We start from the raw sequence: 57131 nt of genomic DNA, 5'->3' as shown, positions 1-57131 counted from the left end.
CCCCAGCCTGCAACTGCACGCTTGCCACACCCGCCTGCGCGAGCTGCAGGTGCTGCACGACCAGCTGCGCGCGCTGTTCGAGGACGACCGCTTCGATCCGCCGCTGCAGCCGCGCGATGTCGCGGTGCTGGCGCCCGACATCGATCCCTACCTGCCCTATCTCGACGCCGTGTTCGGCGGCCGTGGCCGCGGCGATGCCGGCTTCAACCAGGCGATTCCCTACGCCGTCGCCGACGCCAGCCCGCTCGCCGGCGAGCCGCTGGCCGAAGTCTTCCTGCGCCTGCTGGCGCTGCCGGTGGCGCGCTTCGGCCTGGTGGAGACGCTGGACCTGCTGGCCAGCCCCCCGCTGGCCGAAGCCGCGCAGCTCGACGCCGCCGCCTTCGACCGCCTGCACGCCTGGCTGCACGCCGCCGGTGCGCGCTGGGGCCTGGACGCCGCGCATCGCGCGCGCCTGGAGGCGCCGGCCGACGACGCCTACACCTGGGCGTTCGCGCTCGACCGCCTGCTGCTCGGCCACGCCAGCGGCAGCGACGCGCCGATCCTCGCAGCCGGCGGCCAGCTGGTCGCGCCGATGCCGGAGCTGGAAGGCAGTGCGCTGGACGCGCTCGACACGCTCGTGCGGTTGCTGCGCGTGCTCGCCCGCCACGCCCGCGCGCTCGACGAGGCGCTGCCGCCCGACGCCTGGCGCGAACGCCTGCTCGGCCTGCTCGAGGCGCTGCTGCCACGGCCGCCGTCGGCGCCGGCCTCGCGCCGCGCACTCGACCGCCTGCGCAGCCTGGTCGATGCCTTCGCCGCCGACGCGCGCCGCGCCGGCGTCGCCACGCCGGTGCCGGCCGAGGTCGTGCGCGCGCACTTCGCCGCCGCGCTGTCGGAAGCCGACACCCGCGCGCCGCTGCTCACCGGCGGCGTCAGCATCGGCCGCATGGTGCCGATGCGGCTGCTGCCGTTCCGCGCGATCTGCCTGCTGGGCATGGACGACGGCGAGTTCCCGCGCCGCGATCCGGCCGGCGGGCTCGACCGCCTGAGCGCCGATCTGGCCGGCGGCCTGCGTCGCCAGGGCGACCGTTCCACCCGTGACGACGACCGCTTCCTGTTCCTGCAGCTGTTCGCCGCCGCGCAGGACGTGTTCTACGTCAGCTACCAGGGCGCCGACCCGCGCGATGGCAGCGCGCGCGAGCCCTCGGTGCTGGTGGCCGACCTGCTGGCCGCCGCCGATGCGCAGCACGCGCCGGAGGCGAAGGCCGCCGACGCGCTGGTGGTGCGGCATCCGCTGCAGCCGTTCGCGCCCGCCGCGTTCGGCGGCGACGGCGAGCCGCGACGCTTTTCCTATCACGCGCAGTGGTGGCCGGCGGCCGCGCAGCCGGCGCAGACGCGCACGGCGCTGCCGGTGTGGTTCGGCGACGACGCACTGGCGGCGATCGAAGCCGATGCAGGCGCCACGCTTTCGCTCGACGAACTGCGCCGCTTCCTGCAGGCGCCGGCCGAGGTCTTCCTGCGCCAGCGCCTGGGCCTGCGGCTGGCCGAAGTGGAGGAAGTGGACGACGACGTCGAGCCGCTGCTGGCGCCGGGCCGCGGCTTCGCCCGCCAGCAGCTGCAGAAGGCGGTGTTCGACGCGGCGCTGCGCGGCGATGGCGACGCAACGACGCATGCGCTGCTGCGCGCGCGCGGCCTGCTGCCGTCCGGGCCGCTGGGACGACGCACGCTCGAGACCGTGCGCGGGCAGGTGGATCCATATGCGCTCGCCTTCCGCGACTGGCGCGGGACCGCGCAGCCGGAGGCGCCGCGGCTGGAGGTCACGATCGATGGCCTGGCGCTGCGTGGCCGCATCGCCGACGCCTACCCGCAGGGTATCGCGCGCCTGCGCTTCGATCCGCCTGCCGGGCAGTCGGCGATTCGCAATGGCCTGGACTGGCTGCTGGCGAGCGCGGCCGGACAAACGGCGCCGCTGGTCGAGTTCCATGACGGCGGCGAACTCGGCGTCGGCCCGCACGAGCGCGCAGCGCTCGATCCCGCGCAGGCGCGCGAGGTGCTGCGCTGGCTGGTCGAGCTGCGCGCCAGGGGCCTGCGCCGGCCGCTGCCGTTCGCGCCCTACAGCGGCTGGGAGCTATTCCGCGCGCCGACCTTCGAGCGCGGCATCCAGCTGGCCGCGCAGCGCTGGCACGGCAGCGAGCGCAGCTGGGGCGAGGGCACGGGCGAGGCGCTGCGGCTGGCGCTGCGCGGCCGCGACCCGTTCACCGACGAGGCGACGCAGGTCGCGTTCGTGGATCTCGCGATGGGCATCTATTCGGCGGTGATGGCGGGCGAGCTCTACGCCGGCACCGACCTGGGCGCGCTGCGCGACATCGCCGCCACGCTCGACCTGGAGGATGCGGAGTGAACGCAACCGCCGGGCGCGACCCGCACGACACCGGTGACGCGGGCAGCGCCGCGCAACGGTCGCTGCGCGATCCCTACCTCGCCCTCGCGCTCGAAGGCGTCCACGCCATCGAGGCCTCCGCCGGCACCGGCAAGACCTTCACCCTGGCCACGCTGGTGGTGCGCCTGGTGGTCGAGCGCGGCCTGCGCGTGGGCCAGGTGCTGGCCGTCACCTTCACCGAGGCCGCCACCCAGGAGCTGCGCAGCCGCATCCGCGCGCGCCTGCTGCTGGCCGAGCAGCTGGTGGGCGCGACGCCCGCAGCGGATGCCGCGCCCGATGCGGTGCTGACCCATGCGGTACTCGACGCCCACCTCGCGCGCGGCACCGAAACCGCCGAAGCCCTGCGCCGCCGCCTGCACGCCGCCGCCAACGACATCGACCTCGCGGCCATCTTCACCATCCACGGCTTCTGCGCGCGCGTGCTGCGCGAGCATGCGCTGGAAGTGGGGCAGGCCTTCGACGCGCCGGAGCTGCTCACCAGCGACACCGCCCTGCACGAGGCCATCGCCGCCGACCTGTGGCGATGGCACGGCAGCAACGCCGATGCCGCCGACGATCTGGTCGCGCTGTGGCCGGGTGGCCCGGAGGCGCTGGCCGCGGACCTGGCCGTGCTGGTGCGCGAGCCACTGCTGCGTCCGGCGCTGGCCGAACTGCCCGACGACCCCGCGCCGCGCCTGCATGCCACGGGCGAAACGCTCGCCGCCGCCTTCCGCGCGCATGGCGAGGAGTTTCGCGCGTCGCTGGTTGCGGCGGTGGAGAGCAAGGTCCTGCACGGCGGCAGCTACAAGATCGACTGGATCGCCGCGCTGTTCGATTCGCTGCAGCAGTGGTGCAGCGCCAGCGAACGCAGCGCGCCGTTCGAGCACGCCAAGCTGCCGCAGCTGACTCGCGACACCTTGCAGAAGCGCACGAGCGTGAAGCACGCTGGCCGCACCCCGGACTCGCCCATCTGCGATGCCGTGCCCGCCTACCTCGACGCGCTCACCGCGATGGCCGAGTGGAAGGACGCGCGCCGGGTCGAGCTGCTGCATCGGTTGCGCAGCGACGCGCGCCTGCGCGTCGCGCGTGCCAAGCAGCAGCAGCGCGTGCAGACTTACGACGACCTGATCGACCGCGTCGCCGACGCCATCGACGGCCCCGGTGCCGAAGCGCTCACCGCCAGGCTGCGCGCGCAGTACGCCGTCGCCCTGGTCGACGAGTTCCAGGACACCGATGCGCGCCAGTGGCGCATCTTCGACCGGGTGTTCGGGGTCACCAGCGGCGCGCCGGCGCTGTACGTGATCGGCGATCCCAAGCAGGCGATCTACGGCTTCCGCGGCGGCGACGTCGAGACCTACCTCGCGGCGCGCGCCACCGCGCGGCAAGCGCCGCCGCTGTCGCTCAACTTCCGCTCGCGGCCGTCGGTGCTGCGTGCGGTCTCCATGCTGTACGCGCAGGCCCAGGCCGCGGCCGACGCGGACGCGAAGGTGCCGCCCCCGTTCATCGACGGCCGCATCGCATTCAAGGACGTGCAGCCCGGCGGCGTGCGCGACGATGCCGACTTCCAGCGCAGCGGCAGCGCGGCGCCCGCGCTCACCCTGTGGCAGGCGCCGCTGCCCGACGAGGTCGACAGCAAGGGCAAGCCGAAACCCTTCAGCGCCGGCCGTTCGCGCGAACTGGCCACGGCCGCCTGCGTCGCCGCCATCCACCGCGTGCTCTGCGACGCGCGCGAAGGCCACGCCAGCATCGACGGTCGTCCGGTGGAGCCGGGCGACATCGCCGTGCTGGTGCGCTCGCACAAGGAGGCCACGCGCATCCGCCACGCGCTCGCGATGGCCGGCATTCCTGCCGTCGCCGCCGGCAAGCAGAGCCTGTTCGCCACGCCCGAAGCGCGCGACCTGCACGCGCTGCTGCTCGCCCTGCTGCACGGCGCAGACGACGGCCGCCTGCGCATGGCGCTGTCCACCGTGCTGGTGGGCCTGGATGCCAAGGCCATCGCCGCGCTGGATGAAGACGGCGAAGCGCTGCGCCACTGGCAGCTCACCGCGCTGGCCTGGCGCGAGCGGCTGCAGCGCGGCGGCCCGCTGGCGCTGGTCAACGACCTCTGCGCCGAACACGCCGGGCGCCTGCTCGGCCTGCTCGACGGCGAGCGCCGCCTCACCAACACCCTGCAGCTGGCCGAACTGCTGCAGGACGCGCAATCGCATGCGCTCGGCCTGCACGGCCTGGTCGACTGGCTGGCCAACGCCATCGCCGACGCCAATGCCAACGACGAGAGCCAGCTGCTGCGCCTGGAGTCCGACGCCAGGCGCGTGCAGGTGGTCACCCTGCACAAGAGCAAGGGCCTGGAATACCCGCTGGTGTTCCTGCCGTTCGCGGCGATCGGCGCGCCCGCGCGCAATCCCGGCCACCGCGCCGTGGTGAACGGCGAAGCCGGCCGCGCGCTGCACTGGAAGCTGCTGCCCTCGCGCAGCGGCTGGGAAGCGGCCCGGGACGCCTGGTGCCTAGCCCAGCGCGCCGAGGACGCGCGCCTGCTGTACGTCGGCCTCACCCGCGCGCGCCATGCGCTGTGGCTGGCCAGCGGTCTGTTCTGCAACCACGACAAGTCGCCGCTGCTGCACATGGTGTCCAGGCCCGATGCGCTGGCCGACGCGCTCGGCAGCGCGCTCGCCATCGACGACAGCACGCCGCCGGAGAGGCTGCCGTGGTTGCCGCCGGCCTCCACCGAGGCGGTGCCGCCGGCGCGCATCGCCGCGCGCCCGCTGGCCAGCGACTGGTGGGTCTACAGCTTCACCCAGCTCGCCAACGCCGAAGGCCAGGGCGATGCCTCGTCCAGCGCCACCCAGGCCGCGCCCGGCGGCCAGGACGAACCCGCAACGGATGCCGACACCGACACCGGCGGCGACGCCGACGCCTTCGACCCGCGCTTCGCCGGCACCCGCTTCGGCGTGGTGCTGCACGACGTGCTGGAGCGCAGCGACTTCGCGCGCTGGGCCGCGTGGACGCCCGGTGCGCCCGCGCCCACGGCGGAAGACGTGGCGCTCATCGCCGAACGCCTGTGCGCCGGCGGCTACCCGGCCGAGGACATCGACGACGGCATCGAGGTGCTCACCGCGCTCATCGGCCACACGCTCACCGTCGCCCTGCCCGAAGGCGCGCGCCTGGCCGACGTACCGGAAGGCATGCGCCGCCCGGAAATCGAGTTCCAGTTCGCGCTCGCACCCACGCGCGTCGACGCGCTGCTCGCGCTGCTGCACCGCCACGGCCTGCTCACCGCACGCCAGGGCTTCGGCGCCCGGCGCCGGCTGGAAGGCCTGATGACCGGCCTGATCGACCTCACCTACGTGCACGATGGCCGCTGGTACGTGCTCGACTACAAGTCCAACCGCCTGCCCGGCTACGGCCCCGCGCAGCTCGACGAAGCCATGGCCCACAGCGAGTACGACCTGCAGGCGCTGATCTACACCCTGGCCCTGCACCGCTGGCTGCGCTTCCGGCTGGGCGATGGTTACGACTACGCCCGCGACTTCGGCGGCGTGCGCTATGTGTTCTGCCGCGGCCTCGATGCCGGCCGTGACGGCGCGGATGCAGCGCCGGCCGGGCAGGGCACGCATCCGGCGCCGCCTGGCCAGCAAGTGGATCCGGCCCCGCCAGGCAAGGACGCACACCCGGCGCAGGGCGTGCAGGCCTGGCGCTTCGATCCGGAACTGGTCGAAGCACTCGACGTCCTGTTCGCCGGTGGAGGGCAGCCCGACGCCGCCGCGAACGCATCCGCTCCCTCCCCCGCAAGCGGGGCAGCGCTGGGATGGGGGCAGCCGGAGCCGCGCCAGGAGCAGACGCCCACATGAACACCACGCTCCCGCTGTTCCCCGAAGGCCAGCCCACCGACCCGACCGCTGCCCAGCCAGCAGGTTCCCCAGCGGATCCGTCAGCAGGTCAATCAGCAAGCCAGCCAGCAGGCCAGCCCACCGACCTGACCGCCGGCGCGGATGCCTCGAACTCCCTCCCCCGCTCGCGGGGGAGGGCTGGGGTGGGGGCCCCCGGAGCACCCCGCGCACCCCTGCTCGACGACCTGTTCCGCAGCGGCCGCCTGCGCACCCTCGACCACGCCCTGGCCCAGAGCCTGCGCCGCCTCGATCCCGACACCCCCGATGCGGTGCTTGCCGCCGCCGCGCTCGCCTCCCTGGCCGTCGCCTCCGGCCACGCCGGGTTCGACCCCGCGCAGCCCCAGCGCCTGGTCGACGCCCCGATCGACTGGCCCACGATCGAGGCCTGGCGCGCCGCGCTGCAATCTTCGCCCTGGGTCGCCCACCCCGACAGCGGCGACGCCGAATCCCCCGCCGACGCGCCGCTGGTGTACGAGCACGGCCTCGTCTACCTGCGCCGCTACCGCGAATACGAACGCCGCCTCGCCGCCGGCCTCCACCGTATCGGCTACGCCGCGATCTCCTCTCCCCCGCCGTCTCATCCCCCACTCACGGGAAAGGATGCCCGCCGGGCAGACGAGGAGCACCCCACGCACCCCACCGACGACCTCCAATCCCAGGCCGTCGCCGCCGCCCTCCAACACAGCCTCCTGCTCGTCACCGGCGGCCCCGGCACCGGCAAGACCACCACCATCACCCGCATGCTCGTGGCGCTCATCGCCCAGGCCACGGAATCCGGCGCCGCGCCGCCGCGCATCGCCCTGGCCGCTCCCACCGGCCGCGCTGCCGAACGCATGGCCGAAAGCGTGCGCAACGCCGTCCAGGCGCTGTCCGCGCGCGGCATCGACCCCACGCTTGCCGCACAGCTGCCCACCACCGGCACCACCCTGCATCGCCTGCTCGGCACCATCCCCGACTCACCCGCGTTCCGCCACCACGCCGACAACCCGCTGCCCTTCGACGTGGTGGTGGTGGACGAAGCCTCGATGATCGACCTGCCGCTGATGGCCAAGCTGGTCGAAGCCGTCCCCGATGGCGCGCGCCTGGTCCTGCTCGGCGACCCCGACCAGCTGCCCTCGGTGGAAGCAGGCGACGTCCTCGCCGGCATCCTCGCCGCCGCCAACACCGCCACCTCCCCCGCCAACACCCCCACCTCCCCGGCAAGCGGGGGAGGTCGCGCCGAAGGCGCGGGTGGGGGCGCTCTCCGACCAGCCGCCCCCACCTTCCCCGCCCGCCACATCCACCTCACCCGCGGCTACCGCCAGAGCGCCGCGCTCGACCTCGCCCCGCTCGCCACCGCCGTGCGCGAAGGCGACAGCGCCACCGCGCTGTCCCTGCTGCGCGGCGGCCAACTCTCCGGCGTGCATTTCCTCGAGGGCAACGCCGATCCACTGCAGTCGCATCGCGACCATCTGCTCGCGCACTGGACTTCGCTCGCCGACGCCCGCGATCCCGCCGAAGCCCTCTCCCGCGCCAGCCGCCTGCGCATCCTCACCGCCGTGCGCGAAGGCCCGCAGGGCGCGCGCGGCCTCAACGCCCGCATCGAAGACCTGCTCGCCGGCACCCGCCGCGGCGCCGGCCCCGCGTCCGTCGCCAGCCGCGATTTCCACGGCCGCCTGCTGCTGATCACCGAGAACAGCTACCGCCACCGCCTGTTCAACGGCGACATCGGCATCTGCCTCGATGACGACAGCGGCACCTTGATGGCCTGGTTCCCGGGCGACGACCCGCAGCACCCGCGCCCCTTCCACCCCGCCGCGCTGCCCGCGCACGACAGCGCCTTCGCCATGACCGTGCACAAGGCCCAGGGCAGCGAGTTCGACGAGGTCTGGCTGGTGCTGCCGGAGCGCGACAACCGCGTGCTGTCCCGCGAACTGGTCTACACCGGCATGACCCGTGCGCGCGGCCAGCTGCACGTGGTTGCCGGCGAGGCCGTGTTCCGCGCCGCGCTGTCGCGGCATGCCGGCCGCTGGTCGGGTCTGGGCTGGCGCTTGGGTGGCAGCGCGGTAGGCTGAGGATCCGCACGCACACGGAAGGAAAGAAAAGATGAAGAAGGATCTTGTGCACAATCTCACCGAGAGTTTCGAGGCGCATGCCACAAGACCGACGGCGGCGTCGAGTTCTGGCTGGCCCGCGATCTGCAGCACCTGCTTGGCTACGCCGAGTGGCGAAACTTCTCGAGCAGCGTGATCTCGAAGGCGAAGACTGCCTGCGAGGTTTCGGGGCATGAGGTCTCGGACCATTTTGTTGACGTCAACAAAATGGTCGACCTGGGCTCCGGCAGCCAGCGCGAGGTCGACGACATCATGCTCACGCGCTACGCCTGCTACCTGATCGCCCAGAACGGCGACCCACGCAAGCAGGAAATCGCGTTCGCACAGACCTACTTCGCGTTGCAGACCCGCCGCGCCGAACTGATCGAGCAGCGACTGCTGGAAGCCGAACGCGTGCAGGCGCGCCGCAAGCTGAGCGAAACCGAGAAGGAACTGTCCGGCGTGATCTACCAGCAGACCGGCGGCAACCAGGACTTCGCCACGATCCGAAGCAAGCGCGACCACGCGCTGTTCGGTCGCAACACGCAGGAAATGAAGCAGCGCTGGCAGGTGCCCACCAGCCGCCCCCTGGCCGACTTCGCGCCCACGCTGATCCTCAAGGCCAAGGACTTCGCCACCGAAATCACCATCCACAATGCTCGCGAGCAACGCATGCGCAGCGAATCGGCGATCTCGCAGGAACACGTGTCCAACAACCGGGCGGTGCGCAACACCCTGCTCGGCCGCGGCATCGTTCCGGAGAACCTGTCGCCGGAAGAAGACGTCAGGAAGGTCGAACGCCGCCTGGCGGCCGAAGACAAGAAGGTGCTCAAGAAGCCGGAAGTCCTGGACGATTGATACGTCGCAAGTACAGCTGGCTTGGTTGGTCAGGTCCAAGCACCGGAGCCGGCACGCGCACCCCCGCCGGCGACCTTTTGGCGACATTCGCGTGCTTAACCTCGCAGCGCGCCAATGAGGTGGCGCGGCCATTCCCGGGGGCAGGACGATATGAGCAGGCTCGCGCGTCGGACGTTGGCGCTGGCACTTTCGGCGCAGTTGATCGGCCTTCCACTGTTGGCGCACGCGCAGGAGGCACCCGGCGCGCTGACCATCGTCGTCAGGGACCAGACCACCGCCCGCCCGCTCCCGAACGCGCGGGTCACGATCACGGAACGGGACACCGCCTCCGCGCGCACGCTGGACACCGACGCGCAGGGCCGCATCGTGGTCGACCAGCTCGATCCGGGCCTGTACACGGTCGACATCGCCAAGGCCGGGTTCGCGCCGGTCTCCGAGCCGAGCATCCGCGTGGTCACGCGCAAGAACTCGCAGCTCGAGTTCCAACTGGCCGTTCCGCTGCTGGAGGAAGTGGTGGTGCAGGCACGACCGATCGATGCGCTCGCATCGCCGTCCAGCATCTGGCTCGACCGGGACGCGTTGCGCGACGCCGTCGGCGGTGGCGCCGATCCGCTGCTGTCGCTCGACGGCCTGCCTGGGCTGGCATCGGCGAGCGAGTTCGCAAGCTTCAGCGTGCGCGGCCGCGGGCCGCGCGACAACCTGGTCTTCGTCGACGAGTTTCCTTTCGACAAGGCGGTGCATTTCGACGCGACACTGGGCGAGGACGAGGATGTCGGCGGCGGCGGCCGCTTCTCGATCTTCGCCCCGGACGTCATCAGCGGCGCCGAGTTCTCGCCGGGCGGCTGGGGTCCCGCGTACGGTGGCCGGGCCGCTTCGCTGCTCAAGCTCGAAGTGGCCGGCGGCAATCCGAGCCCGTCGGCCAGCCTGCGCTACGACCTCGCAGGTTTCGAAGTCGGCTACGACGGCCCCGCCGGCATCACGAAAGACGCCACCCTGCTGGTGTCCGCGCGCCGGCTGGATTTCGGTTCCCTGTTCGAAACGATCGAGGAACTGGACATCGGCAACCCCGTGCTGCGCGACGTCATCGTCAAATCGGTCGTGCCGATCAGCCCGTCCAACACGCTCGAAGTGCTGCTGATCGACACGCGCGAGACTTACACGCGCGACGTGACCCACGTCTTCGAGTCGCCCAACTTCGAGGATGCGGCGCTGCTCGACTTCGAGCAGGACAGCGACCTGTACGGACTGACCCTGCGATCGTTGATCGGCGACAACGCCGTCTGGACCAACCGGATCTACCGCCGCGCCAGCCACAAGGTCAGTTCGGAGGGCGAAGCATTCCCCGATCTCGTGCCGCCCGGCTCGGCCGCCTCGGATTTCCCGGTGCGCGAAGACATCATCACCGTGACCGAGGACGAGACCGAACTCGGCTGGCGCAGCGACTTCGACACGGTGAACCGCTGGGGCACGTTCAGTGCGGGCATCCAGGCGACGCGGGTCGAGCTGGACTACAGCACCGTGCTGGACGGCGACTGGATCCGCTACGTCTACGACAGCGACGATTTCAGGCCGGACCCCGGCCAGCGCTACATCGTGCTGACGCCGGAGAACATCGACTCCGCCCTGAGCCGTACGGCCACCAACTATGCCGGCTACGTGGACCAGGCCTTCAAGTTCGGCGCGTGGGACATCCGCACCGGCGTGCGGCTGGAGCGCGACGACCTCACCGACGAAAGCCTCGTCTCGCCCAGGATCCGGGCCAACTGGCGGCCGGCCAAACGCGTCAGGTACTTCGCGACGGCCGGCCTGTTCCACCAGTCGCCGAGGTTCCTGGACCTCGCGGCCAACGCGGCCAACACGCTGGAGAACGAGGAGATCACGCATACGAGCGTCGGTGTCGAGTATTTCTTCAACACCCGCTGGTCGGTGCTGACGGAGGCCTATCACCAGGACCTCGACAACCTGGTGGTCGACCAGGATCGCGCGAGCGGTACGTTCGCCAACATCGGCGACGGCACCTCCAAGGGTGTCGACGTCGTGCTCAAGGGCACGATCCGCGAAGGCCTCTACGCCACCGCGACCTACTCCTGGAACGATGCCGAGATCGACCGCAAGGACGGCCGCGGCGTGGTTGCCGACGAGTTCAGCCGCGAGCACGTGGCCACCCTCGGCGTGACCTGGGAAATTACCGACCGTTGGAAGGTGGCCGCCCGCTACAAGTACCTGTCCGGCAGGCCGGAGGATGCCTACCTCATCCATGAAGACGTGCTGGGCCCCGGACAGCCCCTGCGCTACTCGCGCGAGACGGTCGAGCGAGGCGTCGGCCGCAGGGACGGTTACGGCGTGCTCAACGCCCGCGTCGACTACCGGCGCGCCTTCGGCCCCATCGACGTCACCGCCTTCCTCGACGTCATCAACCTCACCTCGGCCTCGTCGACCGACGACACCGAGTTCGACTACCGCAGGGGCGTCAACGTGGCGGACGAGAGCGAGGCCGAACCGCTGATCGGGCTTCGGCTAGACTACGCCTGGTAGACGGGAGGCGGCAGATGCCACGCGTTCCTGATGCGACGCCCATCAGGGCGCTGATCGTCGAGGACAACCGCGACATCTGCGCGAACATCGCCGCGTACCTCGAGAAGCTCGGCTATGTCCTGGATTTCGCCCACGACGGCGTGACCGCAATGAACCTGGCGCTGACCCATCCGTTCGACGTCATCGTGCTGGACCTGATGATGCCGCGGATGGATGGCCTCACCTTCTGCGAGAGGCTGCGCAACGAGGCCGGGATCGAGACGCCCGTGCTCATGCTGACGGCCCGGGACACGCTCGACGACCGGCTCAAGGGCTTCGACGCCGGCGCCGACGACTACCTGGTCAAGCCGTTCGCACTGCAGGAGCTGCATGCACGCATCCGCGCGCTGTACAAGCGGACGCACCGCAATCCGGACAAGCTTCTCGCCGTGGCCGACCTGACGTTGAACCGGTCCACGCTGCAGGTGCATCGGGCGGGGCGGCGCGTCGAGATCAACCCCGCCGGCATCAAGCTGCTGCGTCGGCTGATGGAAGAGTCCCCGTCCGTGGTGAGCCGCGAAGACCTGGAGACGCTGCTGTGGGCCGATGAGCGGCCGGACGGCGATGCGCTGCGCTCGCACATGTACAAGCTGCGGCAGGCGATCGACCGGCCCTTCGACCAGCCGCTGATCCACACGGTGCACCGGATCGGGTACCGGATCGCGCAGGACGCCGAATAGTGCGGCAGCACAGCCTGCGCAAACGGGTCGAGTACGCGTTCGCGCTGTGTGTCGTCGGACTCAGCGTAGCCTGGGGATTCGCGTTCTACGGCGCCATCCGCTTCAGCGAGGACCGCGTGCTGGCCAACCAGCTGCAGCACGCCGCCGAGCGCTACCCCGACCTGTCGCTGAGCCTGCGCGGATACGACGACGCCGGCAGCCTTCCCGAACCACTGCGGGAATGGGCGGCAGCAGGGCCAGAGGCGGGCACCTACGAGTTCGTCGCCGAGGAGCTGCACGTGGCGGTCGTCCCCGCCGACAACGCACAGGGGCGCGCCTTCGTGGTGTTCGATGTCGCCGGGATCGAGGCGGCCTCGTCCGAGGACTGGTGGTGGCTGCTCGTCATCACCGGCGTCGTGGTCGTGCTCGGCGCCTTGGGCTTCGGGCTCGGGGTGCTGGTGATGCGCCGGGCGATCGCGCCGGTGGTGCAGCTGGCCGACGTGGTCGCCGGCATCGACCTGGAACACCTCTCGGCCCGGGACCACGAACTCATCGAGGCCAGCCGCTTCGGACGCGACGAGGTGGGCCTGCTCGCCGGCACCATCGAGAAGACGCTCGAGCGCATCAGCGCGTTCGTGGTGCGCGAGCGCGACTTCACCGGCTCGGCCAGCCACGAGCTGCGCACGCCGATCACCGTGATCACCGGCGCGATCGAACTGCTGGAGCAGGGTGACCTGTCGGCCGAAGACGTCAAGGCGCTGGACCGCATCCGGCGCGCGACGGCCGAGATGAAGTCCACGATCGAGATGTTCCTGTGCATCGCGCGCGAAGCCGACGGCGGCCAGTACGGCGAACGCTTCCTGGTGGCGCCGCTGGTGGAACGGGCGATCGAGCAGCAGCGCTACCTGCTGGGCGGCAAGGGCGTCGACGTCGACGTGCATGTCGAAAGCCACGCCACGCCCGTCGTCCAGGGGCACCCGCAGGCGTTCCTGATCGCGGTCACCAACCTGGTGCGCAACGCATTCGAGCACACGCCCGCCGGCCAGGGGCCGATCACCGTGCGCATCCGCGCGCGCGACCTGCTGGTCACCAACCGGCGCAGCGGCGACGACGCCGGCCGGCCCAGCCCGGACGGCGCCCCGGCGTCCAACGGCTATGGCCTGGGCCTCGGCATCGTGCAGCGCCTGTGCGAGCGCAACGGGTGGGAGTTCTCGCTCGACGCAGACGAGGCGCGGGTGACGGCCCGTCTTTCCTGGTGAATCGTGACGACTGATCCGGGGCCCGGATACGGCAGTCACCTCGCAGCCAACACGAGCCAACAACAGACAGGCCCACAACCGGGCTCGCCGCGTTGCGCCATCAAACTGCGAATGTACGCGCGAAGCGCGCCACCACCTCGCGGTTGCGTATCGCTACCTGCCGCATCTCGGAGTGGATGCGGGGCGATCCGGCCACCTGCTCCCAGAACCGGATGGCCGTTTCGGCGGCGAGCGCGACATGGCGGCTCTGTCCTGCGCGGTCGGGCGGGTGGAGGCCCAGCGGCGCGGCCGGACGCACGGCCCCGGTGCGCGATGGCGCCAGAGACATTGGCAGCATGTCGTAGGCGGGGGCGAGCGCGAGCGGGCCGGCGTCGACGAGATGAAAGCCGAGGTTGCCGGCGTGCATGTCGCTGTTGCCGATGAAGCGGCCGAACCAGTGCAGCAGGGCCATCCGGGCGGCTGTGTCCGGGTCGATCAAGCCTGCCGTCGCCAGGCGTTCGCCCGCCAGTCCCCAGTCGTGGCCGCCGGTACCGGCGAAAGCCGCATCCAGCGCCAGCAACGAGACGAAGCCGAGACGGCCGATGCGGTCCGGCGTGCGGTCGAAGCGGCGCACTTCCAGGCACAGGTGACGATCGGCCTCGACAAGTTCGGCCTCGGCGGCGGGCAGGCCGGCTTCGCGCAGGCAGGAGAGCGCCAACTGTTCGCAGGCCAGCAGTTCCGCCCAACGGGCCGCGGCCTGGCCGCTGTCGTCCACGGCGAACTTGACCAACGCGGCGTAGCGGCCGCCGGGTGTGTGGACCGTGCTGGTGAACTTGGGTTGTTCGCCGCCGGGCGATGAGCCGATCTCCTCGCCTGCCAGGGCGGCATCCGCCCATTCCGAATATCGCGCGTGCCGCCCGGACGCCTCGACTGCATCGGGCGGCGCGTCCAGTTCCGCCAGCGCGCGCTCGACGGCGTGGCCGCCCAGCAGCAGATCTCCGATGGCGGTCCCGCCGGTGCGGGTGATGGCCAGCAGGGTGTCGCGCAGTTGCCAACGGTTGAGGTCTGTCGGAACGCCGAGCCCGGTACCGTTTCGATGCGCGAGGCTGCGGCCGAGGAAGCCCTGTGGCCGCAGGTCGTCCATGAACCACGGCAGGCCCGGAAAGTGGCCGGGCACTTCATCGACCGGCCGCGTGAGGTTGGGCCGCTCGCCCGTCGATTCGAACAGGAACCGTCCGCCGCGCAGAAGGTGGAGCGTGCCCAGTTCCTCCAGCGTGGCGTCGGGCCGCATGCGCCACAGCGGCCAGGCGCTGCCGGCATCGGTGCCGGCGCGGGCGACATAGGCCGTGGCGCGCGCGCGACCGACCCGCAGGACCTGGTTGCCCGCCTCCCGCACCAGCCGTCCCAGCACCGGGCGGCTGATCCCCAGTTCCTGCAGGAGGTGCGAGGCGCGCACCGGTTCGCCGCTGGCGAGCAGGCCCAGCAGGTCGGCCGGTGTCGCGGACGGCGGTCGTGGCATGCGGTACGTTGTTTCTTTACGATTTCAGTACGATATAGATCGCCCAAACCCGAGTCAATTCATTTTCAATCAATGATTTCAAAGAAGATCAGCTGCGCGTTTCTTTACGATCGGATCCGAGTCTGGTCGGGACAGGCGTAACGGAAGACGCCGGCCAGGCACCGCATCGGAGACCGGCTGACCAGCACACCGGGGGCGACGGCACGATATCCCGCAGCGAGCACGACGCCTGGATGGCGCGGAAGCAGGACAAGGCCCGCAACGGAGATCCGACGCAACCCTGACCGCGTCCCCCAGATCCCGAACAGCTGCACCCACGGAGCGCCCCGACAAGGGCGCTCTCTTCTTGTGGGGTGTCGACGGCCGATGCGCGTACAGCTTGGCGCACCGGGGGGGCGGATCGAAAGAAAAAGAGAAAAAGGTGTCAGGGACAATTAACCAGCCAGCGCCAACATCACCAAGATCAAGCGTAACCCCAGCGGGCAACCGGACTTTCGGGTTCGATAGGCAAGTGCGGGGCCATGTCGACATCTGCCAATCCTCCTCGCCGTAGATACAACACCACGCTGGAGATCCCCTCATGAAGTACCTGGGCCTGGCCTGCTACAGCCCTGAGAGGAGAGAGGGAGGGGAGATGTGCCAGGGACAAATTCGGCACAAAGCTGTCAGCACCGGCGCCCGGGAGCTGATCGAGACTTGACCCTCCGTTCTCCTGGCGGTGTGGCGGCCACTCTCGTCTGCTGCGCTGGCGCGCGATGCACGCAACAGATGCACGCAAGAAGGGGCGTCCAACGGCGTGCACCTCAGCCGCTGTCGCCGCCCTCGGCCAGCATCTCCCCCATCCGCGCCTCCGCCTTGGCATGCAGCGCCCAGAAATCCTCCACGCCTTCGCCGCGGATGCGTCGCTCCAGCACGGCCAGGTGCGAATGCCAGCCGCCGCCGAAGTTCAGCGCGTCGCTGCGACCGCGCAGGCCGGTGTGGGTCAGTACCAGGCGCGTGGTGTCGTTGCCGGCGTCGGCGAGTTCGATGGTGACTTCGCCTGCGTCGCCGTTCTCCCAGGTGAAGGCAAGCACGTGGGGCGGTTCGCAGCGGGTGATGCGTTCGCTCCAGCTGTGGCCGATGTAGGGGCGGTAGCGTTCCGGCGTGGGCACGTCGCGGTCGGAGAGCCGGTCGTGGTCCATGGTCAGGCCGAGGCTGCCGCCGACCCTGGCGTCGGTGAGTCCGGCCATGAACCAGCGCGCGCGCAGCTCGGGGTCCACCAGGTATTGCCAGACCCTGTCGGCGGGCGCGTCCAGCAGCCGCTCGAAACGCAGCATGGCCGTGGTGGCCTGGTCGGTATGCCGGGTGTCAGTCATGGGTGTCCTCGTTGCGGGGTTTGGCGGAAGCGCGCGCACGTGGCGCGGCGTCGTCCTTCAATGCGCGCTCCAGGGGGTCGAGGCGGGTGGTCCACAGCCGCTGCCACTGGCCCAGCCAGTCGCTGGCGTCCTTCAGCCTTTCCGGCCGGATCCGGCACAGCTGCTGCCGCCCCACCTTGTAGCGTTCGATCAGCCCCGCTTGCGCCAGCACGGCGACATGCTTGGAGGCGCCCGCGAAGCTCATCCGGTGCGGCGCGGCCAGTTCGCCGATGGATTTCTCGCCCAGCATCAGGTCGGCCAGCATCCCGCGGCGGGTGGGGTTGGCCAGTGCGGTAAAGGTACTGTCGAGGTGTTGTTCAACCATGGGGTTGAGTGTTGCGGCCCCCTTCCCGGATTGTCAACCATTCGGTTGAGCGTTGCCGGAACGAGGGCGTCCGCATGCCCCCTCCGGGCCAGTCCCGCATCTGGGGCAAACCCATGTACTGCGCCTTCGTGCGATCCGCCCCGGCGCAAACGCATCAGGCGCGGAAGATGCCGCCACCGGGCGCCCCGCTACCATGGCGCGTCCTGCCGGACGCTTACACGCTGCAGCATCACCACCGGGGAGGTCGGTCTGAGCAGTTTCCTGCACACGTATCGTTACGCACAGCCGTCCGCCCTGCGCGACGGCGCCGTGCCCCGGCTCTCGCTGGAAACCAGCAGCGCCCCTGATGGACTCCAGCCGCACTTCTTCGAAGGCAACATTCGCGAGCCGCGCCTGGTCGCCCAGCTTCTGACGGCGGTCCACCTGCTGGTCGGCAGCCGCTTCCACACGCCGCCCAACACCGTCGCCCGCGCCATCGCCCTGGCCGACCCGGTGGTCACCAGCGGCGGGGGGATGCTGCGCTTCGAAGGGTTTTCCTCCTGCTGCAGCACCTACCTGAGGGTCGACCTGCTTCCCGCCGCTTACGAGGGGACGACGGTCGGAAAAGGCACGACGAACGTCGATTTCAACGCGCCGATGCGCGCCGCCCTGGCCCGCGTCAACGACGATACCGGGCTGCAGCTGGCGGTGGGACACGATACGGTGAAGCTGCGCTCGGCGGGGACCGAGGTGGTCGAGCGCAAGGTGGCGCTGCCCATGCGCTGGTTGCGCGGCATGGTCGAGGTGCAGTCCTACCAGGCCTGCATGCGGCCCTGCTTCAGCGCCACGTCCGTGGAGGTGCAGCGCCTGCTGCGGACGCTGCCGAAAGCCGGCACCAGCCGGACGCCGCTGTGGATCGCGCGCGGCGCCCGCGGCCTGGTCGGTTCCACCCGGCCATCGGAAGGCGCGGTGCGCCTGACCGGGGCATCGCGCCTGCGCGTGCTCGAGCCGCTGTTGCCCCGGGCGCAGGCGCTGCACGTGCACGCCGACCCGATGCAGCAGGCCAGCACCTGGCTGCTCGACTTCGGCGCCGTCCGCGCCAGTCTCGTGATCAGCAGCGAAACCTGGCGCGGGTTCTCCGGCGAAGGCCAAGCGCTGGCGTCACTGATGCGAGCCGCGGTCGGGGGAGGCGCCGTGCTGGCGCGGGTACGCGCCGCGCTCCACTGGCAGTCCGCGATCGACCCCGAAGCGCTTGCCGCGGAACTCGACACCGATGCTGCGAGCGTGCTGGGCGCGCTGCGCATCCTCGGCGCCAGCGGCCTGGTCGGCTTCGATGTCGGCGCGCAGTGCTACTTCCATCGCGTGCTGCCATTCGACCTGTCGGCGATGGAGGACATGCATCCGCGCCTGGCGGATGCGCGACGGCTGCTCGACGCGGGCGCGGTGGCGGTGGTCTCGCCGCTGCCGTTCGAAGCCAGCGTTGTCAGCGGCGGCACCGTGCACCGGGTGCGCGAGGTGGACGGCGAGCTGCACTGCACGTGCCCGTGGTTCGCCCGCCACCAGGGCCAGCGTGGACCATGCAAGCATGTCCTCGCCGCGTCGGCCGCGCGCGCCGCCACCCACTGAACAGCCTTGAGGCTACGCCAGGATGGCCACCATCTTCTCGCCCGCCACCCCTCTCGAACAGGCGGTACACGCGGGCGACGTTGCGCAGACGCTCGCCCTTCTGCGCGCACTTCCACGCGAAGAACGCGCGCGCCACCGCGCCAGCGCTCGCCGCATGGCCAAGCTGCTGGACGAGGCGCGCTGGAAGATCGACGACCCGGCCCGGGGCGGATGGGGAATGCCACCTTCGGACGCGCAGAACAGTGCGGGCGTCGCCGTGCTGGTGGCGTGCGGCACGGCGCAGGACGTCGCATCGCGCTTCGGCTGGTCGAAGGAGCTCGTTGCACTGTGCGGCGAATTCCGCCCCGACTCGCTGCACGGACTTGCAGATGCATTGCTGGCGCAGAACCCGCGCCTGGTCGAGACCGTGCAGGATTTGATCGTCGCCGGCCTGGTGACCCGGCCGGACAGCGACGACTATTTCACCGGGCTGATCAGCCTTGCGTATACCGGGCGTTTCGCGGAACTCTGGGCGGCGGACGCGGGCCTGCGCGATGTGCTGCCGGGGATCATGGCGGTCGAGGGCAGCAGCGAGTTTAACCTGGCCGCGGTGGACAAGTACACCGGCGGCCACGCGAACTGGTCCGCGACGCTGCGACGCCTGTGTGGCGAAGGCGTCTACAGCAAGGCATTCCTGCTCGATCGCACGCTCGACGCGCTCGAGCGCGACTGGCCGCAGTTCCGCACGGGCTGGTTCTCGCGCTTCCATGCGGAACTGGAGCCCGATTCCGCCCTGCTGGCGGGCCGTGCGCCGCGCTACCTCGCGCTGTGCCACAGCCGGATCCCACCGACGGTCACGCTGGCGCTGGCCGTGCTGAAGCGCCTGGAGCCGCTGCAGGTCATCGATGATGCCGCCCTGCTCGATGCCCTGCGCCCGGTGATGCACGCCAGCGCGAAAGGGAAGGTGCTGGCCGCGCTCAAGCTGATCGACGGCTGCGTGCAGCGGAGTCCTGCGCTGGGGGTCGAGGCCGTGGATGTGATCGTGGCTGCACTGGTGCATGACTCCGCCGACGTGCAGGGCCAGGTCCTGCAGCGCCTGGCGCGCTGGCGCGGCGGCGCACAGCTGGTCGAACGGCTGTCGCCCTATGCCGACGGGATCGCAGCGGTGCATCGAGCCGCGTTCCGCGCACTGTCGGGAGCCGGCGATGTGCCGCCGGAGGAAGCGGAGGTGGCGGCCGGTGCCGACGCGACACGTGGCCCGGGTCCGGTCAGCCCGGTGGAGGATGCGCGTCGGCTGGAACCGCCTGCCGATCCGGATGCACTGGTCGCCCTCATCGCACACGTGTTCGAGAACGACGCCGACATCGACGCCTTCGAGATGGCCGCAGCCGCCCTGGTCCAGGCGGCTCCGCTGGATGCGCTGCATCTCGAACGGCTGGGTCCGGTGATCAAGCGCGGCCCGCGCGTGCGGGGTCCGGTGGCCCGGGAGCTGGCGCGACTCGTTACCGCGCTGACGACAGGCGCGTTCCCCGCGATGCAGCCGGCGCGCGACGAGCACGGCGCGGCCAGCCCGAGCCAGCAATGCCTGGCAGCCCGCACCGAGGCATGGCGCCGCCTCGCCAAGCGGGGACCGGGTCTGCCACCCTTGTCCGCGGCGACCCATCGCGGCGGGTTCATCGCAGCCCGCGCGCTGATCGCACGTGCCCTCCAGTACCACCGTGCCGGCGTCGATGTCGAGTTGGACGAGCAGGTCCGTGCATTGCTGCGCCTCGCGCCAACGGGCGAGCCGGACCTCGTGGAGGCCGCAAGGGCGCTTCCCGACACACCGTTTGCGCGGGCACTGCGCTATGGGCTGGGCGATGACCTCGCGCCCGACGCCGATCACGCCGCGCTGTTCGCTGCTGCCGCGCGCATCCGCTGTCCCGGCGCGGATGATCGGACGCTGCTTGCGATGCTGGGCGACATCGGGCCGGATGGTCCTCTGGCCGCCCGCTACCGCTGGCGCGTCGACACCTGGACCTCCGAGGCCTTTGGCAAGACGTACCGGCATGCCGCGATCATCCTGGAGACTGCGCCCGCGCCGCGTCCTGCAACCTGGGAGTTGCTGGCCGTCCATCGCCACCACGTCGCAATGCCGGGGGAGACGCGCTGGCGAGCGCTCCACCATCCCGGGTTCGGCGGTCGCGAGGAATCCCTGGTCAGGATGTCCGCCGCACTGCTGCCTGCGTGCCAGGAAGCGTACTTCGCCGACGGCGTGCGGACGATCGGCAACAACCTCGACTGGTGGCAGGCGCAATGGGCGGACAAGGCGTATCTCGAGCGCCTGCTCGACCCGGCCGTCGCGATGGGGCCCATGGCCGTCCTGTTGCTGGCGCTTGGACTGGCGGCAAAGGAGCCCGGCCAGCAGGCGCTGGCGGTCGACGCGCTGGTCGCGACATGGCGCGAGGGGCGCATCGACCCCGACGCGCTGGCCACGCAGCTGCGCGCGCTCTCGGCGACGCCGCTGGTCAAGGCGTCGCGTTACGCGCGCAGCTTCCGGGCGGCGCTGCGGATCGATCCCGCCACGCATCCACTGCTGTTCCGGCTGCTGTGCGAGATGGCGGTGGCATCCCCGGCGGAGCCGCAGCGCGATCTCGCACTGCTGCTGGAGATCCTGCTGGAACTCGCGCTGGTCCACGGTCATGCGTTGCCCGACGCCATCCGCATGATCCTTCGTGACATGCCGGCCAGGGGCCGGGCCGGTCAGCTGTCCCGGCAGCTGTTGGCGGGGTGAGTGGCGCCAGGGATGTCTCCGCAGCGCGTCGAGGGCAGAACGTCGCGGAGTCATTGTCCATCCGGTGATCTCGCCGGGACGCGGGCCAGACTACGCGGACCACCCGCCCGACGATGCAAACCGACCGTTCGTCGATCCTTGAAGAAAATGCTTGCGCGCGTCCAGCGACGCGAGTAGGGTGCGCACCCTTCGGGATCCACGCGATCCAATTCAACGCTTCAATCGACCTTCGACCATGACTCTCCGAAACCACATCGCCAACCGCCCCATAGCGTCGCTGCGCAAGCGCGATGCGGGCCTGCGCGCGTGGTTCGCGTATGAAGGCGTCACTCTGACCTGACCGGCTCCTCTACGGGAGATCGGTCGCCCCGATCTTCCGAGGCACGGCGAATGCCCTCGGATTCCATGCCGGGGGCATTTTTCGTTCTGGCGTTCGCAAAGGACTTTTCGAACACGCGTGCATCGCGCGATCCCGAGGTGTCCGGGCATGCTGGCCCGTGGCAAGGGACGCGGAGACGCGACGGTGCGGACTCACACCCGCACACGGCGCGGCGCCTGGGTGCCTCGGTGCAGGCCGCGGCGCGATGCGACGCCATGCATTGCCGCCGGAAAAGCGGCAATACGCAGTCGGAATCCACCGGCAACAGCGGTGCGGGTTTGGTCCCCGCCCGGTGCGCGCGGCACTGCCGTGGCGTATGCCGATGCCGGCGAGGTCCGACTGCGACAACGTTGGCTCAAAGGGAGAGCAACAGCCATGGGCTGTCGGTTGCGGGTTCGAGTCCCGCACGTTGACCTCTGGATAGCTCAGACGGGTAGAGCAATGGACTTGTAATCCATGTGTCGCGGGTTCGAATCCCGCTCCAACGATCGCTGATTGTCATCAGCACAACAGGGCGCAAGCCCGAACCGGGAACGTCCCGTGCGCAGGTTCGCAGGCATCGCAGTCCATCGCGACGACCGCCGGCCACGCAACGGGGAGCGCTCCGGCACCGCGTCCTGGCGGTGGCAGGCAACGCGGAAGAGCGGTCGCGCGCCGGGACGGACGCAACCGTCGATTCGCGGAGGACGCCCAAGCCAGCACCGGCCGCCCGCGCGCGCTCCGTCAGGGACGTTTCCACCTTCTTCGCCTGCGGCATCCCGCCGTCGGCAATACGCGGCAACCGGCTCCCCGCACATCGCGAGCCGATCACCAGAGCCATTCACAAGGAGAGAGCCCATGATGTTCTGGACCCGACGGGTCGTGATCGGCGATGCCGAGCGCGGCCTGGTGTATCGCAACCGCCGTTTCGAACGCGTGCTCGCGCCGGGCGTGTACCGCCTGTTCGCGTGGCGTGACAAGCTGGAGGTGGTCGTGCACGACATCCGCAAGCCGGAGTACGCCGGCAACGATGTAGACGCGCTGATCGCCGCGCTCGGCGCGCGGCTGGGCGAGACCTTCGTGCTCGCCGACATCGGCATGGACGAGGTGGGCCTGGTGTCGAAGAACGGCCGCCTCGAGGACGTGCTGGCCCCGGGCGTGCGCCAGCTGTACTGGCGCGGCCTGGTGCAGGTCGACGTCGAGACGGTGTCGCTCGCGGAAGGTCTGCGGGTAACGCCGGAGGTCGCGCGTCGCCTGCGCCAGCTCGGCGCGCTGGCCCGCGTGGCCGTGGTGCTGGAAGTGCCGGCGGATTCGGCGGGCCTGGTGTTCGTCGACAACATGCTGGTTGAGGTGCTCGGCGCCGGCAGCTACGCCTTCTGGAACTTCCGGAAGAACGTGGCGGTGGAGACCATCGAGCTGCGCGTGCAGTCGATGGAGGTCTCCGGCCAGGAACTGTTGACCCGCGACAAGGTGAGCCTGCGCGTGAACCTGGCCGCGTCCGTGCGCGTGACCGACCCGGTCGCCGCGCGCACGCAGGTAGCCAAGTACGGCGACTACGTCTACCGCGAACTGCAGTACGGTTTGCGCAAGGCTGTCGCCGCCCGCACGCTCGACGAGCTGCTGGGCGACAAGGCCACGCTGGACGCGGAGATCTTCGCCTACGTGCGCGGTCGCGTGGAGGCGCTGGGCATCGAGGTGCTGGGTGTCGGCGTCAAGGACGTGATCCTGCCGGGCGAGATGCGCGAGATCCTCAACGGGGTCGTGCAGGCGGAGAAGCTGGCGCAGGCCAACGTGATCCGCCGCCGCGAGGAGGCCAACGCCACCCGCTCGCTGCTCAACACCGCGAAGCTGATCGACGAAAGCCCGGTCCTGATGCGCCTCAAGGAGCTGGAAGCCCTGGAGAAGGTGACCGAGAAGATCGACCGGTTGACCGTGTTCGGCGGCCTGGATGGCGTCGTCAGGCAGCTGGTGACGATGAAGTAGCAACCCCGTTCGTCGCATGGACGCGACGCGCGGGGCCCTACAAGGAATGGAACCGATGGATACGACAAACTACCAATGGCTGCATCGCGAAGGCGAGACCCCCATCAAGGGCTGGGTCCGCGGCGTGCCGCTGGAAGACAAGGCCCACGCGCAGCTGCGCAACATCGCCAGCCTGCCGTTCGTGGGGCCCTGGGTGGCGGTGATGCCGGACGTGCACCTCGGCATCGGCGCCACCGTGGGATCGGTGGTGCCGACGCAGGGCGCGATCATCCCCGCCGCGGTGGGCGTGGACATCGGCTGCGGCATGGCCGCGGTGCGCACCACGCTGGGCGCGGGCGACCTGCCCGATTCGCTGGCGCGGCTGCGCTCGGCGATCGAGCGCGCGATCCCGGTCGGCAACGGCCCGCAGGGCGAGCATCGCAAGACCCCCGACAGCGTCGAAACCGCGCTGGCCCACTCCGGCCTGTGGCAACGGCTCGAGCGCATCAAGGCCAGGCACCCGAAGATCCGGCTCGACAAGGTGGAACGGCAGCTCGGCACGCTCGGTGGCGGCAACCACTTCATCGAGGTCTGCCTGGACGAGAGCGATGCGGTGTGGGTGATGCTGCACTCGGGCTCGCGCGGCACCGGCAACCTGATCGGCAGCTACTTCATCCAGCGCGCGCGCGAGGAACTGGGCAAGCGCGTGCTCGGCTACCACGTGCCCGACAAGGACCTGGCCTTCTTCATGGAAGGCGAGCCGCTGTTCGACGACTACGTCGAGGCCGTGGGCTGGGCCCAGGACTACGCGCGCGCCAACCGCGAGGCGATGATGCAGCGCGTGCTGCATGCGATGCGCACCGAACTGCCGAAGTTCAGGCTGCAGGCCATGGCGGTGAACTGCCACCACAACTACGTGCAGAAGGAGACGCACGCCGGCCGCGAGGTGCTGGTGACGCGCAAGGGCGCGGTGCGCGCAGGCAGGGACGAGCTCGGCATCATTCCCGGCAGCATGGGCGCGAAGAGCTTCATCGTGCGCGGCCTCGGTAACGAGGACAGCTTCCACAGCTGCAGCCACGGCGCCGGCCGGGTGATGAGCCGCACCGCCGCCCGCAGCAGCATCACGCTCAAGCAGCACCGCGAGGCCACCGCGCATGTCGAGTGCCGCAAGGACCAGGCCGTGATCGACGAATCGCCGGCCGCCTACAAGGACATCGACGCGGTGATGGCGGCGCAGGCGGACCTGGTGGAGGTGGTGCACACGTTGCGACAGGTGGTGTGCGTCAAGGGTTGAGGGGTGATCCCTCGCAGAGGGGGGCGCTCCTGCGCGTCGCGTTGGGGCGTCCCGGCCCTTGCAGATGGTCGAGCGCAGGGGCGCACGGCAGCCCTGCCTTGCGATCCCGACAGACTGGTCAGCCCTCGGGCCGCTGGGAAGCGAGCCGTCGTGCCGAATCCCGCAGCCCGGCGAAGATGCTGCTGGCCAGACGGTCGGGGAAACCGTGCGGCAGTTGCCGTTCGACGCTTGCGATCGCGGACTCCACGCTGTCCAGCAATTCCCTGATCCACGATTCGGCACCATCCGGGATTCCGCATGCGCGTGCGGTCTCGTTCCAGTGGCGACGGCGGATGTCACGCAAGCGGCGGTGGCGATTGCTGCCGGCCACCGCCATTGCCAGTTCGGCCCGGTGCGGGTCCAGCCGGTTCGCCCCGGGCCCCATGATCGGGTGGACCGACAGCACGTCGTACAGCGGCGTCAGGCGAAACCGCCCGCCTGCCTGGATGTGGAGGCTGAAATTCTTGGCGTGGCCGTCCGTGGCCGACAGCATCCAGAACAGGACCTGGCTCTTGAAGAAGGTGGCCCGGTCTGCCGGTTCTTCGGAGAGGCGCAGCAGCTCCATGATCCGGACGATCCCCGGACCGCCGTCGCTTTCGTAGCGTCGCGACGGCGGCAGGCCGAAGGCCTGGCACATGTCCTCCTGCGGCAGCCGCATCCACCAGCTGCCATTGGCCGCCAGGCGGCGGTCGAAACGGGACACCACCAGCACCCGCTGCCCGTCGAAACGTTCCATCGCGGCCTCGGCCACGGGCAGGCCGAACGCGGCCATCAATCTCAGGCACAGCCACTCGTTCTCCACCGAGTCGCCCATGTCGGCGCGCACGTTGCCCACCAGTCCAAGGGGCAACTTGAAGATATGCGTGCTGGGTGTGCTGCCGAGCGGCACGCACCACCCGCCCTGGTGATGCAGCAGCCCGGTCTTTTCCTGGGCGCCGGCGATCGAGATGCGGAAGACGTCATGATCGCCCGCCAGGCGGCCAGGCCCGGGGGCTGCCGTCACGCTGCGCAGCAGGGCTGCGACCTGCGCCTCGTCCAGCGGCCGAAAGCGGATGTCGTGCAGGTCGGCAGGTCGCGTCGCGTCCGGCAGCAGTTGCACTGCGCCGACGCAGTCGCGGCCGATGGCCTGCAGGAGTTCGAACGTCGCCGTCGAACGCAGGCCGAAGCGATCACGGATGCGGGTGCGGATGTCGCTGCTGTCCGGCAGCAGATTCTCGAACCAGTCGCCCACGGCTTCGCCGCGATGGCTCTGGCCAGCCGGCAGCAGGGGCAGCGACAGCGACAGCGGCCGCCTGGCGGGGGATTCCAGCCACTGCGACGCATAGGTCAGGCGGCCGCCGCGATCGCCGCGTTCCCAGGTGGCGACCATTTCGCCGTTCATCCACACATGCAGCGTGCTCACCGGCTCACCATTCCGGCGCCCGCGCAGGCCGCGACGTGTCCCGCGGGTGCAGTGCGATTTCCGCGCCCAGGACCGCGCAGAGCCTCATCAAACGCTCGAAGGAGGCAGCCTCGGGCCGGTTCTCCAGTTCGCTGACCGCCTGCCGGGTCATGCCCAGGGCGCCGGCAACGTCGGCCTGGGTCAGGCCTGCGTCTTTTCGCAGGGCGCGCAGCAGAGGCCCGAGTTGTCCGGGTGTCCGGACGATATGGGGCGGGGGAGTTCCAGCCATCTGCGTTGCCTGCCGTTCGGGGCCATACCGGGACGCAACTTATCGCTTGCTTTTAGATAACGCAAGTTTTGGCTTGCTTTCCGCCAAAGCAAGCGATCGCTTGCTCGCTCCAGCAGCCATCGAGCGGCGCAGGCTGTCTCGGCCGTGCCCAATGGCGGATGGCGCGCCGGACGACGGCCCCTATGATGGCCCCCTTCTCCACCACGGGTAGCGGCCTCGATGGCCTTCGACGCCTTCGCCCTGATGCTCGCCATGCTGGCGCTGGGCATGCTGTTCGCGCGCCTGCGGGTGTTTCCCGAGGGCGCGGCGGAGACGCTGAACCTGGTGGTGCTGTACGTGTGCCTGCCGGCAGCGATCCTGGTGTACGTGCCCCGACTGCGCTTCGAGCCGGGCCTGCTCGGCCTGGTGCTGGTGCCCTGGCTGCTGGCGGCGGCCAGCTGGGCGCTGCTGCGCGTGCTGGCGCCGCGCATGCGGATGCGCCGCGACGAGCTCGGCGTGCTGCTGATGTGCACCATGCTGGGCAATACCAGTTTCATCGGCTATCCGATGATCCAGGCGCTGCTCGGCGCGGACGCGTTGCCGTACGCGGTGGTCTACGACCAGTTCGGCACCTTCGTGATGCTGTCCACCCTCGGCCTGCTGGTGCTGGCGCGCTACGGCGGCGACGCGAAGCCCACGGCGCGCACGATCGCGCTGCGCATCGTGCGCTTTCCCCCGATATGGGCGCTGGTCCTCGGCCTGACGCTGATGCCCGAGCATCCGCCGGCCTGGATCGCGGCGGCGCTCCGCCAGCTTGCCGGCGTGATGCTGATGCTGGTGATGCTGGCGGTGGGCCTGACGATCCAGCTGCGCCTGCCGCGCGACGAGGTCGGGCCGCTGGCGCTGGGCTTGGGGTTGAAGCTGGTGCTGTTGCCGGCATTGGCACTGGCCCTCGCCCTGGCCTTTGGCCTGACCGGGGCCATGCGCCAGGTGACGGTGCTGGAATCGGCGATGCCGACCATGGTCACCGCCGCCGCGCTCGCGATCTCGCACCGCATGGCGCCGCGGCTGGCGGCGGCGCTGGTCGGCTACGGCATCGTGCTCGCGATGGCGACGCTGCCGGCCTGGCACTTCGTGCTGCGGCAGCTGCAGGGCTGAGCGCCGCCGGCGCCCCTCGACATCGCCGGCGCGCAGGTCGCCATGCATCGCGGCTGGCGCAGCACGTGCACGCAACGGGCGGGCTGCCGCATGCCGCACAATGCACGCCCCGCACCAGCAGGCCGTGCCATGGACGTTGAAGTTCTCCTCCGCGCAGCCCTGCGCGACGCGGGTTACGGGCCCGATGCCATCGGCTCGGCGCTGCCGCGGATCCTGCGCATCCTGCAGGCCGAGGACGTGCGCATCGAGGCCGGTCGCACGCTCTCGCGCAAGGAGCGCGAGTACGTGCGCGTGCAACTCGAGATGGGCGTGGACGTGTCGGAGATCGTGGCCGGCCTCAAGCGCTGACGCCGGCCACGGGGCCTGCCGGTGCTAGGCGCGGCGGCGCACTGGCTCTGCCGCGGTCTTGCCGGCGCTGGCCGCCATCGCCGGCTGCTCCACTTCGAGCTGGTCCTCCAGCTCGCCCGAGTTCTCCAGGAACGCCTCCAGCGAATCGTCCATCGCCTCCATCCAGCGCGTGTGGTGGGGCGGCGCGAGCGTGCCGGTGATGGTGGAGCGGTAGCTCCTGTCGCGGTAGTCGAGGATGCCGGCCTGCTTGTCGCGCATCCACGACTTGAGCATGTCGGCCATCGTTTCGATCGCGAACTCGGGGTAGTCGGTGCGATCAACCAGGTCGCGCACGTAGGCGGCCTGGAAGTCGATGTCGTCGTCGCTGCCGGCGCAGGCGTTCTCGCGCGCGAACCAGGCCTCGCTGTCGGCGCGCATGGCGTCGGTATCGGGCAGCTCGGTGCGACCCATGATCACGTCGCGCGCAAGCCAGGCCTGCGCGTCGAACATGTTGAAGGTGTAGTACTGGTCCTGCATGCCGAGGTACACGAGCTTCGGGTTGTCGATCCAGAACACGCCCTTGTACAGGTCCTGCGGATACAGGCGGTTGCGGGTGCGCAGGGTCAATTCGTCCGGCAGGAACGGGAAGTGGTGCTGGTAGCCGGTACACAGGATGATCGCGTCCACGTCCTGCTGGCTGCCGTCGACGAAGTGCGCGGTGTTGCCTTCCACCCGCGTCAGCAGCGGGCGCTCGCTGAAGGCCTCGGGCCAGTCGTAGCCCATCGGCGCGCTGCGGTAGCTGAAGGTCACCGACTTCGCGCCGTACTTGTAGCACTGCGTGCCGATGTCCTCGGCCGAATAGCTGCTGCCCACCAGCAGCAGGTCCTTGCCGGCGAATTCGCAGGCGTCGCGGAAATCGTGCGCGTGCAGCACGCGGCCGGGGAACTGCGACAGGCCTTCGAACGCAGGCGCATTGGGCGTGGAGAAATGGCCGGTCGCCACCACCACCCAGTCGAACTCCTCGCTCACCATGCAATCGTCCTTGAGCTCGCGCACGGTGACGGTGAACTTCCCCGTCTCCTCGCTGTACTCGACCGAATGCACGGCGGTGTTGAAGCGGATCTGGTGGCGCAGGTCGCTGCGCTCGATGCGGCCCATGATGTAGTCGCGCAGCACCGGGCGCGGCGGGTACGAGGCGATCGGGCGGCCGAAGTGCTCTTCGAAGCTGTAGTCGGCGAACTCCAGGCATTCCTTGGGCCCGTTCGACCACAGGTAGCGGTACATGCTCGCGTGCACCGGCTCGCCATGCTGGTCCAGGCCGGTGCGCCAGGTGTAGTTCCACATGCCGCCCAGGTCGGACTGCTTCTCGAAGCAGACGATCTCGGGGACGTCGGCGCCGGCGCGGCGGGCGGCGTCGAAGGCGCGAAGCTGGGCCAGACCACTGGGGCCGGCGCCGAGGACGGCGATGCGTTGGGTCATGCGGGTGTCATCTCCTGTAGGTGTGTCGCGCCGGCAGCAGGCGCACGGGCGCCCGGCTGCAGCGGGCTGCACCCGATGGACCGCTGGAAAAGCACGTCGGGAGTCCGACCGGAGCCGGGCTCCGTTCCTGCCGATACCGGGCATGGGGATCGCGCGGGCATCGCCAATGCACGGCCACAGCGGGCCATAACTTCGTTGAAAACGAAGCGATTGGCGGCAAATTACGCGAAACTGCGTCGATTCTAGCACAGGCGGCCAGACGCCGTCCGCAGCGTGTCTCAGTCTGGGACCCGAGTCGCCAGCGCATAGCGCCCAGGCGCCATCCCGACGTGGCGGCGGAACGCAACGCTGAACGCGCTGGCCGAGCCATAGCCCACACAGTCCGCGATCTGCGCGGCACTCAGCTCGCCGCGTCGCAGCAGGTTCCGGGCGATCTGCATGCGCCAGCCCAGCAGGTATTCCATCGGCGCGACGCCCACGGTGCGGCTGAAGCGCTCGAAGAAGCTCGAGCGCGACAGGGCCGCGGCCCTGGCCAGCTGCGGCACGGTCCAGGGCCGGTCGAGCTGCGCGTGCATCAGCTGCAGCGCCACCGCGAGGCGCTCGTCGCCCAGTCCCCGAAGCAGTCCCGGCGGCGCGTCGCCGCTGCTGGTCGCGCGCATCGCCTCGATCAGCAGCAGCTCGGCCAGCCGCGACAGCACGGCCGAACTGCCGGGCAGCGCACCGACGGTTTCCTCGGCCACCATCGCCACCAGTCGCGACAGCCGGGCGGATCCGCGCACGTGCACCAGCCCTGGCAGCAGCGAGACCAGCAGGGCCGGATCGGCATCGTCGAACACGAATGCGCCGCCCAGCGAGCGCATGTCCGGCGCGCCGCCGGCCTCGCCGTAGCGCACCTCGCTGCCGTCGCGGGGCAGGTCGGCGGGATCCAGCAGCACCGGCCGCGCGGCCTCGCCGCTGGACAGGGTGAACGCGGGCGTCGTCGGCAGCAGGATGAAATCGCCCGCCTCGATCGCCACCGGCGGATGCCCGTCGACCGACAGCCGGCAGCCGCCATCCAGCACGATGCAGAAGCTGGGGCGGCCGTACTCGGCGAAGCGCACCGCCCACTGGCCCTTGCCGGCGATGACGTTGGCGAAGACCGCGCGCGGGTGCAGCAGGCCTACGATCTGCGACAGGGGATCGCCCATCTCCGGACTCCTGCTAAACAAATGCGGACGATCAGCCATCGATCATCCGGGCAGCCTCGCCGATGCTGGTTCCCCGCGTCAAACGCCCCCAGGGAGCCACCCATGCAAACCATCCTGATCACCGGCTGTTCGTCCGGTTACGGCCTGGCCATCGCCCGCTACTTCCACGCCCGCGGCTGGCAGGTCATCGCGACCATGCGCCAGCCGCGCCCTGGGCTGATGCCCGCTGGCATCCGCGTGCTGGCGCTGGATGTCACCGACCCCGAGAGTATCGCCGCCGCGCTCAAGGCCGCCGGCCCGGTCGACGTGCTGGTCAACAATGCCGGCCTCGGCCTGTTCGGTGCGTTCGAGGCCACGCCGATGGCGACCGTGCGCGAGATCTTCGAGACCAACACCTTCGGCACGATGGCGATGTGCCAGGCGGCGATCCCGCGCATGCGCGCGCGCGGCGCCGGCACCATCGTCAACGTCACCTCCAGTGCGACGCTGGCGCCGTTCCCGCTGGTCGCGGCGTACACGGCCAGCAAGACCGCGATCGAAGGCTTCAGCGCATCGCTGGCCTTGGAGCTGGCGGCATTCGGCCTGCGGGTGAAGCTGGTCGAACCGGGCTACTGCCCCGACACGCGCTTTGCCGACAACGGCGCCGGACGCATGGCCGGGCTGGTGACGGAACCCTACGCGCCGTTCGCGACCAGGGTGTTCGAAGGTTTCGGGCAGCTCACTGCCGTCACCCGCCCCGATGACGTCGCCGAAGCGGTGTGGCAGGCGGCCAGCGATACGTCGTCGCGCCTGCAGTTCGCGGCCGGCGCGGACGCCGTGGCGCTGTTGCCGCCACCAGCACCGGCGGACGCACGCGCCGCGGCAGGATGACCTGCGACGCAGGGAAGGCCGCGCGCCACGGGCCTTGGGCCGCAGCATCCAGCGCGCGGCGGCGGATCGCGGTACGCCGCGCCTCATGCGCCCAGGGGTGGGGCGCCGGCTACGCCTGGTCGCGTGCCGGCCGCTGCGCCGGACGACGCCACGGCTCGCCCGGTGCGCGGAAGTACTCGGCGTGCACGTAACCCCACGGCACCACCAGCGGCACCAGCACCACGCCCATCAGGCAGGCGAAGAAGGTTTCCGTGCCGTAGGCGTCCAGCCCGTCGGCGGCCCACAGCGGGAGCGCGGACGCGACGATCCACAGCACCTTCCAAAGCAGTTCGAACAGCAGCAGCGGCAGCATCTTCAGCGGATGGCGCACGCCCAGCGCCGCCATCACCGCCAGCGCGCCGAGCAGCGCCCGGATCACCGATCCTTCGTCCGCGGTCGCCGGCCGGCCGAGGATCTGCGGCCAGATCGTCAGGCCCAGGCCCACCGCGATCAGTGCATACATCGCGCGCAGCAGCCACAGTCGCAGGGTGGAAACACCGTTTGCCATGCACGTGCGCCTGCGTTGTCGTGTCGATGCGGATGATCGTCGATCGGCCGACGCGGCAGCAGTGTCTTGAGTCGCCGTGACCAATGGTGGCGATCTGTGGGCGGGCAGCTGCACAGGCGTCCGGTGTTGCGGGGCCGCGCGCCACGGACCTGTCGTCGCCGACGCTACCGCCCTCGATAGGGCTCGCAACCGATGCCGTCGTCGTCGCGGTCCAGGTGCGGACCATATCCCGGATCGCCGCGATGCACGGGGGCCGCACCGGCCGCGCGCGCTGCCGCACAGTTGGCGAACGCGCGGCCGGACGCCGGCGCCTGTCGTGCAGGGGCCAGCTGCGCAGGCGACGTGCGTTGCGGTCGGGCCGCGGCTGCGGGATTCGCGGGCGCGCGATGGCAGTGGTGGTCGCCGGTCGTGCGGTTGGTGTGGCAACCCTCCGCATCGAGTCCGCCGCCGTGCGCGGATGCGCCGCCGGCGCACAGCAGCGCCAGCAGGGCGAACGTGGTGCGTTTCATCCGGATCCTCCCCTGGCCCAGCGTACTGCCGCTGGGCATGGTCTTGCACGATACGTGCCAGTGCTGCCGCCGGAGTCGCATCCAGCGCCGCAGTTGACACGATTAGATAATTAGCTAATTATCGATCCATGAGCCAGGTCTTCAAAGCCCTCTCCGATCCCACCCGCCGGCGCGTGCTGCAGCTGCTGCGCAGCGGGCCCATGAGCGCCGGCGAGCTCAGCGATCAGTTCGATGTCTCCAAGCCGACGATGTCGGCGCACTTCGCGGTGCTCAAGGACGCCGACCTGGTGCACGCCGAGAAGGCGGGCAAGTCGGTCATCTACCACCTGAAGCTCTCGGTGCTCGAGGAAGCGCTGCTGGGCTTCGTCCACTCCGTCGGCGTGGGTGCCAGCGCATCCAGGCCAGGCAAGAAGAAGGAAGCAACGCGATGAACAGGGAACTGACCGGATACATCGCCTGGGCCGCGGGCATCGTGGCGGTGGCGCTCGCTGCAAGCTACGCGCGCAAGCTGGGCTACATCGACCAGGACGCCACCACGCGCGTGGTGATCGGACTCAACGGACTGATGATCGCCTGGATCGGCAACCGCCTGCCCAAGAGCGTCGCGCCCAGCGCCTGCATCGGCCGGGTCAAGCGCGTCGGCGGCTGGTCGATGGTGCTGAGTGGGCTGGTCTACGCGGGGCTGTGGGCGTTCGCGCCGACGAACGTGGCGGTCGCTGGCGGCTCCGCCGCCGTGATCGCCGGCATCGCAGTCACGGCCGGCTACTGCATGGTGCTCAGGTCGCGGGCCAGGCGCACGGCGGTGCATTGACCTGCGCGGCCCATTCCCGGGCGGGCATCGGGAAAAAAACGAAGGCCCGCGATTGCGGGCCTTCGTTGTTGTGCAGGGTCTCGTTGCTTACTTCAAGCCGCGATGCTCCAGCAGCGGCTCCACGCTCGGATCCTGGCCGCGGAACTCGCGATAGGCCTGGGCAAGATCGCGCGAGTGGCCGATGGAGAGGATCTTCTCGCGGAACACCTGGCCGTTCTCGCGGGTCAGGCCGCCGTTCTCGCGGAACCACTGGAAGGCGTCGTGGTCGAGCACCTCGGCGCCGAAGTAGGCGTAGTAGCCGGCCGCATAGCCGCCGCCCCAGATGTGGCTGAAGTAGTTGGTGCGGTAGCGCGGCGGCACCGCCGCCAGGTCCACCTGGTACTTCGCCAGCGCCTCGCGCTCGAACGGTTCCACGTCCTTCTTCGCATCGCCCGCCGGCAGCGTGTGCCAGGCCATGTCCAGCAGCGCCGCCGACAGGTACTCGGTGGTCGCATAGCCCTGGTTGAAGGTGCGCGCGCGGGTGATCTTCTCCACCAGCGCCTGCGGCATCGGCTCGCCGGTCTGGTAATGCCTGGCGTAGTTGGCGAACACCTTCGGATCCAGCGCCCAGTGCTCGTTGAACTGCGAGGGGAACTCGACGAAGTCGCGCGGCACGTTGGTGCCGGCCACGCTGGGATACGTGGTCTTCGAGAAGATGCCGTGCAGCGCGTGGCCGTACTCGTGGAACAGGGTGGTGGTGTCGTCCCAGCTCAGCAGCGCGGGCTGGCCGTCGGCCGGCCTGGTGAAGTTCTCGACGTTGTAGATCACCGGGATGTCGCCGGTCAGGCCGTTCTGCTCGACGAAGTTGCCCATCCAGGCGCCGCCCTGCTTGCTCTCGCGCTGGAACGGGTCGAGGTAGAACAGCGCCAGCTGGGTGCCGTCGGCGTCGAAGATGTCGAACACGCGCACGTCGGGGTGGTAGACGGGCAGGTCGGTGCGCTCCTTCGCGGTGATGCCGTAAAGCTGTTCGGCGGCAAAGAACACGCCGTCCTTGAGCACGCGGTCGAGTTCGAAGTAGGGCTTGATCTGCTCGGCGTCGAGGTCGAACTCGGCCTTGCGCACCTGTTCGGCGTAGAAGTCCCAGTCGGCGGCGCCCGCCTCGAAGCCGCCGCCTTGCGCGTCCACGACCGACTGGATCTTCGCCAGTTCCGCGCGGGCGCGCGCGGTGGCCGCGGGCACGGTGTCGGTCAGCAGCTTGAGCGCAACCTCGGGCGTGCCGGCCATCTGGTCGGCGATGCTGTAGGCGGCATAGTTCTCGAAGCCCAGCAGCTGCGCCTTGCGCGCGCGCAGTTCGGCCAGGCGCTGGATGGTGGCGCGGGTGTCGTTGGCGTCGCCCTTCTGCGCGCGTTCCAGCGAGGCGGCCATCACCTGCTGGCGCAGGTCGCGGTTCTTGAGCGAGGTCAGCACCGGCTGCTGGCTGGTGTTCTGCAGCACCAGCAGCCACTGGCCATGCTTGCCGTCGGCCTTGGCGGCTTCGGCGGCCGCGGCGATGGTGGCCTCGTCCAGGACGTCGAGTTTCGCCACGTCGTCCACCAGCACGCCGCCGGCCTTGGTCGCGGCCAGCAGCTTGTTGGAGAACGCGGTGGTCAGCGAGGACTCCTCGCTGTTGAGCTTGCGCAGTTCGGCCTGGCTGTCGGCATCGAGCTGGGCGCCGGCGCGAACGAAGTTGTCGTAGGTGTGCTCGAGCAGGGTGAGCTGCTCGGGGTTGAGCCCGAGCTGCGCGCGCTGGTCGTACAGCGACTTCACGCGCGCGAACAGTTCGGGATCGAGATGGATCGCGTCGGCGTGCTCGGCAAGCTTCGGCGCCAGCGCCTGCTCGGCGGCCTGCAGCGCCTCGTTGGTGTGCGCCGAGGTCATGGCGAAGAAGATCGACGCGGCGCGGGTCAGCAGGGCGCCGCTGCGCTCCAGCGCCTCGATGGTGTTGGCGAAGCCCGGCGCTTCGGCGCTCTCGGCGATCTGGCGGACTTCGGCCAGGTGCTGGCGCATGCCTTCCTCGATCGCCGGCTGGTAGTGCGCGTCCTGGATGCGGTCGAACAGCGGTGCCTGGAACGGCAGCGTGCTGGCGGCGAGGAGCGGGTTTTCGACCTGTGCGGGCGCGGCGGGTGCGGTGGCGGTATTCGGCATCGGTGGCTCGGTGGGCGTGCGGTCGCAGGCGCCCAGGGCGAGCGCGATCGCGGAAGTCAGCAGCAGGGGACGCAGCATGGATGGGGGCTCCGGTGGGGCCAGGACAAGGTCTGGCCGCTCAGGATGCGCCCGCGGCGCCCGCCGCGGAGGTGCCGATCGACATGGGGCGCGGTGGCCGCCCTGGCACGGGGGCACCTTGCCGCACCGGGCGCGGGCGGGACGCTGCCTGCCGGCCGCCACGCCGTGCACGCTCCCGTGCGGCCCTAGTCCGCCATCAGCGCCTGCAGCGCCCAGGTCTCCAGGAACGCACCGCCCGCACGATCCTGCCGCGCTCCGGCACCATGTGCCGGGCGCAGGTGTTGCGGGACGGGGCGCCGCTGCGCCCCGCGCGCGGCGATCAGGCCGGGCTCCGCAGGTGGCGCACCACGATGTCGGTGGTGTCGACCTCGGGCGGCTGCGCGATGGCGTGCGCGATGGCGCCTGCGATCGCCTCGGGCTTGAGCGCGATCTGGCGGAACCGGCCGATCGCCTCGGCCGATTCGGCATGGGTGATCGTGCCGGCCAGCTCCGATTCCACCGCGCCGGGATACACGCAGGTCACGCGCACGATGTCGCTTTCCATGCGCAGGCCTTCCGAGATCGCGCGCACCGCGTACTTGGTGGCGCAGTACACCGCTGCGGTCGGCATCACGAACAGGCCGCCGATCGAGGACACGTTGACCACGTGCCCCTGGCCCTGGCGCTCCATCGCCGGCAGCACCGCCGCGATGCCGTGCAGCACGCCGCGGATGTTCACGTCGATCATCGTGTCCCACTCGTCGAGCTTGAGCGCCGACAGCGGCGAGAGCGGCATCACGCCGGCATTGTTGACCAGCACGTCGATGCGGCCGAACTGCGCCAGCGCGTGGTCGGCGAAGGCCTGCACGTCGGCGCGCGAGGTCACGTCCAGCGTGCGGGCGACGGCCTTGCCGCCGCTGGCGGCGATCTGCGAGAGCAGGGCCTCGAGGCGGTCGATGCGGCGCGCGCCCAGCACCACGGTGGCGCCGCGTGCGGCCAGCCGCCGCGCGGTGGTCTCGCCGATGCCGCTGCTGGCGCCGGTGACCAGCACGATCCTGTCGTTGATGTTGTCCATGGGGTTGCCTCGTTGTCGGGGGGAGGGCGGGCCGGTCGGCACCGCGTCCGCACACCCTATCGACGGGCCGACGTCCAGATAACCCGCCAGATGCTGGATGCATTGGTTAGACTGGCTAACCAATGGCCCCGGACCTCAACCTGCTGCGGATGTTCCTGGCGGTCGCCGAGACGGCCAGCTTCCGCGCCGCTGCCGATGCGCTGGGCGTCACCCGTTCGGCCGTCAGCCAGGGCATCCGCCGGCTGGAGGACGGCCTGGGCGTCGCGCTGGTGCAGCGCTCCACCCGCAGTGTGCGCCTCACCGAGGCCGGCGAGCGGCTGCACCGCCAGGTGGCCGCGCCGCTGCGCACCGTCGATGCCGCACTCGAGGACGCGCTGGACGACGGCCCGCCGCGCGGCCTGCTGCGCGTCAACGTGTCCTCCATCGCCGAGCGCTTCCTGTCCGGTCCGCTGGTGGCCGGCTTCGCCGAAGCGCATCCGGGCATCACCCTGGACGTGACCGTGAGCGACGACCCCATCGACCTGGTCGCAGGCGGCTTCGACGCCGGCGTACGCCTGGGCGAGGTGATCGAACAGGACATGGTGGCCGTGCCGCTCACCGGCCCGCAGCGACAGGTGGCCGTGGCCGCACCCGCCTACATCGACGCGCACGGCGCCCCCGCGCATCCGCGCGAACTGGTGCGGCACCGCTGCATCGGCTGGCGGCCGGCACCGGGCGTGATGCCCTACCGCTGGGAGTTCAGCGAACACGGCCGCGACTTCGAAGTGGACGTGGCCGCCCAGGTCACCACCAACGACCTGCGCCTGATGCTGCGCACCGCCCTGGCCGGTGGCGGCATCACCTTCGGCCTGGAAGAGAACTACCGCCGGTGGCTGCAGAGCGGCGAACTGGTCGCCCTGCTCGAGGACTACCTGCCGCCCTTCGACGGCTTCTTCCTGTATTACCCCAGCCGCCACAACCAGCCGCCCAAGCTGCGCGCGCTGGTGGAGCATGTGCGAAGGTTCCGCGTCGCCGGCTGATCCGGGGCCGGCGCCCGGCGGGTCAGGCCCCGCGCAGCCTGTGGGTCCGTCGGCGCCGTTCGGCGATGCCGGCCCAGAACACCAGGCCGTGCATCGAGGCCGCGCACAGCGCCAGCAGCGTCCAGGCGATGTCGAGGCCGAGGTACACGTTCGCCGCGCGGTTGAGCAGGGGCCAGTCGGTGCGCCGCATGGCCAGCGTGCCCTCCCCGAACAGGCGGTGCAGCACCTGGTCGTTCGACGGCGACTGCCACGGGCCCAGGGGCAGCAGCATGTTGGCGATGCCCAGTACGACGCAGGCCGCGACCCCCAGCGCTAGGAGGCCGCCCAGCCACGGCAGGAGCTCGCCGACCCAGCGTGTGCGGGGCCACAGCTGCAGCGCGCCCAGCGCCCAGGCCAGGCCGATTCCGAGCAACGCGAACAGCAGGGCCATCGACGCCCGGCTCCATGGCGGGAGAGGTCGCCAGCATGGCGCAGGCGCGCGCGTGGCGCGATGGACATGGTCCATCGGCCGGTTGCGCACGCCGGGCCGGCCGGGCAGGCGCGGCCAGGCCGGAGGTTTCAGCCACCGGCCGGCCGTGCATCGAATCCGAGCGCGGGGGCAAGGATGCGCACACCCTCGTCGTCGCTGGCGAACGACATCCAGCCGGCGTGCGCGTCGGTGCCGGTGTCCCAGGTCCACAGGGTATAGCCCTCCAGGCGCAGCTGGTCGTGGGTGGTTTCCAGCAGTTCGCTGGCGGTGGCGCGGGCCAGGAACCCGTCGTCGGTCGGGTCTTCCACGCCCCAGTCGATGTCGAGGTTGAAGCGCGAGGCCAGTTCCTCCAGGCATTCGATCAGGGCGCCGGTATCGGACTCGTCGATATGGAAGCCGGACTTCCAGTCCGTCACGTCGCGAAGCAGCTGCGGCAGGTCGAGGTCGTCGGGGTCGGCGCCGCCCAGTGCCTCCTGGAAGGCGGTGAACTGCGCCAGGGCCGCGTCCTCGTCGCCGGGATTGATGACCAGCAGCAGCTGCCAGACCAGCGCTTCGGTGCTGGCGTCGTCGTCGATCTCGGAGCGCTCGGCCTCGCCCCGGTAGTTGTCGTCGGGATCGAACTCGTGGTCGGGAGGGGTCATCGCTTGCGCATCCTGGGAGAGGTCGGCCGGATCCGACGCAGCCCGGTCCGGGCGGGAATGCTAGGGCGTCCGCCCGCCTTCACGCCACCCGCAGCAGGCGCAAGCCGAACCAGTCGCGCGGATCGTTCCATCCGGCCACGACCCGCAGCCCGGCGTCCGCGGCCAGCGAGGCGATGCGCGCATCGGTGTACTTCTGGCTCTGTTCGACGTGCATCTGCTCGCCGACGGCGAAGCGGAAGCGGCGGCCCTCGACAGTCACCACCTGCTCGCGCAGGCTTTCCAGGGTGGTGACGATGCGGCCTTCGGCGGCCACGTAGCGCGCGCGATGGGCGAAGGCGGAGAGGTCGAAATCGCTGCCCACGTCGCGGTTGAGGCGGCGCAGCAGGTTGAGGGTGAACTCGGCGGTGACGCCGGCGGCATCGTTGTAGGCGGCCTCGAGCAGGGCCGGATCCTTTTCCAGGTCCAGGCCGAGCAGGGCGGCGCCGCCATCGCCCATCGTGGCGCGCATGGCGCCGAGCAGGCGCACCGACTCGTCGCGGGTGAAGTTGCCCAGGGTCGAGCCGGGGAAGAACACCAGGGCCGCGTCGGCCGGGCGTGCGGGTGTGGGCAGCGGCACCGCGCGGGTGAAGTCGGCCAGCACCGGCAGCACCTCGACGTCGCCGAACTCGCGGTCCAGGCGCCCCGCGCTGGCGGTGAGTGCGGCACGCGAGATGTCGATGGGCGTGTAGGCCACCGGGTCGTCCAGCGCGTCGAGCAGCAGCCGGGTCTTGCGGCCGCTGCCGCTGCCCGGCTCCACCACGTGCGCGCGCGGACCCACGGCGGCGGCGATCTCGGCGCCGCGGTCGGCCAGCAGCGCCAGCTCCACGCGGGTGAGGTAGTACTCGGGCTGCCGGGTGATGGCTTCGAACAGTTCCGAACCGCGCTGGTCGTAGAAGTACTTCGAGGGCAGGCGCTTGGGGACCGACGCCAGCCCGCGCAGCACGTCGCCGGCGATGTCGTCGGTGGAAGGATGCAGGTCCGTCAGTTCCGGTCCGGAGCTCAATCGATGTCCTTTGCAAGGCGCAGCCCCGAGAACTGCCAGCGCGCGTGCGGGGCGAAGAAGTTGCGGTAGCTGGCGCGCACGTGCCCGCGCGGCGTGGCGCAGCTGCCGCCGCGCAGCACCAGCTGGCCACTCATGAACTTGCCGTTGTATTCGCCCAGGGTGCCGGGCAGCGGGCGGAAACCGGGCCAGGGCGCGTAGGCGCTGGAGGTCCACTCCCAGACGTCGCCGAACATCCCCTGCGGCGCATCCACCGCCGCGGGACCCGGGCTGGCCAGCGGATGCAGCGGCGCCCGGTCTTCGGCGAAGTTGCCTTCGATGGCGCAGCCCGAGGCGGCCGCTTCCCACTCGGCTTCGGTTGGCAGGCGCGCGCCGGCCCAGCGCGCGAAGGCGTCGGCCTCGTAGTGGCTCAGGTGGCACACGGGCGCGTGCGGATCGCGTTCGCGCCAGCCGGCCAGGGTGAACTCGCGCGTGCCGTCCGCATGCCAGTACAGCGGGCGACGCCAGCCCTCGCGTGCCACCGTGTCCCAGCCATCGCTCAGCCACAGCGTGGGCGTCGCGTAGCCGCCATCGGCAATGAAACCGGCGTAGTCGGCGTTGGATACGGGGCGGTGCGCGATCGCATGCGCCTGTAGCAGCACGCGATGGCGCGGGGTCTCGTTGTCGTAGGCGAAGTCGGCGCTGGCGTCGGGCCAGCGTGGCGCGCCGATCCCGACGATGGTTTCGTCGCGGCGCAGCCAATGCGGCGATCCGTCGCCGGCCGCAACGGCGGCGGGTGCGGCGGGGAGGTCGGTGCGGTAGGCCGGTGCGAGCGGGTTGCACCACAGCGCGTGCTTGATGTCGGTCAGCAGCAACTCCTGGTGCTGCTGCTCGTGGTGGATGCCCAGCAGCAGCACGTCGCGCCGGTCCGGCGCCAGCCGGTCGTCGTCGAGCTCGCGCAGGACCTGTGCGTCCACCCGCTCGCGCCACGCCAGCACCTCGTCCAGCGAGGGGCGCGACAGCAGCCCGCGCTGCGCACGCGGATGGCGGTCGCCAGCGCCGACGTAGTAGCTGTTGAACAGCACGTCCCAGCCAGGGGGGATGGCGGCGGGGTCCTCGAGCACGAAACGCGCGAAGAACCAGGTGGTGTGCGCCAGGTGCCATTTGGCAGGACTGGCGTCCGGCATGGACTGAAGCTGCGCGTCTTCCGGGCTCAGCGGCGCGGCGAGGCCGCGGGTCCGCCCGCGCACGGCGAGGTACCGCGCGCGGAGGTCGCGGACGTCGTCCCCGGCAGGTGGCGCGAACGGGTTGGCGGGCTGCGGCGTGGACATGGTTTCGAGCCTAGCACCGGCGGATTCACGCGGCGTGGAGGGTGTGGTCAGGCCTTCGCGGCGGTGGCGCCGCGGCTCCCCGCGGGTATCTGTGCTGTCCTACAGACGGGAGGCCCCGGCATTGCGGCCGGGGCCTCGAGGTGCGTGATGCAGAAGTGCGTCAGCTGGCCTGCTTCAGCGCCATCTTGCGGTTGCGCATGATGTCGTGGCACTCGACCACCCGCGGCAGGTACTTCTGCGCCGCGGTCCGCGCAACGGCCGGGGTATCGGCGTCGTCGATGGTGTCGCGGAAGGCGTGGAGCAGGCGGTCCTCCAGTTCCTCCAGTTCGGCCACGTAGGCGTACTGGGTGTCGCCCATCGCCGCGCGCGCCTTGGCGTAGACCTGGCGCATCGAGCCCACCATGGTGCCGTGGTCGGCCGGGTTGCCGCCGAGCGCGGTCACGTCGGCGGTCAGGCCGGTGACGATCTCGCGCTTGTGCCCGGCCATCTGCTGGAACAGCGTCGCCAGTTCCGGGTTCTGCACCTTGCCGGCGGCCTCGGTATAGAACTCGCTGCCGTCGCGGGCGATCTCGATCAGGTCGTTGAGGCTGTGCTGGATCTTCTTGTCGTTCGTCATCGTCCATCTCCTTCGAAAGTGCGTCCTACTTTCCACGCCTGGCCATGAAGCCGACGTGCAACCCTGAACACCGTCGCGGTTCCCGTTCACCGTGCGTGCCGCACCCGCGCTTCACGTGTCCATGCCCGCGCCGGTGCGAAGGTCCGGCGCATGGGCAGGACAGATCGGCGTTGAAGCGCTACCGGTCGGCCGGGCACGACTCGGGCGTGGCCGCCTACGACTGCGGCCCGGACTGGATCGACATCCGGTTCCACCGCGGCGGCACCTACCGCTACGACGCGCGCCATCCGGGCATCGTCCACGTGATGGAGATGCAGCGCCTGGCCGATGCCGGCGCCGGACTGAACACCTACATCAACCAGCACGTCCGCGACGATTACGCCGTGCGCCTGCGTTAGCGGACCTACGCAGGCCAGGAGAGACGCCGCTGAACCGGGGATGGGACCAGGTGCGCACGCGGCGATGGATCCGGCGCCTTGCGACGACAGGACACGCCCGTCGACGGGCCATCGATATCGCGACCGCAGGAACAAGAAAACCGCCCGCACCATGGGTGCGGGCGGCTGTTGCCACGGACGCTCAGCGGTGCGCCTGGGCGCGCACTTCGTCGACGCTGACCGACTTGAGCAGCGGCATGACCTGCCACAGGGCCGACAGGCCGACCAGGACGTAGACCAGCCGCGCCAGAAGCGCGTCCTGGCCGCCGAAGATCGCGGCGACGAGGTCGAACTGCAGGGCGCCGACCAGGCCCCAGTTGATGCCGCCGACGATGACCAGCAGCAGGGTGGTGATATTGAGTGCCTTCATGGGGGTCTCCAGCGGAAGTGGGACGGGCTCAGGTGCCCGGGATCAGGACCTTGTCGATCACGTGGATCACGCCGTTGCTGGCGTTCACGTCGGCGGTGACCACGCGCGCGTCGCCCACGCTGACCGCGTTGCCTGACGCCTGGATGTCGAGCTTGGCGCCGTTGACGGTGGCCGCCTCGGTCATGCCCGCCACGCGCGCGGCCGGATAGCGACCGGACACCACGTGGTAGGTCAGCACGGCCACCAACTGGTCCTTGTTCTCGGGCTTGAGCAGGTTTTCCACCGTGCCGGCCGGCAGGGCGGCGAAGGCGGCGTCGGTCGGCGCGAACACGGTGAACGGGCCGGCGCTCTTGAGCGTGTCGACCAGGCCGGCGGCCTGGAGCGCGGCGGCGAGGGTCTTGAACTGGCCCGCGGCCACCGCGGTGTCGACGATGTCGGCCCGCGCCTGGCTGGCCGCGGCGGGCTTGGCCGCACCGGCCTGGCCGGCCATCGCCAGCGGTGCGGCGAGGCCGAGCGAGAGGGCGAGGAGCAGGGGACGGACGCGGGAAGGAAGGATCTGGGCGGAACGCTTCATGGTGGTACTCCGGGACTGGGGTAAGGGGGCCAGTCTGGGATCCGTGCCGTTAGCCGTTTGTACAAGTAGAACTTAGACAAACGTTGTACATTGCGCCGCATGTTCCCGGTCAAGGCAGCCGCCGAGCTCAGCGGCCTCACCCCTGAAACCCTGCGCGCGTGGGAGCGCCGGCACGTCGCCGTGGTGCCGCACCGCGACGCCAGGGGCCGACGCCTGTACGACAGCGCGATGGTCGAGCGGCTGGCCCGCCTGCACCGCCTGACCGGCCGCGGCCACCCGATCCGCGACCTCGCGCCGCTCGACGACGAGGCCCTGGACCGTCTCCTGGGCGAGGCGCGCCAGTCGGGCTACGGCGCGCTGGAGGCGCTGCCCGAGCGCATGCTCGATGCGGTCGCCGACTACCGCGTGGACGAGTTCGACCGCGACCTGTCGGTGGCGATCGCGACCCTGCCGGTGCAGATCCTGGTGACCCGGGTGGTGATGCCGCTGCTGCGCGAGGTGGGCATGCGCTGGGCCGACGGCCGCCTCGCCATCGCGCAGGAGCGTCTGGTCAGCAGCCTGCTGCGCGCGCGGCTGCTGTCGATCCTCAACCAGCACCCGCGCGAACGGCGCCCGCGCATCCTCTTCGCCACCCTGCCCGGCGAGCCCCACGAGCTGGGCCTGCTCGGCGCGGCCCTGCTCGCGCATGAAGCCGATGCGCCGGTGCTGTACCTCGGTACGGAACTGCCCGCCGCCGAGCTGCTGCGGGTCGCCGAACGGCTCGACGCCTCGGCGTTGGCGCTGAGTTCGATCGACCCCGGCCAGGCGCGCGCCACCCTGGCCGAACTGCGTCTGCTGCACGAGGGCCTGCGCGCCGACCTGCCGATCTGGCTGGGCGGCGCCAACGCGCGCTACCTCGCCGAGGCGATGGGCGTGGAACGGGTGCAGGCCGTGAACGACCCGGCCACGCTGGCGCGGCTGGTGCGGCGCAGGACCGGACCACGACGCTAGGGCATGCAGGCGTCGCAGGACCGGGACGCCGACGATGGCGCAGGGGCCGTCGGGACGCAGTCGCTGGTCGGCGGTGGGCGGAGGCGGACCGGGAAGTGGCCGATGGTTCGGCCAGACCGGGTCCGCTGCAACGGCAACACCGGATGGTGGCAGGGGATCCGCAATCGCGGGTGTCCGGACCTGGCTGCTGCGCTCAGTCGGCTGCCGAGCGTACGCGTCCGATCGAGGCGTAGCCCGGGTCGTCCGGCACCTGCTCCAGCGCCTTGATCATCGCCGCCAGCGCGTCGGCCTCGGTGTTGTCGAAGCGTACCGAACCATCGCCCTCGTACACGTGCAGGCCCTGTTCGAGCAGGTACTGCAGCGCGTGCGGCAGGTCCCAGCCGCGGGCATCGGCAACCCGGCGGATCCGGTCGAACAGGATCGGGTCGGCATCCTTGAGCACGATGTCGGTCATCCCGGCGTTTCCCTATGTCGAGGCGGCGCCATCGTCCGACAGGACCAGCCTCGGTTTCAACCAGAAGAACAGCAGCACCGCCGGCACCGCCACCGCGGTGGTGATGGCGAAGTACACCCCGTAGCCCACCTGCTCCACGATCCCGCCCGAGACCGCGCTCAGCACCTTGCCCGGCAACATCACCAGTGATGAAAACAGCGCGTACTGGGTGGCGGTGAAGCGCTGGTTGACCAGCGCCGAGAGGAAGGCCACCAGCGTGGTGCCCTGGAAGCCCTGGGCGAGGTTCTCGCCGGAGATCACGAAGGTCAGCATCCACACGTCGCCGTCGGCGCCGATCAGCCACAGGTACAGCAGGTTGCTGGCCGCGCCCAGGATCACGCCCGCCAGCAGCGGCCACTTCACGCCCCAGCGCGCGACCGCGATGCCGCCGAGGAACACCCCGGCGATGCCCACCCAGATCCCGTAGACCTTGGACACCGCCGCGATCTGGGTCTTGGTGAAGCCCTGGTCGAGGTAGAACGGCGCCATGATACCGCCGCCCAGCGACTGGTCGGAGATCTTGGCCAACAGGATGAAGCCGAGCAGCGCCAGCGCCAGCGCGCCGCCGAAGCGGCGGAAGAAATCGGCGAAGGGCTCGACCACGCCCTCGCGCAGGCCCTGGCCCCAGGTCTCCATCCGCACGCGCACCACATCCGGTTCGCGCGCGACGAGTACCGCCACCACCGGCACCAGCATCACCAGCGCCATCACCCGGTACACCAGCGGCCAGGCCACGTGGTCGGCCAGCACCAGGGCCAGCGCGCCGGTGACGATCAGCGCGATCCGGTAGCCCAGCGAATAGGTCGCCACCAGCGCGCCCTGCGATTCCTTCGGCGCGATCTCCACGCGGTACGCGTCCACCGCGATGTCGAGCGTAGCGCCGGCGAAGGCGGTCATCAGGGTGATCCAGACGAACGCGGCAAGCCGGTCGGGGGTGAGCTGGGCCATCAGCAGCAGGCCGGCGATCACGATGCCCAGCGCCAGCAGCAGCCAGCCGCGGCGCTGGCCGAAACGGCCCAGCAGCGGCAGCCGCCAGCGGTCGACCAGCGGCGCCCACAGGAATTTGAGCGTGTAGGTCATGCCGGCGCTGGCGATGAGCGTAATGTTCTTCAGCTCGATGCCGTTTTCCTTGAGCCAGTACGCCAGCGTGCCGGCGACCAGCAGGAACGGCATGCCCGAGGCGAAACCGAAGAAGAACATCGTCCACGCCGCGGGCTGCGTGAACGCCCTCCAGGTCGACGGCCTGGCGTCGCTCACGCGTCGTAGTCCACGACGTAGGGCGCGTGGTCGGAGAAGCGCGGTTCGGGATGCACCGCGGCGTGGGTGATCGATTGCGCGATCCCCGGCGTCGCCAGCTGGTAGTCGATGCGCCAGCCGACGTTGTTGGCGCGCGCGGCGCCGCGGTTGCTCCACCAGGTGTATTCGACCGCGTCGGGCCGGGCGACGCGGAAGCTGTCCTTCCAGCCGCGCGCCGGCGGCGCCACCAGTCCGTCGCCGTGTTCGTCGGCGATCATCGAGTTGAGCCAGGCGCGCTCGGCCGGCAGGCAGCCGGAATTCTTCTGGTTGCTCGACCAGTTCCTGATGTCGTTCTTCGCGCGCACGATGTTCCAGTCCCCGCACAGCACGTACTCGCGGCCACTGGCCAGCCACTGGTCGAGGATCGGCCTGAGCCACTCCATCACTTCGAACTTGAAGCCCTGGCGCAGCTCGCCGGACGAGCCGGAGGGGATGTAGAACGAGACCACGCTGAGGTTGCCGAAGCGCGCCTCGATGTAGCGCCCTTCGTCGTCGAACGGCGCCCAGCCCAGCGCCGTGCGCACCTCGTCGGGCTCGCGGCGGCTGTAGATCGCCACGCCGCTGTAGCCCTTCTTGGTGGTCGCGTCGCGGTAGACGCAGTGGCCGAGCGGGCGGAAGCAGGGATCGGCGAGCTGGTGTTCCTGCGCCTTGGTTTCCTGCAGGCAGACCACGTCGGCCTGCTGGCCTTCCAGCCAGCCGAAAAAGCCCTTGGTCGAAGCGGAACGGATGCCGTTGGCGTTGAAGCTGACGATGCGCATGCGGGGGACTGCGTTGGGCGAGGCGCAAGCCTAGCCCATCGCGCGCGCCGCCGCGCCGGCCGGCCGCGCACGCGGCCGGGTCCGCGACAGCGGGTCAGGCCTTGCGCACGAACTCCGACTTCAGCCCCATCTGGCCGATGCCGTCGATCCTGCAGTCGATGTCGTGGTCGCCGTCGACCAGGCGGATGTTGCGGACCTTGGTGCCCACCTTCACCACCAGCGAGGAACCCTTCACCTTCAGGTCCTTGATCACCACCACGCTGTCGCCATCGGCGAGCGGGGTGCCGTTGGCGTCGCGCACCTGGGCGGCGGCGGCGTCCGCGGCGGCCTGCTCGGCGGCTTCGCCGGGCGACCATTCGTGCGCGCATTCCGGGCAGACCAGCATCGCCCCGTCCTCGTAGGTGTAGCTCGAACCGCATTGCGGGCAGGGGGGCAGGCCGGACATCTTCCGACTCCTTCTCGATCAAGGACAACCGCGGATTGTCGCATCCCGGTGCGGCCGGCCGGACCGCAACGGCCGGCGCGCGCTTCCGGGCCACGATGTCCGGCGGCCGGCGCCGGCGGCTGTGGGACAATGCCGCCATGAGCGACCACCGCACCCGGTTCCTGGACCTTGCCCTGCAGGCGCAGGCGCTGCGCTTCGGCCGGTTCACCCTGAAATCCGGCCGGGAAAGCCCGTACTTCTTCAACGCCGGCCTGTTCAATTCCGGCGCCGCGCTGTCGGCGCTGGCGGCCTGCTATGCCGATGCCCTGGACGAGGCCGGGACCGGCTTCGACCTGCTGTTCGGCCCGGCCTACAAGGGCATCCCGCTGGCGACTGCGCTCGCCTGCGAGTACGCGCGCCGCGGCCGCGACCTGCCGGTCGCGTTCAACCGCAAGGAAGCCAAGGCCCATGGCGAGGGCGGCAGCCTGATCGGCGCACCGCTGGACGGCCGCCGCGTGCTGGTGGTGGACGACGTGATCACCGCCGGCACCGCGATCCGCGAGGCGCTGGCGATCATCAGCAACGCCGGCGGCACCCCGGCCGGCATCGTGATCGCGCTCGACCGCCAGGAAATCGCCGGCGAAGGCCAGTCGCAGTCGGCCGCACAGGCCGTCGCGGCCGAGGCCGGCATCCCGGTGGTCGCCGTGGCCACGCTGGACGACCTGCTCGGCTTCGCCGACGCAAGCGCGTCGCTTGCCGACGAGCGCGTCCGCCTGCAGGCCTATCGGGTGCAATATGGCGTCCGCGACAACCATCGCTGATTCGAGCCGCAGGGGGCGGAGTTCGATGAAGATCCACGCAATGCTCGCCATCGCCGCGCTGTGTGCACTGCCCGTGGCCGTCCAGGCCCAGCAGAACCGGCCCGCGCAGGCGGAGAAGAAGCTCTACTGCTGGAACGAGAACGGCCGCAAGGTCTGCGGCGATGCCCTGCCGCCCGAGGCGGTGGACGCCGCGCGCACCGAACTGAGCGTGAGCAGCGGCCGGCCGCTGGCCCGGTTCGACGAACAGCTGAGCCCCGAACAGCGCGCCGCCGCCGAGGAGGCCCAGCACCAGGCCCGCATCGCCGCCAATGCCGAGGCCGCGCGGCTGCGGCGCGAACGCGCGATGGCCGAGTCCTACGAGACCGAGGCCGACCTGCGCAACGCCTTCGGCGATCGCATCGTGCTGGTGGACGAAGGCCTGAAGACCTCGCGCATGGGCGTGGCCAACCTGCGCCAGAGCCTGGTCTCGCTGCTGCGCCAGGCCAACGACCTGGAGCTGCAGGGCAAGCCGGTGGGCAAGGCGCTGGCCAGCAGCATCCGGGCCCAGCACGTCGACCTGCTGCGCCAGCAGGCGATCATGCGCCAGCAGCAGGAAGAGCGCGCCTCGCTGGATGCCGAACTCGAGCACGCCATCGAGCGCTACCACGCGCTGCGGACCCCGGCTCGGGGCTGATTGCCTGGCGGCCTGCCCGGCCGCCCGAGCCGCCGGCGCCACGTCCGTCCCGGGCTGGCTGCCGGAACAGCCGCGCAACGAAGCGGGATCGACGCGCGCGACCCTCAGCCGGCCGCCGTCGCCTCCAGCCAGTCGATCGCCCCGTCCGCCGCCGCCAGTCCGCTGGCGAAACACGCGGTCAGCAGGTAGCCGCCAGTCGGCGCCTCCCAGTCGAGCATCTCGCCGGCGCAGAACACGCCGGGCAGGCCGCGCAGCATCAGCCGCCGGTCCAGCGCCTCCAGGCGCACGCCACCGGCGCTGCTGATCGCTTCGGCCACCGGCCGTGGCCGCAGCACGCGCAGCGGCAGGCGCTTGGCCGCGGCCGCCAGCCGCGCCGGGTCCTGCATCGCCCCGGCGCCCAGCACCTCGCGCAGCAGTCCGGCCTTGGCGCCCTGCAGGCCCGCGGCACGGCGCAGGTGTTCGGACAGGCTGCGGCCGCCGCGCGGCCGCTCCAGCGCCTGGCGCAGCGCGGCTTCCTCGCGTCCCGGTGCCAGGTCCAGGGCGATGTCGGCGTGACCGTCGCGCGCGATCGATTCGCGTAACGTCGCCGAAATCGCATAGATCAGGCTGCCTTCCAGCCCGCTCGCCGTCACGACGCATTCGCCCTGCAGCGCCTGCGCCTTCCCGTCCGCATCCACCCAGTGCACGACCAGCGGCTTGAGCGGCGCACCGGCGTGGCGCTGGGCGAAGTGCGCCGACCAGCCGATGTCGAAGCCGCAGTTGGCCGGCGCGAGCGGCGCCACGTCGATCCCCTGCGACACCAGCGTCGGCACCCAGCCGCCGTCGCTGCCCAGCTGCGGCCAGCTGGCGCCGCCCAGCGCCAGCACCGTCGCGTCGGCCACCACGCGCCGCTCGCCCCCGGGGGTGTCGAAACACAGCGCCCCGTCCGCGCTCCAGCCGCGCCAGCGGTGCTGCACATGGAAGGCCACGCCCTGCTCGCGCAATCGCCGCACCCAGCCGCGCAGCAGCGGTGCGGCCTTGCGGTCGAGCGGGAACACGCGCCCCGAGCTGCCGACGTAGGTGTCCACGCCCAGTCTGTGCGCCCAGTCGCGCAGTGCCGCGGCATCGAACCGCGCCAGCCAGCGCGCGACCTCGGCCTCGCGCTCGCGATAGCGGGTGGCGAACAGCGCGGGCGGATCGGAATGGGTGAGGTTGAGTCCGCCCTTGCCGGCAATCAGGAACTTGCGCCCGACCGAACCCTTGGCTTCGAACAGGTCCACCGCCAGCCCCGCCGCGCACAGCCGTTCGGCGGCGATCAGCCCGGCCGGGCCGCCGCCGACCACCGCGACGCGACGGGGGTGCAGGCCATGCATGGGCGCATTATCGCCCGGCCGCAGGCGCCGATCGCCCCAGGTGAGCGCTAACATGCAGGCGACACCCGGGAGGAGGGAGCGTGCGATGGGCAAGCAAGGGAGCAATGGCTGGACCCGGCGCGAAGCGCTGCAGTCGATGGCGGTGGCCGGCGCGGCCGCGGCCTGGACGCCGCGCGGGCTGGCGCAGGAGCGCAAGCTCGGCGTGGCCCTGGTCGGGCTCGGATATTACGCAGGGCACCTGCTGGCCCCGGCGCTGCAGCTGACCCGCCACTGCCGCCTCGCCGGCCTGGTCAGCGGCACGCCGGCCAAGCTCGAAGAGTGGCAGCGCAAGTACGCCATCGCCGATGCCAACGTCTATTCCTACGACGACTTCCACCGCATCGCCGACAATCCCGACATCGACGTGGTCTACATCGCCACGCCCAACCACGTGCACAAGTCGCTGACCGAGGTCGCGGCCAACGCCGGCAAGCACGTCTGGTGCGAAAAGCCGATGGCGATGAATGCGGCCGAAGGCGAGGCCATGATCCGGGCCTGCCGCGACAACCGCGTGCAGCTGGCCGTCGGCTACCGCATGCAGCACGAACCCAACACGCGCCGGTTCATGGCGATGGCGAAGGAACGGCCGTTCGGGCGGATCATCAAGCTGCGCGCCGATGCCGGCTGGTTCGGCTGGCGGGACGGCGCAGACGGCGCCTGGCGCCTGGATCCGGCGCGCGGCGGCGGCGCGATGTACGACATGGGCGTGTACTGCATCAACGCCGCGCGCTACTGCACCGGCATGGAACCGGTCGCGGTGCAGGCCTGGGACGAGACCGCGCGCCGCGATCTGTTCAAGGGCGTCGACGAGACGACGCGCTTCCGCCTGGAGTTCCCGGACGACATCGTCGCCGACTGCGTGACCAGCTTCGGCCGCGAGCTCAACACGCTGCAGGTCGACTGCGAGCGCGGCTGGTACACCATGAGTCCGTTCCAGGGCTACGAAGGCAACCAGGGCCGGGCCAGCGACGGCACCGTATTCGAGCCGCAGCTTGGCGCGCGCCCGCGCATGCAGGCCGAGCAGATGGACAACGACGCGCAATCGATCCTGCAGGGCACCGCGCCACGCGCGCCCGGCGAGGAGGGCCTGGCCGACCTGCGCGTGGTCGATGCCGCGTTCGCGTCGGCGAAGGCCGATGGCAGGCGGGTGGAGATCGCGCGCGGCTGAGTGCTCCCGCTTCGATGGGAGTGGAGTGGGCGCATGCGCCGTGTCCGGTGCATGCGCCGCCGTTGGGGCCGCGGCCTGACCGGGGAGTCCCTTCCGCGAATGTCCCCCGGCCTTCGCCTGCGGCGAAGGCCTCCTCCTTGATTTCGCTGCAGGGACTCCCCGGCCAAGCCGCGTCTCGGCTCCCGGACACGCGGCGATGGTGCCAACGCGGCAGATCCTCGGTCAGGAACGGTGGACATTCGTCCCCAGCGCTCCCCGTAGCCGGCCTACCGCGCCACCCGTCGCCCCGGCGCGCTATCACTGATGCCGACTTCGCCGCAGGTGCACAGCGCAGTCCGGGAGTCAGAACGGCAGCTGCAGCTCCGGATCCACCAGCGCGATCTGCGCGCGGAAGTCGCCGAGGATGCGGTCCAGCGCCTGCTGGCTGTCGGCGTCGAAGCGCAGTACCAGCACCGGCGTGGTGTTGGAGGCGCGGACCAGGCCCCAGCCGTCGTTCCAGTCCACGCGCAGGCCGTCGATCGTCGACAGGCGCGCGCCCTCGAAGCTGGCCTGCTTCTGGAACCGCTCGACGAAGCCGTGCGGGTTGCCGTCGGCGACCTCAACCTTGATCTCGGGCGTGGACACGCCGCCGGGCAGCGCGTTCAGCGCGTCGCTGGGCTCGCCCGGTTCCAGCGCCAGGATCTCCAGCAGGCGCGCGGCGGCATAGATGCCGTCGTCGAAGCCGTACCAGCGTTCCTGGAAGAAGAAGTGGCCGCTCATCTCGCCGGCCAGTTCGGCCTCGGTCTCGCGCATCTTGGCCTTGATCAGCGAGTGCCCGGTCTTCCACATCAGCGGGCTGCCGCCGTGGCGCAGGATGTGGCCCGGCAGGCGCCCGGTGCACTTCACGTCGTAGACGATCACCGCGCCGGGATTGCGGTCGAGCACGTCGGCCGCGAACAGCATCAGCAGGCGGTCGGGATAGATGTTCTCGCCGTCCTTCGTCACCACGCCCAGGCGGTCGCCGTCGCCGTCGAAGGCGATGCCCAGGTCGGCGTCGAAGCGCTTGACCGTGCCGATCAGGTCCTCGAGGTTGTGCGGTTCGCTCGGATCGGGATGGTGGTTGGGGAAGGTGCCGTCGATCTCGCAGAACAGCGGGATGACCTCGGCGCCGATCGCCTCGAGCACGCGCGGGCCGATCTCGCCGGCCACGCCGTTGCCGGCGTCGACCACGACCTTGATCGGCCGCGCCAGCTGCACGTCGTTGCTGATCCGCTCGACATAGGCGTCGCCGATGTCGCGCTCGCTGGCGGCGCCCGGCTCGGGCGCATCGTGCAGGCGGCCGTCGGCGATGCGTGCGTACAGGTCGGTGATCGCCGTGCCCGACAGGGTGTTTCCGCCGACCACGATCTTGAAGCCGTTGTAGTCGGGCGGGTTGTGGCTGCCGGTGACCGAAATGCAGCAGCCGGTGCGCAGGTGGAAGGCGCCGAAGTAGGTCACCGGGGTCGGCGCCATGCCGATGTCGATGACGTTGCGCCCGGCCTTGCGCAGGCCGCGGATCAGGCCGGCCACCATGTCCGGACCGGACAGGCGGCCGTCGCGGCCGACCACGATGTCCTCCAGGCCCTGGTCGTGCATCAGCGAGCCGACCGAATGGCCGATCAGTTCGGCCACGCCGGTGTCCAGGGTCTGTCCGACGATGCCGCGGATGTCGTAGGCGCGGAAGATGCTGCGGTCGATGTTCACGGGTTCGGCTTTCATTTCTCGGATCACGATGCTGGGGGCGGCGTCGGCGGTGGGTGAAGCGTCGGTATCGCCCGGGCCGGCGGTCAGCGCTTCGGCCAGGGTGGGAGCCTGCGCGTGGTCGGCCGGCGCCTCGACTTCCAGCGCGCGCCGTACCGGCGCAGGCAGCCGCCACAGCAGGTAGGCCAGCAACAGCAGGCCACCCACCGCGACGAACAGCGGCACGCCCTCCAGCCCGAACGGCGCGGCCGATGCCGCCGGCAGCGCCGCGGCCACGCGCAGGGGGGTACCGGTGACCGGCACCGCCATGCGTTCGGCGGCGTCGGCCTGGGCCACATCGCCGCGCTCGAGCAGGGTGAAGCCGCCCTGGCGCAGGGCGACATAGGTGGCCGGGTCCACGTCCGCCACTTCCAGCCCCTGGGTGGCGCGCGACAGCGGCAGCTGCGCCAGCGCCACCCCGACCAGCCTGTCGCCGACCCTGGCCGGCGCGGCCACGGCCACGCGCGGCCCGTCGCCGACACGGATCACCTGGACGACCGGCGCGCCCTCGACCAGCGCCGCCTCCATCACCGAGACCGGTCCGAACCCGCCTTCGGGCAGCGCCGCGTGGCGCGCGGTCAGGTCGGCCGGATGCATCTGCGCCTGTTCCAGCTGCGGCCAGTCCGCCGCCAGGGCGCGCGCGGCGCCGTCGAGGTCGCCGGCCTGCAGCGCGGCCTGTACCTCCGGACGCGCCAGGTGCTCGTCCATGCGCTTGAGCTCGCCGCGCAGGTGGGTGGAGGCCACGCTCGCCGCGGTGTCGCGCGCCAGGCTCGCGCTGGTGCGGCGCGACTCGTCCTGCAGGCCACGCCAGCCGCTCCATGCCAGCCACAGCGCCAGCAGCGCCACGGCGGCCGCCAGGAAGGGCAGCAGGGGGCGCGCCTGCGCGAACACGCGCGCCCTGGACGATCCGCTGGTTTCGGTCATGTCGTTGCTCCCCTGTCAGCGCATGCCGGTGTGGCCGAAGCCGCCCGCGCCGCGCGCACTGTCGCTGAAAGTATCCACGAGCTGCAGCTGCGCGCGCACCACCGGCAGGATCACCAGCTGCGCAATGCGGTCGCCCGGCTCGATGGTGAAGGCTTCCCGGCCGCGATTCCAGACGCTGATCAGCAGCGGGCCCTGGTAGTCGGCGTCGATCAGGCCGGTGCCGTTGCCCAGCACGATGCCGTGCCTGTGGCCCAGTCCCGAGCGCGGCAGGATCACCGCGCACAGCGCCGGATCGCCGATGTGGATCGCCAGGCCCGACGGTACCAGCGCCGCATCGCCCGGGGCCAGCGCTAGCGGCGCATCGAGCGCGGCGCGCAGGTCGAGGCCGGCGCTGCCCTCGGTGGCGTGCGCCGGCAGCGGCCACTGCCCGCCCAGGCGCGGGTCGAGCACCTTCACCTGCAGGACGAAACCGGGTTGGCTCACGCGACGCGCTCCGCGATCAGTTGCACCAGCTGCGCGGCGACCTCGGTCTTGGCGGCCGGGCCGAGCCTGCGCTCGCCGCCGTCCCAGTACACGACCAGCGCGTTGTCGTCGCGCTCGAAGCCGCCTTCGGCCGCGCCGACCAGGTTGGCGGCGATCAGGTCCAGGCGCTTGCCCTGCAGCTTGCCGCGCGCATAGCGCTCGACCTCGTGGGTTTCCGCGGCGAAGCCGACCACCAGCGCCGGGCGCTGCGGATGCGCGGCCACCTCGGCGAGGATGTCGGGGGTGCGGACCAGTTCGAGCACCAGGGTGTGGCTGCCGGCGGTCTTCTTGATCTTGTGTTCGGACACCGCGCGCGGGGTGAAATCGGCGACGGCGGCCGCGCCGACGTAGACATCGGCCGGCAGTTCCGCCAGCACCGCGGCGTGCATCTGCGCCGCCGAGCGCACGTCGACGCGCCGCACGCCGTCGGGCGTGGGCAGTTGCACGGGACCGGCGACCAGCACCACGGTGGCGCCCATCGCCCGCGCCGCGGCGGCCACGGCGAAGCCCATCTTGCCGCTGCTGCGGTTGCCGACGAAGCGCACCGGATCGATGTCCTCGAACGTCGGTCCGGCGCTGACCAGCACCCGCCGGCCGGCAAGCGGCCCGCTCATGCGGCCTCCAGCGCGGCCACGATCGCGGCCGGTTCGCTGAGCCGGCCGGGGCCGGATTCGCCTTCGGCCAGCGGACCGTCCCCGGGGCCGACCACCTGCGCGCCGCGTTCGCGCAGCAGCGCGATGTTGGCCTGCGTGGCCGGGTGCAGCCACATGCGATGGTTCATCGCCGGGCACAGGGTCAGCGGCGCGGTGGTGGCCAGGCACAGGGTGCTGACCAGGTCGTCGGCGAACCCGTGCGCGAGTTTCGCCAGCGTGTTGGCGGTGGCCGGGGCGATGACGATGCGATCGGCCCAGCGTGCCAGCTCGATGTGGCCCATCGCCGCTTCGGCCGCCGCGTCCCACAGGCTGGTGCGCACCGGATGCCCGCTCAGCGCCTGGAAGGTCTGGGCGCCGACGAAGCGCTGCGCGCTCTCGGTCATCGCCACCTGCACGGTGGCACCGGCCTCGCCCAGGCGGCGCACCAGCTCGGCCGCCTTGTAGGCGGCGATGCCGCCGCAGACGCACAGCAGCAGGCGTTGTCCATGCAGGCCGCGCTGCGCTGGCATCGTCGGGAAAGTCCTACGCCGGATCGGGCGGACAGCTTACCCGATGGCGGGCGGGTGCCCGGCTGCGCGGACGCGCCGATCGCGCTGCAATCGTGGCCATGCTGGCGGCCGGGCCGAAGCGGCGCCCGACGCGATTTCCCCTGTCCCGCCTGGCCTCGCGCCGGCCGCCAGCGCCCGCTTCCACGAGCACCGACGCATGCGCATTCGCGACTGGCCCAGCCTGGAACGTCCCCGCGAGAAGCTGCTGGCGCGCAGCGCCGTTGCGCTGTCGGACGCCGAGCTGCTGGCGATCTTCCTGGGTTCGGGCCTGCGCGGCCAGGATGCGGTCGCCACCGCACGCCAGCTGCTGGAGCGCCACGGCCCGCTGCGCGCGCTGCTCGAACTGCCGGCGCCGCAGATGGCGCGCCTGCCCGGCCTGGGCCCGGCGCGCGCGTGCATGCTCTCGGCCGCGCTGGAGCTGTGCAACCGCTGGCTGGCGGCGGGACTGGAGCGCGGCGAGGCGTTGACCGATCCGGCCTCGGCCGGCCGGTATTTCGCCCAACGCCTGCGCGGCCAGGCGATCGAGGTCTTCGCGGTGCTGTTCCTGGACACACGCCACCGCGCACTGGGCTTCGAGGAACTGTTCCGCGGCACCATCGACGGCGCCGAGGTGCATCCGCGCGAGGTGGTGCGCCGCGCGCTGGCGCACAACGCCGCGGCGGTGATCGTCGGCCACAACCACCCCAGCGGCAATCCCGAACCCAGCGCCGCCGACCGCGCCGTCACCGCCCAGCTCAAGCAGTCGCTGGCGCTGGTGGACGTGCGCCTGCTCGACCACTTCGTGGTCGGCGATGGCACGCCGGTGTCGCTGGCCGCGCGCGGCTGGGTCTAGCGCGACGGGCGCGGCGGCACGCTCGCGTACAATGCCGGTCTGCAACATCCGACTGCGCATCCCGTGAAAACCCCGCTCCGCGGCCAGATCCGACAGATCGTCGAACAGGCCATCGCCACCCTGCGCGACGCAGGCACCCTGCCCGCCGACCTGGCCACGCCCGATTTCGTCGTCGAGCGGCCGAAGGACCGTGCGCACGGCGATTTCTCCACCAATGTCGCGATGCTGCTGGCCAAACCGGCGCGGTCGAACCCGCGCGCGCTGGCGCAGCTGCTGGTCGATGCGCTGGCCACCGGCGGCGACATCGCCGCGGTCGACATCGCCGGGCCCGGCTTCCTGAACTTCCGCCTCTCGCCCGAGGCCTGGCGCCGGCAGCTGGTCGAGCTGCACGCCCAGGGCGCGGGCTACGGCCGCAACGACGCCGGCGCCGGACGTACTGCCGGCGTGGAATACGTCTCGGCCAATCCCACCGGACCGCTGCACGTGGGCCACGGCCGCGCCGGCGTGATCGGCGACTGCATCGCGCGCGTGCTCGACGCCAACGGCTGGGCGGTGCGCCGCGAGTTCTACTACAACGACGCCGGCGTGCAGATCAACAATCTCGCGCTGTCCACGCAGGCGCGTGCGAAGGGGCTCCAGCCC

Annotated in this window: 48 protein-coding genes, 2 tRNA genes and 2 pseudogenes (2 of these 52 cut by a window edge); 26 read left to right on the top strand and 26 right to left on the bottom strand. The window is 70.8% G+C overall.

Translation table 11 applies throughout. The features are described from left to right. The 7 genes and pseudogenes from recC to Q0863_RS10005 all read left to right on the top strand — a co-directional run. Window positions 1-2377 carry the 3' portion of an exodeoxyribonuclease V subunit gamma gene (gene recC, locus Q0863_RS10035; protein WP_298577707.1) on the top strand. 1028 nt of this gene lie to the left of the window's left edge, so 2377 of the gene's 3405 nt are visible here — the last part of the coding sequence; its start codon lies beyond the left edge, outside the window; it ends in the stop codon at window positions 2375-2377. A 107-nt stretch (window positions 2378-2484) separates the two neighbouring features. After that, a complete protein-coding gene (locus tag Q0863_RS10030; RefSeq protein ID WP_298577810.1) occupies window positions 2485-6243 on the top strand; it encodes an exodeoxyribonuclease V subunit beta in 3759 nt (1252 codons plus the stop codon). Window positions 6244-6425: 182 nt separating this feature from the next. Continuing rightward, window positions 6426-8336, top strand: coding sequence for an exodeoxyribonuclease V subunit alpha (gene recD / locus Q0863_RS10025; RefSeq protein ID WP_298577706.1), 1911 nt, complete (start codon window positions 6426-6428; stop codon window positions 8334-8336). 105 nt (window positions 8337-8441) lie between these two features. Next, a pseudogene (gene dinD / locus Q0863_RS10020) lies at window positions 8442-9212 on the top strand (DNA damage-inducible protein D); the annotation flags it as partial. Between the two features lie 150 nt (window positions 9213-9362). Then, complete coding sequence (locus tag Q0863_RS10015) at window positions 9363-11747, top strand: TonB-dependent receptor (RefSeq protein ID WP_298577705.1); 2385 nt, start codon at window positions 9363-9365, stop codon at window positions 11745-11747. 41 nt (window positions 11748-11788) lie between these two features. Continuing rightward, window positions 11789-12466 carry a response regulator transcription factor gene (locus Q0863_RS10010; RefSeq protein WP_298577809.1) on the top strand — a complete coding sequence of 226 codons (678 nt, stop codon included), beginning with the start codon at window positions 11789-11791 and terminating at the stop codon, window positions 12464-12466. Beyond that, window positions 12466-13704, top strand: a complete 1239-nt coding sequence (locus tag Q0863_RS10005; RefSeq protein ID WP_298577704.1) for a HAMP domain-containing sensor histidine kinase — start codon at window positions 12466-12468, stop codon at window positions 13702-13704. The genes Q0863_RS10010 and Q0863_RS10005 overlap by 1 nt, the downstream gene beginning before the upstream one ends. Window positions 13705-13804: 100 nt before the next feature. On the opposite strand, the gene yjjJ is transcribed toward Q0863_RS10005, so the two are convergent. The 3 genes from yjjJ to Q0863_RS09990 all read right to left on the bottom strand — a co-directional run bounded on the left by yjjJ (window position 13805) and on the right by Q0863_RS09990 (window position 16921). Further along, the gene (gene yjjJ, locus Q0863_RS10000) at window positions 13805-15202 is read right to left on the bottom strand and encodes a type II toxin-antitoxin system HipA family toxin YjjJ (RefSeq protein WP_298577703.1); all 1398 of its coding nucleotides are present in this window, start codon (window positions 15200-15202) and stop codon (window positions 13805-13807) included. Window positions 15203-16005: 803 nt separating this feature from the next. Continuing rightward, on the bottom strand, window positions 16006-16557 hold the full coding sequence (locus Q0863_RS09995; protein WP_298577702.1) for an SRPBCC family protein: 552 nt from the start codon (window positions 16555-16557) through the stop codon (window positions 16006-16008). Next, complete coding sequence (locus Q0863_RS09990) at window positions 16550-16921, bottom strand: metalloregulator ArsR/SmtB family transcription factor (RefSeq protein ID WP_298577701.1); 372 nt, start codon at window positions 16919-16921, stop codon at window positions 16550-16552. The genes Q0863_RS09995 and Q0863_RS09990 overlap by 8 nt, the downstream gene beginning before the upstream one ends. Window positions 16922-17230: 309 nt before the next feature. Here Q0863_RS09990 and Q0863_RS09985 point away from each other — a divergent pair, with 309 nt between their 5' ends. From Q0863_RS09985 to Q0863_RS09960, 6 genes are all read left to right on the top strand, one after another. Further along, a complete protein-coding gene (locus tag Q0863_RS09985; RefSeq protein WP_298577700.1) occupies window positions 17231-18526 on the top strand; it encodes an SWIM zinc finger family protein in 1296 nt (431 codons plus the stop codon). A 22-nt stretch (window positions 18527-18548) separates the two neighbouring features. Then, window positions 18549-21278, top strand: coding sequence for a DUF6493 family protein (locus tag Q0863_RS09980; protein WP_298577699.1), 2730 nt, complete (start codon window positions 18549-18551; stop codon window positions 21276-21278). Window positions 21279-22001: 723 nt separating this feature from the next. Continuing rightward, window positions 22002-22071, top strand: a tRNA-His gene (locus Q0863_RS09975). A 3-nt stretch (window positions 22072-22074) separates the two neighbouring features. After that, window positions 22075-22142, top strand: a tRNA-Thr gene (locus Q0863_RS09970). A 355-nt stretch (window positions 22143-22497) separates the two neighbouring features. After that, entirely contained in the window at window positions 22498-23619 is a 1122-nt protein-coding gene (locus Q0863_RS09965; RefSeq protein ID WP_298577808.1) for a slipin family protein, read from the top strand. A 55-nt stretch (window positions 23620-23674) separates the two neighbouring features. Further along, on the top strand, window positions 23675-24892 hold the full coding sequence (locus tag Q0863_RS09960) for an RtcB family protein (RefSeq protein ID WP_298577698.1): 1218 nt from the start codon (window positions 23675-23677) through the stop codon (window positions 24890-24892). A gap of 118 nt (window positions 24893-25010) precedes the next feature. On the opposite strand, the gene Q0863_RS09955 is transcribed toward Q0863_RS09960, so the two are convergent. Both Q0863_RS09955 and Q0863_RS09950 read right to left on the bottom strand, forming a co-directional pair. Beyond that, window positions 25011-26333, bottom strand: a complete 1323-nt coding sequence (locus Q0863_RS09955; protein ID WP_298577697.1) for a type II toxin-antitoxin system HipA family toxin — start codon at window positions 26331-26333, stop codon at window positions 25011-25013. Between the two features lie 4 nt (window positions 26334-26337). Beyond that, complete coding sequence (locus Q0863_RS09950; protein WP_298577696.1) at window positions 26338-26601, bottom strand: helix-turn-helix domain-containing protein; 264 nt, start codon at window positions 26599-26601, stop codon at window positions 26338-26340. Between the two features lie 219 nt (window positions 26602-26820). Here Q0863_RS09950 and Q0863_RS09945 point away from each other — a divergent pair, with 219 nt between their 5' ends. Continuing rightward, on the top strand, window positions 26821-27738 hold the full coding sequence (locus tag Q0863_RS09945; RefSeq protein WP_298577695.1) for an AEC family transporter: 918 nt from the start codon (window positions 26821-26823) through the stop codon (window positions 27736-27738). 129 nt (window positions 27739-27867) lie between these two features. Continuing rightward, window positions 27868-28086 (top strand): polyprenyl synthetase, encoded by a 219-nt coding sequence (locus Q0863_RS09940; RefSeq protein WP_298577694.1) that lies wholly within the window; start codon window positions 27868-27870, stop codon window positions 28084-28086. Between the two features lie 24 nt (window positions 28087-28110). Here Q0863_RS09940 and Q0863_RS09935 read toward each other — a convergent pair whose 3' ends face one another. Both Q0863_RS09935 and Q0863_RS09930 read right to left on the bottom strand, forming a co-directional pair. Further along, window positions 28111-29544, bottom strand: a complete 1434-nt coding sequence (locus Q0863_RS09935) for an NAD(P)/FAD-dependent oxidoreductase (protein ID WP_298577693.1) — start codon at window positions 29542-29544, stop codon at window positions 28111-28113. 278 nt (window positions 29545-29822) lie between these two features. Further along, on the bottom strand, window positions 29823-30731 hold the full coding sequence (locus Q0863_RS09930) for an AraC family transcriptional regulator (RefSeq protein ID WP_298577692.1): 909 nt from the start codon (window positions 30729-30731) through the stop codon (window positions 29823-29825). Between the two features lie 102 nt (window positions 30732-30833). Here Q0863_RS09930 and Q0863_RS09925 point away from each other — a divergent pair, with 102 nt between their 5' ends. Next, window positions 30834-31601, top strand: a complete 768-nt coding sequence (locus Q0863_RS09925; RefSeq protein ID WP_298577691.1) for an SDR family oxidoreductase — start codon at window positions 30834-30836, stop codon at window positions 31599-31601. 109 nt (window positions 31602-31710) lie between these two features. Here Q0863_RS09925 and Q0863_RS09920 read toward each other — a convergent pair whose 3' ends face one another. Both Q0863_RS09920 and Q0863_RS09915 read right to left on the bottom strand, forming a co-directional pair. Further along, complete coding sequence (locus Q0863_RS09920; protein ID WP_298577690.1) at window positions 31711-32148, bottom strand: hypothetical protein; 438 nt, start codon at window positions 32146-32148, stop codon at window positions 31711-31713. 164 nt (window positions 32149-32312) lie between these two features. Then, a complete protein-coding gene (locus tag Q0863_RS09915; protein ID WP_298577689.1) occupies window positions 32313-32657 on the bottom strand; it encodes an excalibur calcium-binding domain-containing protein in 345 nt (114 codons plus the stop codon). 128 nt (window positions 32658-32785) lie between these two features. Between Q0863_RS09915 and Q0863_RS09910 the strand changes: the two genes are divergently transcribed. Both Q0863_RS09910 and Q0863_RS09905 read left to right on the top strand, forming a co-directional pair. Continuing rightward, complete coding sequence (locus Q0863_RS09910; protein WP_298577688.1) at window positions 32786-33088, top strand: autorepressor SdpR family transcription factor; 303 nt, start codon at window positions 32786-32788, stop codon at window positions 33086-33088. Then, window positions 33085-33468, top strand: coding sequence for a hypothetical protein (locus Q0863_RS09905; RefSeq protein WP_298577687.1), 384 nt, complete (start codon window positions 33085-33087; stop codon window positions 33466-33468). The genes Q0863_RS09910 and Q0863_RS09905 overlap by 4 nt, the downstream gene beginning before the upstream one ends. A gap of 87 nt (window positions 33469-33555) precedes the next feature. Here the strand turns inward: Q0863_RS09905 and dcp are convergent, their stop codons facing one another. Together dcp and Q0863_RS09895 are read right to left on the bottom strand one after the other, a co-directional pair. Then, complete coding sequence (gene dcp, locus Q0863_RS09900; protein WP_298577686.1) at window positions 33556-35709, bottom strand: peptidyl-dipeptidase Dcp; 2154 nt, start codon at window positions 35707-35709, stop codon at window positions 33556-33558. A gap of 319 nt (window positions 35710-36028) precedes the next feature. After that, on the bottom strand, window positions 36029-36763 hold the full coding sequence (locus tag Q0863_RS09895) for an SDR family oxidoreductase (RefSeq protein WP_298577685.1): 735 nt from the start codon (window positions 36761-36763) through the stop codon (window positions 36029-36031). A 122-nt stretch (window positions 36764-36885) separates the two neighbouring features. On the opposite strand from Q0863_RS09895, the gene Q0863_RS09890 reads away from it, so the two are divergent. After that, complete coding sequence (locus tag Q0863_RS09890) at window positions 36886-37782, top strand: LysR family transcriptional regulator (RefSeq protein ID WP_298577683.1); 897 nt, start codon at window positions 36886-36888, stop codon at window positions 37780-37782. A gap of 22 nt (window positions 37783-37804) precedes the next feature. Here the strand turns inward: Q0863_RS09890 and Q0863_RS09885 are convergent, their stop codons facing one another. The 5 genes from Q0863_RS09885 to Q0863_RS09865 all read right to left on the bottom strand — a co-directional run bounded on the left by Q0863_RS09885 (window position 37805) and on the right by Q0863_RS09865 (window position 41857). Next, on the bottom strand, window positions 37805-38212 hold the full coding sequence (locus Q0863_RS09885; protein ID WP_298577682.1) for a hypothetical protein: 408 nt from the start codon (window positions 38210-38212) through the stop codon (window positions 37805-37807). A 128-nt stretch (window positions 38213-38340) separates the two neighbouring features. Further along, window positions 38341-38892 (bottom strand): hypothetical protein, encoded by a 552-nt coding sequence (locus Q0863_RS09880; protein WP_298577681.1) that lies wholly within the window; start codon window positions 38890-38892, stop codon window positions 38341-38343. Between the two features lie 79 nt (window positions 38893-38971). Continuing rightward, complete coding sequence (egtD, locus tag Q0863_RS09875) at window positions 38972-39934, bottom strand: L-histidine N(alpha)-methyltransferase (RefSeq protein ID WP_298577679.1); 963 nt, start codon at window positions 39932-39934, stop codon at window positions 38972-38974. Then, entirely contained in the window at window positions 39931-41241 is a 1311-nt protein-coding gene (gene egtB / locus Q0863_RS09870) for an ergothioneine biosynthesis protein EgtB (RefSeq protein WP_298577678.1), read from the bottom strand. Before egtB ends, egtD begins: the two co-directional genes overlap by 4 nt. A gap of 160 nt (window positions 41242-41401) precedes the next feature. Then, window positions 41402-41857 (bottom strand): PA2169 family four-helix-bundle protein, encoded by a 456-nt coding sequence (locus Q0863_RS09865; protein ID WP_298577676.1) that lies wholly within the window; start codon window positions 41855-41857, stop codon window positions 41402-41404. Between the two features lie 170 nt (window positions 41858-42027). Here Q0863_RS09865 and Q0863_RS09860 point away from each other — a divergent pair, with 170 nt between their 5' ends. After that, window positions 42028-42255, top strand: coding sequence for a hypothetical protein (locus Q0863_RS09860; RefSeq protein WP_298577675.1), 228 nt, complete (start codon window positions 42028-42030; stop codon window positions 42253-42255). A 181-nt stretch (window positions 42256-42436) separates the two neighbouring features. Here the strand turns inward: Q0863_RS09860 and Q0863_RS09855 are convergent, their stop codons facing one another. Both Q0863_RS09855 and Q0863_RS09850 read right to left on the bottom strand, forming a co-directional pair. Beyond that, on the bottom strand, window positions 42437-42664 hold the full coding sequence (locus Q0863_RS09855; RefSeq protein WP_298577674.1) for a DUF378 domain-containing protein: 228 nt from the start codon (window positions 42662-42664) through the stop codon (window positions 42437-42439). 28 nt (window positions 42665-42692) lie between these two features. After that, window positions 42693-43238 carry a fasciclin domain-containing protein gene (locus Q0863_RS09850; protein ID WP_298577673.1) on the bottom strand — a complete coding sequence of 182 codons (546 nt, stop codon included), beginning with the start codon at window positions 43236-43238 and terminating at the stop codon, window positions 42693-42695. Between the two features lie 99 nt (window positions 43239-43337). On the opposite strand from Q0863_RS09850, the gene Q0863_RS09845 reads away from it, so the two are divergent. Beyond that, window positions 43338-44228, top strand: coding sequence for a MerR family transcriptional regulator (locus Q0863_RS09845; protein ID WP_298577672.1), 891 nt, complete (start codon window positions 43338-43340; stop codon window positions 44226-44228). Window positions 44229-44421: 193 nt separating this feature from the next. On the opposite strand, the gene Q0863_RS09840 is transcribed toward Q0863_RS09845, so the two are convergent. From Q0863_RS09840 to Q0863_RS09825, 4 genes are all read right to left on the bottom strand, one after another. Further along, a complete protein-coding gene (locus Q0863_RS09840) occupies window positions 44422-44682 on the bottom strand; it encodes a hypothetical protein (protein ID WP_298577671.1) in 261 nt (86 codons plus the stop codon). Window positions 44683-44694: 12 nt separating this feature from the next. Next, a complete protein-coding gene (locus tag Q0863_RS09835; protein WP_298577807.1) occupies window positions 44695-45921 on the bottom strand; it encodes an MFS transporter in 1227 nt (408 codons plus the stop codon). Between the two features lie 53 nt (window positions 45922-45974). Then, entirely contained in the window at window positions 45975-46775 is an 801-nt protein-coding gene (locus tag Q0863_RS09830; protein ID WP_298577670.1) for an exodeoxyribonuclease III, read from the bottom strand. A 94-nt stretch (window positions 46776-46869) separates the two neighbouring features. Beyond that, on the bottom strand, window positions 46870-47220 hold the full coding sequence (locus tag Q0863_RS09825) for a zinc ribbon domain-containing protein YjdM (RefSeq protein WP_298577669.1): 351 nt from the start codon (window positions 47218-47220) through the stop codon (window positions 46870-46872). A gap of 137 nt (window positions 47221-47357) precedes the next feature. On the opposite strand from Q0863_RS09825, the gene pyrE reads away from it, so the two are divergent. Beyond that, the gene (gene pyrE / locus Q0863_RS09820; protein WP_298577668.1) at window positions 47358-48020 is read left to right on the top strand and encodes an orotate phosphoribosyltransferase; all 663 of its coding nucleotides are present in this window, start codon (window positions 47358-47360) and stop codon (window positions 48018-48020) included. Window positions 48021-48045: 25 nt separating this feature from the next. Then, on the top strand, window positions 48046-48693 hold the full coding sequence (locus tag Q0863_RS09815; protein WP_298577667.1) for a hypothetical protein: 648 nt from the start codon (window positions 48046-48048) through the stop codon (window positions 48691-48693). A 104-nt stretch (window positions 48694-48797) separates the two neighbouring features. Here the strand turns inward: Q0863_RS09815 and Q0863_RS09810 are convergent, their stop codons facing one another. After that, entirely contained in the window at window positions 48798-50045 is a 1248-nt protein-coding gene (locus Q0863_RS09810) for a TIGR03862 family flavoprotein (protein WP_298577666.1), read from the bottom strand. A gap of 85 nt (window positions 50046-50130) precedes the next feature. Here Q0863_RS09810 and Q0863_RS09805 point away from each other — a divergent pair, with 85 nt between their 5' ends. Further along, window positions 50131-51252, top strand: a complete 1122-nt coding sequence (locus Q0863_RS09805; RefSeq protein ID WP_298577665.1) for a Gfo/Idh/MocA family oxidoreductase — start codon at window positions 50131-50133, stop codon at window positions 51250-51252. Window positions 51253-51594: 342 nt separating this feature from the next. On the opposite strand, the gene Q0863_RS09800 is transcribed toward Q0863_RS09805, so the two are convergent. The 3 genes and pseudogenes from Q0863_RS09800 to coaBC all read right to left on the bottom strand — a co-directional run bounded on the left by Q0863_RS09800 (window position 51595) and on the right by coaBC (window position 55618). Continuing rightward, window positions 51595-53934, bottom strand: coding sequence for a phosphomannomutase/phosphoglucomutase (locus Q0863_RS09800; protein ID WP_298577664.1), 2340 nt, complete (start codon window positions 53932-53934; stop codon window positions 51595-51597). Window positions 53935-53949: 15 nt separating this feature from the next. Then, entirely contained in the window at window positions 53950-54417 is a 468-nt protein-coding gene (dut, locus tag Q0863_RS09795; RefSeq protein WP_298577662.1) for a dUTP diphosphatase, read from the bottom strand. After that, a pseudogene (coaBC, locus tag Q0863_RS09790) lies at window positions 54414-55618 on the bottom strand (bifunctional phosphopantothenoylcysteine decarboxylase/phosphopantothenate--cysteine ligase CoaBC). Before coaBC ends, dut begins: the two are co-directional and overlap by 4 nt. A 196-nt stretch (window positions 55619-55814) precedes the next feature. On the opposite strand from coaBC, the gene radC reads away from it, so the two are divergent. Further along, complete coding sequence (gene radC, locus Q0863_RS09785; RefSeq protein WP_298577660.1) at window positions 55815-56489, top strand: DNA repair protein RadC; 675 nt, start codon at window positions 55815-55817, stop codon at window positions 56487-56489. Window positions 56490-56552: 63 nt separating this feature from the next. Beyond that, on the top strand, window positions 56553-57131 hold the beginning of the coding sequence (gene argS, locus Q0863_RS09780) for an arginine--tRNA ligase (protein WP_298577659.1). Its footprint extends 1122 nt past the window's final position; only the first 579 of its 1701 coding nucleotides appear in the window; its start codon is at window positions 56553-56555; its stop codon lies beyond the right edge, outside the window.

Origin of the sequence: uncultured Luteimonas sp. (genome assembly GCF_947492465.1) — a bacterium.
Classification (GTDB): Bacteria; Pseudomonadota; Gammaproteobacteria; order Xanthomonadales; family Xanthomonadaceae; genus Luteimonas.
Note: the sequence above shows the minus strand (reverse complement) of the source record. Positions and strands in the feature narration are given on the sequence as shown.

Coding starts and splice junctions, on each gene's coding strand:
- Q0863_RS10015 (WP_298577705.1), top strand. CDS start 9,363: ATGAGCAGGCTCGCGCGTCGGACGTTGGCGCTGGCACTTTCGGCGCAG.
- yjjJ (WP_298577703.1), bottom strand. CDS start 15,202: ATGCCACGACCGCCGTCCGCGACACCGGCCGACCTGCTGGGCCTGCTC.
- Q0863_RS09995 (WP_298577702.1), bottom strand. CDS start 16,557: ATGACTGACACCCGGCATACCGACCAGGCCACCACGGCCATGCTGCGT.
- Q0863_RS09990 (WP_298577701.1), bottom strand. CDS start 16,921: ATGGTTGAACAACACCTCGACAGTACCTTTACCGCACTGGCCAACCCC.
- Q0863_RS09980 (WP_298577699.1), top strand. CDS start 18,549: ATGGCCACCATCTTCTCGCCCGCCACCCCTCTCGAACAGGCGGTACAC.
- Q0863_RS09965 (WP_298577808.1), top strand. CDS start 22,498: ATGTTCTGGACCCGACGGGTCGTGATCGGCGATGCCGAGCGCGGCCTG.
- Q0863_RS09960 (WP_298577698.1), top strand. CDS start 23,675: ATGGATACGACAAACTACCAATGGCTGCATCGCGAAGGCGAGACCCCC.
- Q0863_RS09950 (WP_298577696.1), bottom strand. CDS start 26,601: ATGGCTGGAACTCCCCCGCCCCATATCGTCCGGACACCCGGACAACTC.
- Q0863_RS09945 (WP_298577695.1), top strand. CDS start 26,821: ATGGCCTTCGACGCCTTCGCCCTGATGCTCGCCATGCTGGCGCTGGGC.
- Q0863_RS09940 (WP_298577694.1), top strand. CDS start 27,868: ATGGACGTTGAAGTTCTCCTCCGCGCAGCCCTGCGCGACGCGGGTTAC.
- Q0863_RS09935 (WP_298577693.1), bottom strand. CDS start 29,544: ATGACCCAACGCATCGCCGTCCTCGGCGCCGGCCCCAGTGGTCTGGCC.
- Q0863_RS09930 (WP_298577692.1), bottom strand. CDS start 30,731: ATGGGCGATCCCCTGTCGCAGATCGTAGGCCTGCTGCACCCGCGCGCG.
- Q0863_RS09925 (WP_298577691.1), top strand. CDS start 30,834: ATGCAAACCATCCTGATCACCGGCTGTTCGTCCGGTTACGGCCTGGCC.
- Q0863_RS09920 (WP_298577690.1), bottom strand. CDS start 32,148: ATGGCAAACGGTGTTTCCACCCTGCGACTGTGGCTGCTGCGCGCGATG.
- Q0863_RS09915 (WP_298577689.1), bottom strand. CDS start 32,657: ATGAAACGCACCACGTTCGCCCTGCTGGCGCTGCTGTGCGCCGGCGGC.
- Q0863_RS09910 (WP_298577688.1), top strand. CDS start 32,786: ATGAGCCAGGTCTTCAAAGCCCTCTCCGATCCCACCCGCCGGCGCGTG.
- Q0863_RS09905 (WP_298577687.1), top strand. CDS start 33,085: ATGAACAGGGAACTGACCGGATACATCGCCTGGGCCGCGGGCATCGTG.
- dcp (WP_298577686.1), bottom strand. CDS start 35,709: ATGCTGCGTCCCCTGCTGCTGACTTCCGCGATCGCGCTCGCCCTGGGC.
- Q0863_RS09895 (WP_298577685.1), bottom strand. CDS start 36,763: ATGGACAACATCAACGACAGGATCGTGCTGGTCACCGGCGCCAGCAGC.
- Q0863_RS09890 (WP_298577683.1), top strand. CDS start 36,886: ATGGCCCCGGACCTCAACCTGCTGCGGATGTTCCTGGCGGTCGCCGAG.
- Q0863_RS09885 (WP_298577682.1), bottom strand. CDS start 38,212: ATGGCCCTGCTGTTCGCGTTGCTCGGAATCGGCCTGGCCTGGGCGCTG.
- Q0863_RS09880 (WP_298577681.1), bottom strand. CDS start 38,892: ATGACCCCTCCCGACCACGAGTTCGATCCCGACGACAACTACCGGGGC.
- egtB (WP_298577678.1), bottom strand. CDS start 41,241: ATGTCCACGCCGCAGCCCGCCAACCCGTTCGCGCCACCTGCCGGGGAC.
- Q0863_RS09865 (WP_298577676.1), bottom strand. CDS start 41,857: ATGACGAACGACAAGAAGATCCAGCACAGCCTCAACGACCTGATCGAG.
- Q0863_RS09855 (WP_298577674.1), bottom strand. CDS start 42,664: ATGAAGGCACTCAATATCACCACCCTGCTGCTGGTCATCGTCGGCGGC.
- Q0863_RS09850 (WP_298577673.1), bottom strand. CDS start 43,238: ATGAAGCGTTCCGCCCAGATCCTTCCTTCCCGCGTCCGTCCCCTGCTC.
- Q0863_RS09845 (WP_298577672.1), top strand. CDS start 43,338: ATGTTCCCGGTCAAGGCAGCCGCCGAGCTCAGCGGCCTCACCCCTGAA.
- Q0863_RS09840 (WP_298577671.1), bottom strand. CDS start 44,682: ATGACCGACATCGTGCTCAAGGATGCCGACCCGATCCTGTTCGACCGG.
- Q0863_RS09835 (WP_298577807.1), bottom strand. CDS start 45,921: ATGTTCTTCTTCGGTTTCGCCTCGGGCATGCCGTTCCTGCTGGTCGCC.
- Q0863_RS09830 (WP_298577670.1), bottom strand. CDS start 46,775: ATGCGCATCGTCAGCTTCAACGCCAACGGCATCCGTTCCGCTTCGACC.
- Q0863_RS09825 (WP_298577669.1), bottom strand. CDS start 47,220: ATGTCCGGCCTGCCCCCCTGCCCGCAATGCGGTTCGAGCTACACCTAC.
- pyrE (WP_298577668.1), top strand. CDS start 47,358: ATGAGCGACCACCGCACCCGGTTCCTGGACCTTGCCCTGCAGGCGCAG.
- Q0863_RS09815 (WP_298577667.1), top strand. CDS start 48,046: ATGAAGATCCACGCAATGCTCGCCATCGCCGCGCTGTGTGCACTGCCC.
- Q0863_RS09810 (WP_298577666.1), bottom strand. CDS start 50,045: ATGCATGGCCTGCACCCCCGTCGCGTCGCGGTGGTCGGCGGCGGCCCG.
- Q0863_RS09805 (WP_298577665.1), top strand. CDS start 50,131: ATGGGCAAGCAAGGGAGCAATGGCTGGACCCGGCGCGAAGCGCTGCAG.
- Q0863_RS09800 (WP_298577664.1), bottom strand. CDS start 53,934: ATGACCGAAACCAGCGGATCGTCCAGGGCGCGCGTGTTCGCGCAGGCG.
- radC (WP_298577660.1), top strand. CDS start 55,815: ATGCGCATTCGCGACTGGCCCAGCCTGGAACGTCCCCGCGAGAAGCTG.